Raw genomic sequence first — 50,272 nt, forward strand, 5'->3', positions numbered from 1 at the left:
ACGCCCGGTTACATTCCGAACCCGGAAGCTAAGCCTTTCAGCGCCGATGGTACTGCAGGGGGGACCCTGTGGGAGAGTAGGACGCCGCCGAACAAATTTTGAAAAAGCCGCTGTCCCCCAGTCATTTGACTCGGGGACAGCGGCTTTTTTGCGTTCGGCAGCATTTCAAAGGGGCAGTGCCGCCGACACTGCCCCTTTTTTTATCAGAGGCGGCCGGCTGCTTTCAGGGCGAGATAGGCGTCCGCCACTGCCGGGGCGATGTCTTCGGGGACGGCGTCGACGACGGTGACGCCGTGGTGGATGAGCTGCTGGGCCGTCCGTCGGCGCTGTTCCTGCGTGCGGGCGCCGGCAGCGGCTTCGTACACCGCGTCCACCGTGCCGCGGGCCTTAGTCATCTCCTCGATGTGCGGGTCCGCCACCGAGGCCACGAGCAGTGAATGGCGCTGGGAGAGCTGCGGGAGCACCGGCAGCAGGCCTTCCTCGATGGGAGCGGCGTCGAGGCTGGTCAGCAACACGACGAGAGAGCGGCGTGGTGCGATGTTCAGGATCGTGGAGGCCATGCCGCGGGCGTCTGTTTCGACGAGTTCCGGTTCGAGCGGAGCCATGGCGGTGACCAGGGCCGGCAGGACATCACCGGCGGAACGGCCTTGGACCAGGGCGCGCGTACGCCGGTCGTAGGCGAGGAGGTCGACGCGGTCACCGGCCCGGGAGGCCAGCGCCGCCAGGAGGAGTGCCGCGTCCATCGCCGCGTCGAGACGGGGGGCGTCACCCACTCGGCCCGCCGACGTTCGGCCGGTGTCGAGGACGATGAGGATGTGCCGGTCCCGTTCCGGGCGCCACGTGCGCACGGCGACTGTGGTCTGCCGGGCCGTCGCGCGCCAGTCGATGGAGCGCGTGTCGTCACCGGGAACGTAGTCCCGCAGGCTGTCGAACTCGGTGCCTTCGCCGCGGGTCAGCACGCTGGTACGGCCGTCCAGCTCCCGCAGCCGGGCGAGCTTCGAGGGCAGGTGCTTGCGGCTGGTGAACGGCGGCAGGACGCGGACGGTCCAGGGAATCCGGTGGCTGCCCTGACGGGCCAGCAGCCCCAGAGGTCCGTACGAGCGGACGGTGATGCGCTCGGCACGGCGGTCACCCCGGCGGGTGGGACGCAGCTGCGTCGTGACTCGGCGCCGTTCCCCTGGTGGGACGTTCAGTCGGTGCCGGGACGCCTTTGCCTCGGTCCCTGGTAGCCAGCTGCTCGGCGGCCAGGCGTCACGGAGATGGGCGCGCAGAGTGCGGCGCGAGGTGTTGGAGACCGTGAGATGGACCTCGGCGGGTTCGCCGAGGCGCACCGAGGTCTCGCCGGACCGCGCGAGCTCAAGACTGCGTACCGGCGCCGCCAGGGCGAAGTCGCAGGCACAGGCCAGGGCCAGGGGCGCGTTGACCGCGAGAATTCCCGTCCAGCTCGGCTCAAGGAACCCGACGGGGAGGGTGCCGAGGGCCGCCAGCAGGACGGCGCGTCCGGTGAGGGCCATCAGCGCGGGACGGGGGTGTGGGCGAGGATCGCCGTGATCACGGAGTCCGCGGTGACGCCCTCCATCTCGGCCTCGGGACGGAGCTGGACGCGGTGGCGGAGCGTGGGAAGTGCGAGGGCTTTGACGTCGTCGGGGATGACGTAGTCGCGGCCGGTGAGCCACGCCCAGGCGCGGGCGGTGGAGAGCAGGGCGGTGGCTCCACGCGGGGACACGCCGAGGGTGAGCGAGGGGGATTCGCGGGTCGCGCGGCAGATGTCGACGACGTACCCGGTGATCTCGGGGGACACGGCGGTCTTGGCCACGGCCGCTCGGGCGGCCTCGAGGTCGGCCGGCCCTGCGACCGGGCGTACTCCGGCTGCCTGCAGATCGCGCGGGTTGAAGCCCTCGGCGTGCCGGTTCAGTACGTTGATCTCGTCCTCGCGGGTGGGGAGCGGGACGGTGAGCTTGAGGAGGAAGCGGTCCAGCTGGGCTTCCGGAAGCGGGTAGGTGCCCTCGTACTCGACCGGATTCTGGGTGGCCGCGACCAGGAAGGGTTCGGGGAGCATACGGGGCGTGCCGTCCACGGTGACCTGGCGCTCTTCCATCGCTTCGAGGAGCGAGGACTGCGTCTTCGGGGGCGTGCGGTTGATCTCGTCCGCGAGGAGGAGGTTGGTGAAGACCGGGCCGGGCTGGAACGAGAACTCGGCGCTGCGGGCGTCGTAGACGAGTGAGCCGGTGATGTCGCTCGGCATCAGGTCCGGTGTGAACTGCACGCGCTTGGTGTCGAGCTCGAGGGAGGCGGCGAGGGCGCGGACGAGCAGGGTTTTCGCGACGCCGGGGACTCCCTCCAGGAGGACGTGTCCCCGGCACAGGAGCGCGACGACGAGACCGGTGACGGCTGGGTCCTGGCCGACCACGGCCTTCCCGATCTCGGTGCGCAGAGCCTCCAGGGAGGAGCGGGCAACATCCGCACTGTCCGCAAGGTCACTGGTCCGGGCGCTCATGAAGTGCGTACCTCTCTTTCGAGGGCGTCGAGTTGGTCGGTGAGGGTGATGAGAGCGGTGTCATCGGCGGGGGCGGGGCCGAAGAGGAGGGTGCTGAGGTCCCGGCTCGGGTCGGGTACCCGGGCGGAGACCGCGGGCAGCAGCGCTTCGGGGGCGTGGGCTCGCGTGGGCGGTACGCCGAGGACGAGCGCCAGGCGGTTGCGGGTGGCCGCCCGCAGGACCTCGGCGGCGCGGTCGCGGGCGCCGGCCTTGCGGTAGAGGCGGGCGCGGCCTTCGGTGGACTCGGAGGCCCGGATGGCGACGGGGAGGCGCTCGGTGACCAGAGGTCCCAGTCGGCGCGCTCGCCACAGCGCGGCGAGTACCGCTGCGAAGGTGAGCTGGAGCAGCCCCCAGAGCCAGCCGGAGGGGATCAGGTCGAGGAAGCTGCGGTCGGCGCCGCTGCCGTCGCCGGTTCCGGTGGCCGAGGGGTCGGCGAGCGAGGGCATGTACCAGACAAGCTCGGCGCGGGAGCCGAGGAGTTGCAGGGCGAGTGAGGCGTTGCCCTGGTCGTCGAGCCGGTGGTTGAGGAGGCTCTCGGGGGAGCCGAGGACGACCGTGTCGCCGCTGTTGCCAGCCGTGAGCCGGAGCAGGGTCGGCCTGCCCGCACTGGGGTAGCAGGCGTCGGCCGCGTTGTCGGCCGTGTAACGCAGGCCGCCGGTTTCCGCCTTGCCGGCGCGGGTGGCGGCGGGCAGGGCGCAGTCGGGTTCGAGGGCGGAGCCGGTGGCGGGGCCCTCGGCGCGTACGCCGGGTGCGAGGACGCCGAGCGAGGGCGGGCCGGGCTCGATCAGGACGGTGCGGCCTCCGGAGGTCTCGGTGGCGGCGCGCAGCGTCTCCTGCTGATGGGTGGTGAGCCGGTCGGGGGTGGTCACTAGGAGCGTCGTGTCCGGTCCGGCGGCGGCCACCGCCTCGTCGGTGGTGGTGACGACGCGGGTGGTGACGCCGCGGTCCGCGAGGAGTTCGGCCACGGCGCGGCTGCCGTAGCGGTCGGCGGACCGGGGGTCGAGGGCCCCGTGCTTGTTGCTGAAGTCGACGGCGGCGAGAACGATTCCGGCGAGGAGCAGTACGGCCAGTCCGGCCAGCAGTCCGCGCGAACGGGTCCATATCTGACGCGGCGTCGGGGAAATCGATGTGGAGGGTGTGGTGGTGGCCTCGGTCATTGGACGGCTCCCCGGTCCGCGCCGCTGAGTACCGGCTTGGTGCGCTCCAGCGCGAGATCGAGGTCGCGCAGGCGGAGGTACGCCCCCTCGTCGGCGGCCCGGCCTCCGTAGGTGACGTCGTCGAACGTCCGGGCGGCGGCGCGGAGCCCGTCGGCATGACCGGGCAGCTGGGTCGCCGCTTCGGCGGCCGCCTCGTCGGCGGTACGGCCGGGGCGTGGTTCGAGGACGGTGCGTTCTTCCAGAGAACGGACGACGGCCCGCATGCGTTCCTGGACGGCCTCGGTCCACCGGTGGGCCAGGGCGTGGGTCTCGGCCGCCTTGCGGTGCTCCGCCGCGCTGCGCGGCCGGTCGTCGAAGAGGCCGCCTTCGGGGGCCGGGGTGCGCTGAGGGGTGCCCAGCCGCCACCACAGGGCGACGACGAGGAGGAGGACGACCAGCACGATCACGACGAGGCCGAGCGCGCCCCCGGGGGTCGCCCCGGAGGCTGCGCCGAACAGTTCGTCGACCCACTCCCAGAAACGGGTGAGGGCGCGCTGGAAGAGCCCCGGGTCGTTCTCGTGGTACATCGGCTTGGACAGCTCCCGCTCCGCCGCCTCGCGGGCTGGGAGGCGTGGCTCCGTCACCGGCGGTTCTTCTCCGCCGGGCAGCAGTGTGGCCATGGCCGTGATGACACCCCCCGTCGCACTCACCGCATCAGCTCCCGGCGGAGGTGCCGGGCGGGGGCGTGTTTGCGTAACCCTGGAGGCCGGCGGCGCGGGCAAGTTCCAGGTCGAGGGCCTCGCGGCGGATGCGCTGGTCCATGTACAGCAGGGCGGTGACGCCCGCGCTGATGGGGAACGTGATGGTGAGGGCGACCACCGAGCCGATACCGCTGATGATGAGGAACGTCCAGGTGAGCTCGCCGGTGCCGTCGACGAAGGCCTCCATTCCGCCGCCGCCGAAGACGAGTCCGAGGACGAAGAACGGGACGACGATGATCGCGTTCACGATGCCGGTCAGGATGCCTGCGAGCAGCCAGATGCCGAAGGTGCGCCACCAGGATCCGCGGACCAGCTTCGCGGAGCGCCTCATGGATGCCAGTACGCCCTGCTTCTCCAGCATCAGCGCGGGGGAGGCGAGGACGTAGCGGACCCACAGCCATACGGCGACGGGAAGGGCGACCAGGAGGCCCAGCAGGCCGAGTTCCCAGGAGCGGGCCAGGATGCCGGGCAGCAGGCCGATGGCGAAGACGGCGACCATCATGACCACGAGGAGCACGGTCAGGCCCGCGAGGCGCAGCAGCCGGGGCCGGGACTCGCGCCAGGCCTCGCCGATGGTGACGGACCTGCCGAGTACCGCGCGGCTGACGACCATGGTGAGCATCGCGGTGGCGAGCACCGTCCCCACCAGGGCGATCAGCTGGGCAATGACATCGCTTGCCGCACTGTTGCCGAGGTCGTTGAGCGCTTCGGCGGTGTCGGACGAGGTGGTGGTGCCCGCGGCGTTCAGCTCGTCCAGTGCGAAGCCCTGGACGAGGACGACCGCGAGCTGGGTGATCAGGGCGACGCCGAGGGAGATGCCGAGCACCGTGCGCCAGTGGGCGCGCATGGTGGACACTGCTCCGTCGAGGATCTCGCCGACGCCGAGCGGGCGGAGGGGGATGACGCCGGGCTTGGCCGCGGGTGGCGGGCCGCCCCAGCCACCGCCCTGGTACGGGCCGCCCCAGCCGCTGTGGCCGCCCGGGTTCTGGCCTCCCCAGCCGGGTGCGGGCTCCTGTGGCGCGGGGCCGGCACCAGGGGTGCCGGGCGCGGACCACTGGCCGGCCGGGGGCTGCTGCTCGGACCACTTCGAGGGCTGATCGGGCTGATCGGGCCGACCGGGCTGGTCCACGGGCTCGGCGGGGCGGGGCACACCCGGCTCCTGTCCGTCCGCGCGGGCGGATCCGGGCGAGGCCCAGCCCGGAGAGTCGTTCATCGTCGCTCCTTCACGGTGCCGGTCCGCGGGCGCGGCGGCAGTGTGGCAGCCATCGTGCCATGAGGCGACCCACCGCGGACCGGCCGCTGTATCTCCTTGTCCTTCGCACCTTCAATTGTCGGTGCTTCACCATGCAGACTGGGCAAATGGCTGATCAGTACGCGCGATCCCCCGTGGGCGGAGACCCTCCTTCCCTTTCTGTGCTGCGTTGGGAGGAGCCGCCCGAAGGGCCGGTGCTGGTGCTCCTCGACCAGACTCGGCTGCCAGTCGACGAAGTAGAGCTGGTGTGTACGGACGTACCCGCGCTGGTGGAGGCGATCCAGTCGCTCTCCGTACGTGGGGCCCCTCTGTTGGGCGTCGCCGGGGCGTACGGCGTCGCGCTCGCCGCGGCGCGCGGCTACGACGTCGAGGAGGCGGTCGGGCTGCTGGAGCAGTCCCGGCCCACCGCGGTGAACCTCGGGAACGGGGTGCGGCGGGCGGCGGGGGCGTACCGGTCGGCGGTCAAGGGCGGTGCCGGGCCGGAGCAGGCGGCGGCGAGCGTGCTCGCGGCGGCCCGGGCGCTGCACCGGGAGGACGCCGAGGGCAGTGCGCGGATGGCAGGACACGGTCTGGCGCTGCTGGACGAGCTGCTGCCGGCCGGCGGGCACCGGATACTGACCCACTGCAACACCGGGGCGCTGGTGTCGGGCGGCGAGGGCACCGCGTTCGCGGTGGCGCTCGCGGCGCACCGGGATGGGCGGCTGCGGCGGCTGTGGGTCGACGAGACGCGTCCGTTGCTGCAGGGGGCGCGTCTGACGGCGTACGAGGCGGCACGGCACGAGATGGCGTACACCTTGCTCACGGACAGCGCGGCGGGTTCGCTGTTCGCCGCAGGGGAGGTGGACGCGGTACTCATAGGGGCGGACCGGATCGCCGCGGACGGTTCTGTCGCGAACAAGGTCGGCAGCTATCCGCTCGCCGTGCTGGCGGGCTATCACCATGTGCCGTTCATAGTCGTGGCGCCCACCACGACGGTGGACCTGGACACCATGGACGGGGCGTCCATCGAGATCGAGCAGCGCCCGGGGCAGGAAGTGACGGAGTTCACCGCTCCGCATATTCCGGCGGCCGGGACGGAGGCAGGAGGCGGGGTGCCGGTGGCACCCCTGGGAACGCAGGTGTACAACCCTGCCTTTGATGTGACGCCTCCGGAACTGGTGACGGCGATCGTCACCGAGGAGGGTGTTCTTTCTCCTGTGACAGGTGCGGGGCTCGCCGAGCTGTGTGCCAGGTCACGCCAGGTAACGATTAGCTAATGGGATGATGTCGTTTATGAAAGGACGTGTCCTTGTCGTCGACGACGACACCGCGCTGGCCGAGATGCTCGGCATTGTGCTGCGTGGAGAAGGTTTCGAGCCGTCGTTCGTAGCGGACGGTGACAAGGCCCTGGCCGCATTCCGGGAGGCGAAACCGGACCTGGTGCTGCTGGATCTCATGCTGCCCGGACGGGATGGCATCGAGGTCTGCCGGCTGATCAGGGCGGAATCCGGTGTGCCGATCGTGATGCTCACGGCGAAGAGCGACACCGTCGATGTGGTGGTCGGGCTGGAGTCCGGGGCCGACGACTACATCGTCAAGCCGTTCAAGCCGAAGGAGCTGGTCGCCCGTATCCGGGCGAGGCTGCGGCGGTCCGAGGAGCCGGCGCCCGAGCAGCTGGCGATCGGCGATCTGGTCATCGACGTGGCCGGTCACTCGGTGAAGCGGGACGGGCAGTCGATCGCCCTGACCCCGCTCGAGTTCGATCTGCTGGTCGCCCTCGCCCGTAAGCCGTGGCAGGTCTTCACCCGTGAGGTGCTGCTCGAACAGGTGTGGGGTTACCGGCACGCCGCGGACACGCGGCTGGTCAATGTGCACGTCCAGCGGCTGCGCTCGAAGGTCGAGAAGGACCCTGAGCGGCCCGAGATCGTGGTGACGGTGCGTGGCGTGGGCTACAAGGCGGGGCCGAGCTGACGTGGCCTCTGGCGGCGCTGCTCCGGTGCCCGGGGAGCCGGGAGTGAACGGGGGGCGGCCTGCCGGCCGCGTGGACAGGAGTTCTTTGTACAAGCGTGTACTGCGGGGAGGCCGGCTGCTCCAGGACGGAGCGGCCGGCGGCCCTGTGCTGCGTCTCTTCGCGCGCTGGGTGCGCAGGCCGCTGCTGCCGGCCGTGCGGTTGTGGCGGCGGAACATTCAGCTCCGGGTGGTCGCCGGCACCCTGCTGATGTCGCTGGGCGTGGTGCTCCTGCTCGGATTCGTCGTCATCGGGCAGGTCAGCAACGGCCTGCTCGACGCCAAGGAGGAGGCGGCGCAGAGCCAGGCCGCCGGCGGCTTCGCGGCTGCCCAGGAGAAGGCGAACACGCCGGGCCCCGGTGACGACCAGGAGGGCGGCGCCGGGGACGCCAAGGCGGCCCGCAGTGCCACCTGGATGTCCAACCTGGTGGTGGAGCTCGCCAGCGGTGGCCAGAACGCCTTCAACGTCGTGGCGCTCGGGTCCGAGTCGGAGGACAGGACCACCGGTATCCGGGGCCTTCGCGCATCCGGCAACGTGGATCCGGTCGCCAGCGTGCCGGAGGAGCTGCGGACCGCCGTCGACAGCGGGACGGGCCCGTACCAGACCTTTACGAAGATCGAGTACGTGGTGCCGACCGAGGCGGAGCCGGCGCTGATCGTCGGCAAACGGCTCAGCGACATCAACGGAGAGCCGTACCAGCTCTACTACCTCTTCCCGCTGACGCAGGAGGAGGAGTCGCTCACCCTGGTCAAGGGCACCCTCGCCACGGCCGGGCTCTTCGTCGTCGTGCTGCTCGGAGCCATCGCGTGGCTCGTGGTGCGGCAAGTCGTCACGCCCGTACGGATGGCGGCCGGCATCGCCGAGCGGCTGTCCGCCGGGCGTCTGCAGGAGCGGATGAAGGTCACCGGCGAGGACGACATCGCCCGGCTCGGTGAGGCCTTCAACAAGATGGCGCAGAACCTCCAGCACAAGATCCAGCAGCTGGAGGACCTGTCCCGGATGCAGCGCCGTTTCGTCTCGGACGTCTCGCACGAGCTGCGTACCCCACTGACGACGGTACGCATGGCCGCCGATGTCATCCATGACGCCCGCCAGGACTTCGACCCGGTGACCGCGCGGTCCGCCGAGCTGCTCGCCGGGCAGCTGGACCGGTTCGAGTCGCTGCTGTCCGACCTATTGGAGATCAGCCGGTTCGACGCGGGGGCGGCGGCCCTGGAGGCCGAGCCGATCGACCTGCGCGAAGTCGTGAGGCGGGTGATCGACGGTGCCGAGCCGCTCGCCGAGCACAAGGGCAGCCGGATCCTGGTGACGGGGGACAAGCAGCCCGTCATAGCCGAGGCCGACGCCCGGCGTGTGGAGCGGGTGCTGCGCAACCTCGTGGTCAACGCCGTGGAGCACGGCGAGGGCCGGGACGTGGTGGTACGCCTCGCGTCCGCCGGCGGCGCTGTGGCGGTCGCGGTGCGCGACTACGGTGTGGGACTCAAGCCCGGTGAGGCGACCCGGGTGTTCAACCGTTTCTGGCGGGCGGACCCGGCGCGCGCCCGTACCACCGGTGGTACGGGGCTCGGGCTCTCGATCGCCGTCGAGGACGCCCGGCTGCACGGCGGTTGGCTCCAGGCCTGGGGCGAGCCCGGTGGCGGCTCGCAGTTCCGGCTGACCCTGCCGCGTACGGCGGACGAGCCGCTGAGGGGCTCACCCATACCCCTGGAACCCGAGGATTCACGGCGCGGACGAGGGCGGGCCGAGGCGGCGGCGAAGGCGGCCACGGCGGCGCGGCCCGCAGGGCTGCGGGCCGGCGCACATGGCGGCACACATGCCGGGGCACAGCCGGGGACACAGACGGTGCCCGGTCGGCTCGGCACCGTGCCGATGCAGCCGGGCAGCGAACGCTCCGCGGCGGCAGGCTCGTCGCGGGGGCCGATCCCGCCGCGTACCGCGCCACCCTCGGCGGATCCGACGGCCCTGCCGGGCAGTGGTGCCCGGGTCGTGGCGCGCGGGCCGGGCACCCGGCGGGACGCCGAAGCGGTACCGGGCGCGGACGCGCACATACCTGACGGGGAGGACATCGCTCGTGGACGCTGACCGGCGCCGGCTCTTCCGGAGGCGTCCCTGGCAGACGCCCGCCCTGCTCGGCTGCAGCGGCCTGCTGCTCGCCGGCTGCGCCTCCATGCCCGACAGCGGGGAGGTGCGGCCCGTCCAGGCGTCCCAGGGTGCCGATTCCCAGGTGCGGGTCTTCGGGGTGCCGCCCCGGGACGGCGCGCAGCCGGCGCAGATCGTCGACGGCTTCATGGAGGCCATGGCCAGCGACGATCCGCAGCTCGGCACCGCGCGGAAGTACCTGACGAAGCGGGCGTCGAAGGCGTGGAAGCCGGGCTCGGGCGTGACCGTGCTCGCAGCCGCACCGGGCAGGCAGCCCGAGCGCAGCATCGACAAGGAGGCGGTCGGGGCCCGCTTCAAACTGACCGGCAAGAAGGTCGCCGGGGTGGACGAGCGGCGTGCCTATCAGCCGCAGGCCGTCACGGGCGACTACGTGGAGCATCTGCAGCTCGTCAAGGACGGCAAGGAGTGGCGGATCGACAGTCTGCCCGACGGTCTGGTTCTCGCCGAGTCCGACTTCCAGCGCATCTACCAGCCCGTCAACAAGTACTACTTCGCGGCCGATCAGCTCGTCGCCGACCCCGTCTACGTACGTCAGCGCCAGGATCCCGAGTCGCGGATGGACCCGATGACGCAGACGGTCAAGGCGCTTCTGGACGGGCCGACCAAGTGGCTGGCCCCGGTGGTCGCTTCGAGTTTCCCCACGGGTGCGGGGCTCAAGGAGGGCACCACGAGCCTGACGTACGACGGTCAGAATGTGCTGAAGGTGCCGCTGAACGACGAGGCCTCGAACGTCGCCCAGACCCAGTGCACGAGAATGGCGACCCAACTGCTGTTCACCATGGCCGATCTGACGTCCTCGCGGGTCAAGCGGGTGGAGCTGCTGCGCTCCGACAACTCGCCGCTGTGCGACGTCGACGAGGCGCTCGCGGAGGTGACGGCGCATCAGGGTTCCAGGATGGCCGATCACCAGTACTTCGTCGACAGCGAGCACCGGCTCGTACGGATGCAGGCGCGCCGCGACAGCGAGTCGGAGCCCGATCCCGCCGAGCCGGTGGCGGGTCCGCTGACCAGTGCGGGCGTCCGGCTCAGCACGGTCGCGGTGGCTCATGACGAGAAGCGGGCGGCGGCGGTCTCGACGGACCGGCGTTCGCTGTACGTCGCCTCGCTCACCACCGACGGGCCGCTGGGCAAGCCGGTGCTGATCAGTGCTGCCCGGCAGCTGTCCGCGCCGAGCTGGGACGGCCGCGGTGATCTGTGGGTGGCCGACCGCGACCCGGCGAATCCGGTGCTGTGGCGGATCCCCGGCGGAAAGGGACAGCCGCAGGCAGTCGACGTGGCGGGGCTCGGGGACGGCCGCGTCGAAGCGGTCCGGGTGTCGGCGGACGGCGTACGGATCGCGCTCCTGGTGGCGTCCGAGGACGGACGCAAGACCCTGCAGACCGGCCGGGTGGAGCGGCCGCGTGGTAAAGCGGCCTCCGAGGCCGAGGCCGTGTCGGTGCGCGAGCTGCGGCCGGCGGCCCCCCGGATGGCTGAAGTGACCGCTATGTCGTGGGCGAGCCGGGGCCGGCTGCTCGTAGTGGGCCGCGAGTCGGGCGGGCTGCTCCAGGTGCGTTACATGTACGCGGACGGTTCGGCCACACCGGCCGGGAACCTGCCCGGAGCCACGGGTGTGACGGCGATCGCCGCTTCGGAGGACGAGCGACTGCCGGTCGTGGCGCACTCCGACGTGGACGGGATCGTCTGGCTGCCGCCGGGGGCCCAGTGGAAGACCGTGGTGGAGGACGGGGCGGCGCCCGTCTATCCCGGGTAGGCGTCCCGTTCCCCTCCCCGTAGGGCGGGGGGCGAGGCTTGTGCCTCGCTGCCGTTTCCGGTGCCCCCGGCAGTTGTCCACAGGGGTGGCCGTCCGGCATGCGCACCGGAAGAATGGAGGGCATGCGGGGGTGGTGGCGGGAGATCGCCGGTCTGGTGCTGCCGGTCGACTGCGGTGGCTGCGGCCTCCCTCGTACGGCTCTTTGCGACGACTGCCGGGGCGCCCTGTGCGGCGCGCCGCCACGACGGGTCCGGCCGGTGCCGGAGCCCGCCGGGCTGCCCGTGGTGCATGCGGCGGCGCCGTACGAGGACGCCGTCCGGGCTGTACTGCTCGCGCACAAGGAGCGCGGGGCCCTCGGGCTCGCCGGGGTGCTGGGCCAGGCCCTGGCCGGTGCGGTACGAGCCGGGCTGCCGCTCTCGTGTGCCGACGTGCTCGTACTGGTCCCCGTGCCTTCCTCCCGCAAGGCGCTCCGGGCCCGCGGGCATGACCCGGCCCGCCGGATCGCCCTCGCCGCGTCGGCCGAACTGCGGCGGACCGGGACGCCGGCGCGGGTGGCCGCGGTGCTCCGGCAGCGCAGGGTGGTGGCCGACCAGTCGGGGCTGGGTGCCCGGCAGCGGCTGGCGAATCTGCGAGGTGCCCTGGAGGTCGGGGAGGGGCGCGGGAGGCTGCTGGAGGGCGGCCGGGTGGTGCTGGTGGACGATCTGATGACCACGGGCGCCTCGCTGGCCGAGGCGGCACGGGCGCTCGATGCGGCGGGGCGGGCCCCAGTGGCGGAAGGGGCCGGAGACACACCAGGGGCTGAGGAAACGGGATTTCCGTTATTCGCACACACGAGCGCAGCAGTCGTCGCGGCCCCTTCGCTCTCCTTCGGAATAAACCGGAACTGACAAGGATCTTGCTTCGTTCACCGAGGTGGGAGGGAAAGTACCCCCGATCGGAGGTACGCCCCAGTAGCGGGTGCCGACAACCGTCCGAGCGAGCTATGTTCGGTTGTGAGGAATGGCGAAATCGGTGGGGTGGAAGTCTTGCCGACGGGGGAGGAGGAGGTGAAAGTCGCCAAGTCCGAGACTCCGGTGAACACCGGAGTCTGGTGCAAGTGGGAGACGCTCCGCCGCTGTAGCGGAGCTATCCGGGAACGGAGTTCTGCGTGGACATCGTCGTCAAGGGCCGCAAGACCGAGGTGCCTGAGCGGTTCCGCAAGCACGTGGCCGAGAAGCTGAAGCTGGACAAGATCCAGAAGCTCGACGGCAAGGTGATCAGCCTCGACGTCGAGGTGTCCAAGGAGCACAACCCGCGGCAGGCAGACCGTTCCGACCGTGTGGAGATCACTCTCCACTCCCGAGGGCCGGTCATCCGGGCCGAGGCAGCGGCGGGCGACCCGTACGCGGCGCTGGACCTGGCCACAGGAAAGCTCGAGGCACGGCTCCGCAAGCAGCACGACAAGCGCCACACCCGGCGCGGCCACGGCCGGATCTCCGCCGCCGAGGTCGCCGACCACGTCCCGGGCGCGGCGCACCTCAACGGAAGCGGCGCACTCGCCCCCGAGGAGGAGTCGTCAGGCGTCCCCACCACGAGGATCGGCTCGCTCGAAGTGCAGGGCGAAGGACCCCTGGTGGTCCGGGAGAAGACCCATGTGGCCGCTCCGATGTCGCTCGACCAGGCGCTCTACGAGATGGAGCTGGTCGGGCACGACTTCTATCTGTTTGTCGACTCCGAGACCAAGGAACCGAGTGTCGTCTACCGGCGGCACGCATACGACTACGGCGTCATCCACCTGACCACCGACCCGCTCGCCGCGGAAGCACCCCGTGGCGCGGGAGGTGCGCTCGGCGGCTGACCGGCGGTTGAACGGTCGCGGCAGCCGCGACGTACAGCATGGTGGCGGTGCCCCTGGAGCGCCTGTGCGTCCCCCAGGGGCATCACCGTGCGACCACTGGAGCACCGCGGCGACGTCCCGGCATGGAATCATGACGTGACTAGCCAACCGGCGCGCTGTGTCCTTCGGTTGGCGGCGTACATGAACCAGGGCCATGGCCTTCAGGGGGAGGAACGATGGCGGACCGCTTCGGGCCGGTGCACGACCGGGCCGACACGAACGACGCCGGTGTCGGCATCGGCAGCGGCGTCAGCCCGGACAGCGGCGGCGCGCGCGAGGAGCCGATCCGGGTTCTCGTGGTGGACGACCATGCCCTCTTCCGCCGGGGACTGGAGATCGTCCTTGCCCAGGAGGAGGACATCCAGGTCGTCGGTGAGGCCGGGGACGGCGCGGAGGCGGTGGACAAGGCGGCCGACCTGCTGCCCGACATCGTGCTGATGGACGTACGGATGCCCAAGCGCGGCGGGATCGAGGCCTGCACCTCCATCAAGGAGGTGGCACCCAGCGCGAAGATCATCATGCTGACGATCAGTGACGAGGAAGCCGATCTCTACGACGCGATCAAGGCGGGCGCCACGGGTTATCTGCTGAAGGAGATCTCCACCGACGAGGTGTCCACCGCGATCCGGGCAGTCGCCGACGGGCAGTCGCAGATCAGCCCTTCAATGGCCTCCAAGCTGCTCACCGAGTTCAAGTCGATGATTCAGCGCACCGACGAGCGCCGGCTGGTGCCCGCTCCCCGCCTGACCGAGCGGGAGCTGGAAGTACTCAAGCTCGTCGCGACCGGGATGAACAACCGGGACATCGCCAAGGAGTTGTTCATTTCCGAGAACACCGTGAAGAACCACGTCCGCAACATTCTGGAGAAACTCCAGCTGCATTCCAGGATGGAAGCTGTGGTCTACGCGATGCGGGAGAAGATCCTCGAAATCAGGTGAGGGCCTCGCCGAGCGCCGCTGCCAGCGGTTCCCGGAGGTCCGCCCCGGCCACGCGCTCCAGCCGGACATCGGTACAGCCGACCCAACGGGCCGCCTCCACCAGGGCTTCGGCCATCGGCCGGACGGCCTTGCGGCTCTCCAGTGACACCTGCCGGGCGACCAGGGTCGTCCCCTCGCGCGCCGGGTCCACCCGCCCCAGCAGGTGCCCGCCCGCGAGCAGCGGCATCGCGAAGTAACCGTGTACGCGCTTGGCTTTGGGGACGTACGCCTCCAGCCGGTGGGTGAAGCCGAAGATCCGCTCGGTCCGGGCCCGGTCCCAGATCAGGGAGTCGAACGGCGACAGCAATGTCGTGCGGTGCCGGCCGCGCGGTGTGGAGCCGAGGGCCTCGGGGTCGGCCCACGCAGGTCTGCCCCAGCCCTCGACCTCCACCGGCACCAGGCCCGAGTCGGCGATCACCGCGTCCACCTGTTCCCCCTTCAGGCGGTGGTAGTCGGCCAGGTCCGCGCGGGTGGCCACGCCCAGCGACTGCCCGGCCAGCCGGACGAGGCGCCGCAGGCATTCCGCGTCATCCAGGTCGTCGTGCAGCAGCGCGTCCGGGACGGCGCGCTCGGCCAGGTCGTACACGCGCTTCCAGGCGCGCCGCTCGGTGCACACCACGTCGCCGGTGTCGAGCAGCCACTCCACCGCGATCTTCGTCTCGGACCAGTCCCACCAGGGTCCGCCGTTCTTCGCGCCGCCCAACTCCGTGGAAGTGAGCGGACCGTCGGCCTTCAGCCGGTCGAGCACCGCGGCGCAGGAGCGGTCGGCGTCCTCCATCACGTGCCAGCGGTGCCCGCGGGCCCGGCGGGCACGCCGCCGGAAGGCGAAGTGCGGCCACTCCTCGATGGGCAGGATGCACGCCGCGTGCGACCAGTACTCGAAGGCGGCCGGGGTCGATTCCCGCGCCTGCGGAACGGCTCCCGTCCAGTACGCCGACTCCACCGCGGAACGGCCCACGGCGCCCAGCCGGGCGTACGGAATCAGCTCGTGCGAGCGCGCCAGTACCGAGATCGTGTCCAGCTGCACCGCGCCGAGGTGCCGCAGCACGCCGCGCACTCCCGCCCTGCGGTCCGGAGCGCCGAGGAATCCCTGCGCGCGCAGAGCGATCCGGCGGGCGTCGTCGGCGGACAGCACGAGGGAGGGCGGCGGCAGACTCGTCATGGCCCGAACCCTAGCCACCGCCACTGACAACGCCCCGGCGGGCGGTGATCAGCTGCCCGCCCGGGCGGCGGGGAGGTACGGGTGCTCCGTCGGCAGACCGAGGTCGGACGGGAGCAGCGCCCCCACCCAGCTGTCACGCCGTACGCCGTTGTTGTGCAGTCCCGACCGCTGGACGCCCTCGAGGCGGAATCCGGCCTTCTCCGCGACGGAGCGCGAGCCGGCGTTGCCGACTTCCGCGCGCCACTCGAGCCGTTCCACGCCCAGCTCGGTGAAGGACCAGCGAGCCACCTGCCGCGCGGCCTCCGTCATATAGCCGCGGCCTCGGTGCTGCTTCGCCGTCCAGAAGCCGATCTCCCACGTCCCGGGAAGCGACCGCAGGGTCACCCCGACGGAGGCGGCGAGCTCGCCGGTGTCCCGGAGCAGCACCGCCCACGCGAGAGCGGACCCGTCCCGCCAGCCGTCCGGGACCATCTGTCCGGTGAAGCCCTCCGCGTGCTCGCGCCCGTACGGGGAGGGGATGGTCGTCCAGCGCTGGATCTCGTCGTCCTGGCAGGCCAGGAAGACGGCCTCGGTGTCGCCCGGCTCGAACGGGCGCAGCAGCAGGCGCTCCGTAGTGAGTGTCACGGTGTCCATCACCCGATTCTGGGCCGCTTCCGCGGCGGAGCGCCACAAGTTTTGGGTACACCTCCGGGCACCTCACGCGCCCTACCGTCGTTCTAAAGGTGCGGACCTCCCGGCCCGGGCGGGTCCTCGCTTACGATGGCCGTTGCGGTGGGGCCCACCTGCCGTGCCCGCACCGTGTTGAACAAACTCGACGGTGCCAGGCCCGACCGGCAAGGAGACCAGCCTCAGTGTCCGTCTTCAACAAGCTCATGCGTGCAGGCGAAGGCAAGATCCTGCGCAAACTGCACCGCATCGCGGACCAGGTCAACTCCATCGAAGAGGACTTCGTCAACCTCTCCGACGCCGAGTTGCGCGCGCTCACCGAGGAGTACAAGGAGCGGTACGCCGACGGTGAGAGCTTGGACGACCTGCTCCCCGAGGCGTTCGCGACCGTGCGTGAGGCCGCCAAGCGCGTACTCGGACAGCGCCACTACGACGTGCAGATGATGGGTGGCGCGGCGCTGCACCTCGGCTACGTCGCCGAGATGAAGACCGGTGAGGGCAAGACCCTCGTCGGTACGCTCCCGGCCTACCTCAACGCGCTTTCCGGCAAGGGCGTGCACCTGATCACGGTGAACGACTACCTGGCCGAGCGCGACTCCGAGATGATGGGCCGGGTGCACAAGTTCCTCGGTCTCGAGGTCGGCTGCATCCTCGCCAACATGACGCCCGCGCAGCGCCGCGAGCAGTACAACTGCGACATCACGTACGGCACGAACAACGAGTTCGGCTTCGACTACCTGCGCGACAACATGGCGTGGTCGAAGGACGAGCTCGTCCAGCGCGGCCACAACTTCGCGATCGTCGACGAGGTCGACTCGATCCTGGTCGACGAGGCCCGTACCCCGCTGATCATCTCCGGTCCCGCCGACCAGGCCACCAAGTGGTACGGCGACTTCGCCAAGCTCGTCGCCCGCCTGAAGAAGGGCGAGGCGGGCAACCAGCTCAAGGGCATCGAGGAGACCGGCGACTACGAGGTCGACGAGAAGAAGCGCACCGTCGCCATCCACGAGGCCGGTGTCTCGAAGGTCGAGGACTGGCTGGGCATCGACAACCTGTACGAGTCGGTGAACACCCCGCTCGTCGGCTACCTGAACAACGCCATCAAGGCGAAGGAACTGTTCAAGAAGGACAAGGACTACGTCGTCATCGACGGCGAAGTCATGATCGTCGACGAGCACACCGGCCGTATCCTCGCCGGCCGCCGCTACAACGAGGGCATGCACCAGGCGATCGAGGCGAAGGAGGGGGTGGACATCAAGGACGAGAACCAGACTCTCGCCACGATCACCCTGCAGAACTTCTTCCGCCTGTACGACAAGCTTTCCGGCATGACCGGTACGGCCATGACCGAGGCCGCCGAGTTCCACCAGATCTACAAGCTGGGCGTCGTGCCCATCCCGACGAACCGGCCGATGGTCCGCATGGACCAGGGCGACCTGATCTACCGCACCGAGGTCGCGAAGTTCGCCGCGGTCGTCGAGGACATCGCGGAGAAGCACGAGAAGGGCCAGCCGATCCTGGTCGGCACCACCTCCGTCGAGAAGTCCGAGTACCTCTCGCAGCAGCTGGCCAAGCGCGGCATTCCGCACGAGGTCCTCAACGCCAAGCAGCACGACCGGGAGGCGACGATCGTCGCCCAGGCCGGTCGCCGGGGCGCGGTCACGGTCGCCACGAACATGGCGGGCCGCGGTACGGACATCAAGCTCGGCGGCAACCCGGACGACCTCGCCGAGGCGGAGCTGCGCCAGCGGGGGCTCGACCCCGAGGAGCACATCGAGGAGTGGGCGGCGGCGCTGCCCAAGGCGCTCGAGAAGGCCGAGCGGGCCGTCAAGGCCGAGTTCGACGAGGTCAAGGAGCTCGGCGGGCTGTACGTCCTGGGTACCGAGCGGCACGAGTCACGCCGTATCGACAACCAGCTGCGCGGCCGTTCCGGCCGTCAGGGTGACCCGGGCGAGTCCCGCTTCTACCTGTCGCTGGGCGACGACCTGATGCGCCTGTTCAAGGCGCAGATGGTCGAGCGTGTGATGGCGATGGCCAACGTGCCCGACGACGTGCCGATCGAGAACAAGATGGTCACCCGGGCGATCGCGTCCGCGCAGTCGCAGGTCGAGCAGCAGAACTTCGAGACCCGCAAGAACGTCCTGAAGTACGACGAGGTGCTCAACCGGCAGCGCGAGGTCATCTACGGCGAGCGCCGGCGCGTCCTTGCGGGCGAGGACCTGCAGGAGCAGGTGCGCCACTTCATGGACGACACCATCGACGCGTACATCCAGGCGGAGACCGTCGAGGGCTTCGCGGAGGAGTGGGACCTGGACCGGCTGTGGGGCGCATTCAAGCAGCTCTACCCGGTGAAGGTCACTGTCGAGGAGCTCGAGGACGCGGCGGGTGACCGGGCCGGCATCACCGCCGAGTTCATCGCCGAGTCCGTCAAGGACGACATCCACGAGCAGTACGACGCGCGTGAGCAGCAGCTCGGCTCCGAGATCATGCGTGAGCTCGAGAGGCGCGTGGTGCTGTCGGTCCTGGACCGCAAGTGGCGTGAGCACCTGTACGAGATGGACTACCTCCAGGAGGGCATCGGGCTGCGCGCGATGGCCCAGAAGGACCCGCTGGTGGAGTACCAGCGTGAGGGCTTCGACATGTTCAACGCCATGATGGAGGGCATCAAGGAGGAGTCCGTCGGCTACCTGTTCAACCTGGAGGTGCAGGTCGAGCAGCAGGTCGAGGAGATCCCCGTGGAGGCCGTCTCCGACAAGGTGGGGGCCGGGAAGACCTCGCTGGCCAAGGAGGACGCCGTGCCGGCCGGTGCGCGTCCGGAGATCCGCGCCAAGGGGCTCGGCGCCCCGCAGCGGCCGGACCGTCTGCACTTCTCCGCGCCGACGGTCGACGGCGAGGGCGGTGTTGTCGAGGGTGACTTCGACAACGGCGGCCCCGCCCGCTCCGAGTCGGACGGCATGACGCGTGCCGAGCGCCGCAAGGCCCAGAAGGGCGGCGGCCGCCGCCGCAAGAAGTAGGGCGAATCGCCCGCGGCCGGGGCCGGACACCACTCGTGGTGTCCGGCCCCGGCGGTTTCGGCTGTCAGGTGGGGACACGTTCGCCGCCGAGTTCCACCGCGGCGCAACGCCAGCGCTGGTCGGCGCCCTGCTCCAGCCGGAACGCCATCGCGGTGACCCGCTCACCGGCCCCGATCCTGGCGAACGCCTCGATCACCCCGGGCCCGGGGTGGAACTCCCCGCAGTGCCGCACCACCGGCATCACCCGCTCCGCGGGGCGCAGCGGCGCGCCCGGGGCGAGTCGCACCAGCTGTTCGTACGCCTCGCCGATGGTGTGTCCCAGCATCCAGTGCACCGGGCGCTGACCGCTGAGGACGGCGAGCAGGCGGTCCGCGAACCAGTAGTGAGGCTTGTGCTGCCGGCGTGCGCGGGCCATCGCCGCTGCGGTGCCGGGACGGCGCTGGTCGTGCCGTCCGGCGGGCCGGGTCATGTTCATACCGATCACCCCCGAGGTGCCGGGCCCAGTGGAGTACCGGGCGGTAACTTCGTTGGTGATCTTCTACGGGTCCGGGGAAGGCGTCGCAAGGCGCGCCGCACGTGGCCGGCGGGGACGTGGATGTCACCTATCAGGGTGACGGGAATCCCGTCGCGGCCGTGGCACGCACGGCCCGGCCGGCGCCCGGGTGGACGGCGGGCGGGGGCCGGACCAGCACCCCGAAGGGGGACCGTCGCACGTATCCTGAGTCCGTCTCCCGACTACGGAAAGCGGCCAGTCATGCGCGTGTACGTCCCCCTGACCCTCCCCGGTCTCGCAGAGGCGCACAAGGCCGGCGAACTCGGTCCCGGCCCGTTGACCGCTTATGCGGTGACCCCCGCGCTGCGCGAGTGGTACGTCTCCGACGACATCGAGGAGCTCGAGTACGCTGCGCTGAGCCGGGCCGCCGCCGCCTCGCTCCGGCTGCTGGCCGGTGACCGCTCGGCCGCGCGCCGCAGGGTCGTCGTCGCCGTCGACGTACCGGACCGGCTGGCCGTGCCCGACCCGGACCGTGGGCTGGACGCCTCGGCGCTGGGCGAGGTGCGGATCGGATCGGCGGTGTCGCTGAGCAAGGCGGCGGCCGTACACGTGGACGCGGACGACGCGGAGGCCGCTGTGGCGGCTGCGGCGGCGGTGCTGGGCGCGGCGGACATGGGCGACGACGACGCGCAGTTCACGGTGGACGGCGCGGAGGACCACGAGCTGCTCTGGTACGGCGTGCAGGAGATTCCGAACCTCGTCGGCTGACGGAGCTGTCGGTGCCGGCGGGTACCGTCGTCGCATGGGGAAGTATGGGACGCACATCGTCTGGGACTGGAACGGCACGCTCTTTCACGACATCGACGCCGTCATCGACGCGACGAACGCCTCGTTCGCGGAGATCGGCCTGCCCCCGATCACGCTGGAGCGCTACCGCGAGCTGTACTGCGTACCGGTTCCGCGCTTCTACGAGCGGCTGATGGGCCGGCTCCCCACCGATGCCGAGTGGGTGGTCATGGACGAGGCCTTCCACCGGCACTACTGGGCGTTCGCCATGACCTCGGGGCTGGCTCAGGGAGCGGACGAGCTGCTCGCGGACTGGCAGTCCGCGGGGCTCACCCAGTCACTGTGCTCGCTCGCCCCGCACGAGAACCTGGTACCGATCGTGCGCACGCACGGCATCGAGGACCGCTTCATTCGTGTGGACGGCCGGATCGGGCCGTCGCACACCGGCAAGGCGGAGCACATGGTCCGCCACCTCGCCGCCCTGGAGGGCATCGCCCCCCACCGGATGGTCGTGATCGGCGACGCCGTCGACGACGCGTTGGCCGCAGCGCACGTGGGCGCGGGCGCGGTGCTCTACACCGGTGGCTCGCACAGCAGGGCAAGCCTGGAGACCGCGGGCGTACCGGTGGTGGACACCCTGGCCGCGGCGGTGGCGGTGGCGGAGCAGATGGGCAGCCGGGCGGCCGGAACGTCACCAGAGGAAGCAGCCGGCCGATTGCGTCATAATCGGGGCATATGAGCCCGTCGGGCGTCAGTCCTCTTGGCGGCGTTTGCCGCCGCCAAGCGCGGACCGTCCCCGGTGACGGCGAAAGGCGGTGAGTCATGCCTGCCCCGTCGGACCACTCCGCCACCCGTTCCCCCGCCGGCGACGGGTCCTATGGCGAGCGGGTGTTCCGCCCGGAGGAGGCGGGCGAGGACGACCGCATCGACCTCGGCGCTCTCGCCTACGACGACATCACCGCGGCACGGCTGATGAAACTGGGGGCCGGGCCGGGCTGGCACTGTCTGGACGTGGGTGCGGGGACCGGTACGGTCGCCCGGCTGCTCCTGCGCCGAGGCGGTGTCGCTGCCGTCCTCGCGGTGGACCGCGACATCCGCTTCCTCGCGGCCCACCCCACACCCGGGCTCACCGCCCTGGAGGCGGACATCACTGCTCCGGACTTCGGTCCCGGCCTGTTCCAGCTGGTCCATGCACGGTTCGTCCTCATGCACCTGCGCTCCCCACAGCAGATGGTCACCAAGCTCAGCACGCTGCTTGCCCCCGGCGGAGTGCTGGTGCTCGGCGATGCCGTGGACCTGACCACCGCCACAGCGCCCACCACGCCGTACACCGAGGTCATGCGGGCGATGTGGCAGGGCCTGCGGGACAGCATCGGCACCGACATCTCCTGGGTGCCGGGGTATCCCCAGCTGCTCCGGGCGGCGGGGCTCGTGTCCGTGGCAGCCGAAATCCATGTGCCTCCTCTCCTGCCCGGAAGTCCCATCAGCCGCTTCTGGGCCGAGACATGGGGCCGGGCCCGCGAGGCCATGGTGGCCACCGGGCTGGTGGGCGACGCGCGGATCGACGAGGCCGTCCGGTATCTGGAGTCGCCCGAGTGCGCCGGAATCTCTCCGGGAATGATCACCGCTTGGGGATGGAGACCCGAGGGGCCGCCGACGACAGCCGTCGCTGACCGGTCGGGGCGCGCACCACACTGAGCGCAGTGGCGGCGCGCCCGGCGGCCTCCCTGCGGCGGAGCGCGACGGCGTCAGCTCGCCGGCGCCTTGGAGCGAAGTACCGTCAGGAACTCCCGCATCCAGCTCGAGTGGTCGGGCCAGGCGCGGGCCGACACGAGCGTGCCGTCGACCACCGTCTCGACGTCCTGGAAGGTGGCGCCCGCCGTCTGCATGTCCAGCTCCAGGGCCGGGTACGCGGTGACGCGGCGCCCGCTGAGGCCGCCGATGGCCGCCGTCAGCAGCGGACCGTGGCAGATCTGCGCGATGGGCTTGTCGGAATCGAAGAAGTACTTGAGAATTTTGCGCAGTTCGGGATCGTTGCGCAGATACTCGGGCGCCCGGCCGCCGGGAATGACCAGCGCGGCGTACTCTCCGGGGTCGACCTCCGAAAAGGCCAGGTCGGCGGGCCAGGTGTAGCCCGGCTTCTCGGTGTAGGTGTCGAAGCCCGGCTCGAAGTCGTGGACCACGAACTGGAGCTTCTTGCGCGCCGGGGCGGCGATGTGGACCTCGTACCCCTCCTCGCGCAGACGCTGGTACGGGTAGAGGACTTCCAGTGACTCCGCCGCGTCACCGGTCACGATGAGGATCTTCGTTGTCATGACTGCTGCTCCTCGCCAGTGGACTGTCGCCAACGTGCACCGGTGGCAGGAGTTTGCCAAGAGGGCACGCGTCGCTGTCCAGAACGTCAAACTTCACCCCCTTCTTTTGTACACATACGGCTCATGACGGGTCGGGGGGGCGGGGCGATAGCCTGGACCCGTGATCAGCGCGATACGCCTCGGGGGCAGTGAAGCCCCCGGCCTGTGCCCGGCGCACCACCGTGCCCGGGCCTTCGCTGGTCCCTGCTGCCAGGGCCGGCCGGCTGTGACATTGGCCGATTCCGCCCCGGTCATCTCTCATCCCGACATAGCGTCGACTCCGACCGGACACCCCGCGTCTCGGCGTTACGTCATTTCTTCCTTCACCTACGTCACGCAACGGCGCGCGACAGGAGCCAGAGGACATGCAGACCAAGCTGGACGAAGCCAAAGCCGAGCTGCTCGCACGGGCGGCCCGGGTAGCTGAGCACAACGGGGAGGGCCCCAGCCGGGACGAGCTCCTCGCCTACCTCCAGCGCTACTACCTGCACACAGCCCCCGAGGACCTGACCGACCGCGACCCGGTCGATGTCTTCGGCGCGGCGCTCTCGCACTACCGACTGGCCGAGAACCGTCCGCAGGGAACCGCCAACGTCCGGGTGCACACCCCGACCGTCGAGGAGAACGGCTGGACCTGCAGTCACTCCGTCGTCGAGGTCGTCACCGACGACATGCCCTTCCTGGTCGACTCCGTCACCAACGAACTCTCCCGCGAGGGCCGCGGCATCCATCTCGTGATCCACCCGCAGGTGGTCGTCCGGCGCGACCTCACCGGCAAGCTCATCGAGGTCCTCGGCTCCGACTGTGATGCGCACGGCGAGGACACCGCCCGTCCGCACGACGCGCTCGTCGAGTCCTGGATCCATGTCGAGATCGACCGCGAGACCGACCGCGCCGACCTCAAGCAGATCACCTCCAACCTGCTGCGCGTTCTGTCCGATGTGCGCGAGGCCGTCGAGGACTGGGAGAAGATGCGCGACGCCGCGCTGCGCATCGCCGACGAACTGCCCAGTGAGCCCACTGCCGACGATCTGCGCGACCTGGAGGTCGACGAGGCGCGCGAGCTGCTGCGCTGGCTCGCCGACGACCACTTCACCTTCCTCGGCTACCGCGAGTACCAGCTCACCGACGACGACTCGCTGGCCGCCGTCGCCGGCACCGGCCTCGGTATTCTGCGCTCCGACCCGCACCACAGCGGCTCCGACGACGGCCACCCTGTCTCGCCGTCGTTCAACCGGCTTCCCGCCGACGCCCGCGCCAAAGCCCGCGAACACAAGCTGCTCATCCTCACCAAGGCCAACAGCCGCTCCACGGTGCACCGCCCGAGCTACCTCGACTACGTCGGCGTGAAGAAGTTCGACGACAACGGCAACGTCATCGGCGAGCGGCGCTTCCTCGGCCTGTTCTCCTCCGCCGCCTACACCGAGTCGGTACGCCGCGTCCCGGTCATCCGCCGCAAGGTCGCCGAGGTGCTCGAAGGCGCCGGCTTCTCGCCGCACAGCCACGACGGCCGTGACCTGCTGCAGATCCTCGAGACCTACCCGCGTGACGAGCTCTTCCAGACCCCGGTCGACCAGCTGCGCTCGATCGTCACCAGCGTGCTGTACCTCCAGGAACGCCGCCGGCTGCGGCTCTACCTGCGTCAGGACGAGTACGGCCGCTACTACTCGGCCCTGATCTACCTGCCGCGCGACCGCTACACCACCGGTGTCCGGTTGCGTCTGATCGACATCCTCAAGGAGGAGCTCGGCGGCATCAGCGTCGACTTCACCGCCTGGAACACCGAGTCGATCCTCTCCCGCCTGCACTTCGTCGTCCGTGTGCCGCAGGGCACCGAGCTGCCCGATCTCACCGACGCCGACGTCGAGCGCATCGAGGCCCGGCTCGCGGAGGCCGCCCGCTCCTGGGCCGACGGCTTCGCCGAGGCCCTCAACGCCGAGTGCGGCGAGGAGCGCGCCGCCGAGCTGCTGCGCCGGTACGGTTCAGCGTTCTCCGAGGGCTACAAGGCCGATCACTCGCCGCGCGCCGCCGTCGCCGATCTGGTGCAGCTGGAGCGGCTGTCGACGAGCGACAAGGACTTCGCGCTCTCGCTGTACGAGCCGGTGGGCGCCGCCCCCGGCGAGCGTCGCTTCAAGATCTACCGCACGGGTGAGCAGGTCTCCCTCTCCGCCGTCCTGCCGGTTCTCAACCGGCTCGGTGTCGAGGTCGTCGACGAGCGCCCCTACGAGTTCCGCTGCGCGGACCGCACCCACGCCTGGATCTACGACTTCGGTCTGCGGATGCCCGCCCCCGTGGCGCACGGGGACTACCTCGCCGACGACGCCCGCGAGCGGTTCCAGGAGGCATTCGCGGCGGTCTGGACGGGCGCGGCCGAGAACGACAACTTCAATAGCCTGGTGCTGCGCGCCGGTCTGGACTGGCGGCAGGCGGTCGTGCTGCGCGCATACGCCAAGTACCTGCGGCAGGCCGGTTCCACCTTCAGCCAGGACTACATGGAGGACACCCTCCGCAACAACGTCCACACCACCCGGCTGCTGGTCTCGCTCTTCGAGGCCCGGATGTCGCCGGACCGGCAGCGGGCCGGCACCGAGCTGACCGACGCGCTGCTGGAGGAGATGGACCTGGCGCTCGACCAGGTCGCCTCGCTCGACGAGGACCGCATCCTGCGCGCCTTCCTCACCCTCATCAAGGCCACGCTGCGCACCAACTTCTACCAGGAGGCGGCGGGCGGCAAGCAGCACGAGTACGTCTCGATGAAGTTCGACCCGCAGGCCATCCCGGACCTGCCCGCGCCCCGCCCGGCGTACGAGATCTGGGTCTACTCGCCGCGCGTCGAGGGTGTCCACCTGCGCTTCGGCAAGGTCGCCCGAGGCGGCCTGCGCTGGTCCGACCGCCGGGAGGACTTCCGTACCGAGGTCCTCGGCCTGGTCAAGGCGCAGATGGTGAAGAACACCGTCATCGTGCCGGTCGGCGCCAAGGGCGGTTTCGTCGCCAAGAACCTGCCGGACCCGGCCGTCGACCGCGAGGCCTGGCTGGCCGAGGGCATCGCCGCGTACCGCACCTTCATCTCCGCGCTGCTCGACATCACCGACAACCTGGTGGCCGGCGAGGTCGTGCCGCCCGCCGATGTCGTCCGCCACGACGAGGACGACACGTACCTCGTCGTAGCCGCGGACAAGGGCACCGCGACCTTCTCCGACATCGCCAACGAGGTCGCGCAGTCCTACAACTTCTGGCTCGGTGACGCCTTCGCGTCCGGCGGCTCGGCGGGCTACGACCACAAGGGCATGGGCATCACCGCCCGCGGAGCGTGGGAGTCCGTCAAGCGGCACTTCCGCGAGCTGGGCACCGACACCCAGAGCGAGGACTTCACGGTCGTCGGTGTCGGTGACATGTCCGGTGACGTCTTCGGCAACGGCATGCTGCTCAGCGAGCACATCCGTCTTGTCGCGGCCTTCGACCACCGCCACATCTTCATCGACCCGAACCCGGACTCGGCGGTCTCCTACGCCGAGCGCCGCCGGCTGTTCGAACTGCCGCGCTCGTCCTGGGCCGACTACAACAAGGAGCTGCTGTCCGCGGGCGGGGGCATCCACCCGCGTACGGCCAAGTCCATCCCGGTCAACACGCACATGCGCGAGGCCCTCGGGATCGAGGCCGGCGTCTCCAAGCTGACCCCGGCCGAGCTGATGAAGGCCGTCCTCAAGGCCCCGGTGGACCTGCTGTGGAACGGCGGCATCGGTACGTACGTGAAGTCCGGCGCCGAAACGCAGGCCGACGTCGGCGACAAGGCCAACGACGCGATCCGCGTGAACGGTGAGGACCTGCGCGTCAAGGTCGTCGGCGAGGGCGGCAACCTCGGTCTGACCCAGCTCGGCCGCATCGAGTTCGCCACCAAGGGCGGCCCCGAGGGCACCGGCGGAAAGATCAACACCGACGCCATCGACAACAGCGCAGGCGTGGACACCTCCGACCACGAGGTGAACATCAAGATCCTGCTGAACGCGGTCGTCGCGGACGGCGACATGACCGTCAAGCAGCGCAACAAGCTGCTCGCCGAGATGACCGACGAGGTCGGCCGGCTGGTGCTGCGCAACAACTACGCACAGAACGTCGCGCTGGCCAACGCCGTCGCCCAGTCGCCCAGCCTGCTCCACGCCCACCAGCGCTTCATGCGCAGGCTGAGCCGCGACGGGCGGCTCGACCGCGCCCTGGAGTTCCTGCCGAACGACCGGCAGATCCGCGAACTGCTCAACAACGGCCGCGGGCTGAGCCAGCCGGAGCTGGCCGTTCTGCTCGCGTACACCAAGATCACGACCGCGGACGAGCTCATCGCCACCGAGCTGCCCGACGACCCGTATCTGCGCCGGCTGCTGCATGCCTACTTCCCCCAGGCGCTGCGCGAGAAGTTCCCCGAGCAGATCGACGCGCACGCGCTGCGCCGCGAGATCGTCACCACCGTCCTGGTCAACGACACGGTGAACGCCGGCGGTTCGACCCTCCTGCACCGGCTCCGTGAGGAGACCGGGGCATCGATCGAGGAGATCGTGCGCGCACAGCTCGCGGCCCGCGAGATCTTCGAGCTCGGCAGGGTCTGGGACGACGTCGAGGCGCTCGACAACAAGGTCGCGGCCGGCATCCAGACCCGGATCCGACTGCACTCGCGCCGTCTGGTGGAGCGCGGCACCCGGTGGCTGCTCAACAACCGTCCGCAGCCGCTGCAAGTTGCCGAGACCATCGACTTCTTCAGCGAGGGTGTGGCGCAGGTCTGGACCGAGCTGCCCAAGCTGCTGCGTGGTGCCGACCTGGACTGGTACCAGCGCATCCAGGACGAGATGACCGAGGCGGGCGTCCCCGGTGACCTGGCCGGGCGCGTGGCCGGATTCTCCTCCGCCTTCCCGACGCTCGACATCGTCGCGATCGCCGAACGCACCGGCCAGGAGCCGATGGACGTCGCCGAGGTCTACTACGACCTCGCCGACCGGCTGCACATCACCCAGCTGATGGACCGGATCATCGAGCTGCCGCGGGCCGACCGCTGGCAGTCGATGGCCCGTGCCTCCATCCGCGAGGACCTGTTCGCGGCACACGCCGCGCTGACCGCCGACGTGCTGTCGGTGGGCAACGGGTCCTCCACTCCCGAGCAGCGCTTCAAGGCCTGGGAGGAGAAGAACGCCGCGATCCTCAGCCGGGCCCGCACGACCCTGGACGAGATCCATGGGTCGGACTCCTTCGACCTGGCGAACCTGTCGGTCGCGATGCGGACGATGCGGACGCTGCTGCGTACGCACAGCTGACCCGTACGACGCAGGGGGCGCCCGGACCTGGTCCGGGCGCCCCCTCCGCGTGTCGTGTCACTTCTTGTTGGTGAACTTCTCGTAGGCGTCGCAGACTTCCTCGGTCGGCCCGTCCATCCGCAGTGTGCCGGCCTCCAGCCAGATCGCCCGGTCGCAGGTTTCCCGGATCGTCCCGATGCCGTGGCTGACCAGGAACACCGTGCCGGCCTCCTGGCGCAGCTCGGCGATGCGCTGCTGACTGCGCCGGCGGAACTTGGCGTCGCCGGTGGCCAGCGCCTCGTCGATCATCAGGACGTCGTGGCTCTTTGCGGCGGCGATGGAGAAGCGCAGCCGGGCGCCCATGCCGGAGGAGTAGGTACGCATCGGGAGCGAGATGAAGTCGCCCTTCTCGTTGATCCCGGAGAAGTCCACGATGCCCTGGTAACGCTCCCGGATCTCCTGGCGGGTCATACCCATGGCCAGACCGCCGAGCATCACATTGCGTTCGCCGGTCAGGTCGCTCATCAGGGCGGCGTTCACGCCGAGCAGCGAGGGCTGCCCCTGCGTGTAGACCTTGCCGCGCGCGGCGGGCAGCAGCCCGGCGATCGCCTTGAGCAGGGTGGACTTGCCCGATCCGTTGGAGCCGATCAGGCCGATCGCCTCGCCCTTGTACGCGGTGAAGCTGACGCCCTTGACGGCGTGCACCTCGCGCGTGCCGGGGGCGGCCTTGCGGGAGATGATCCGGCGCAGCGCCGCGACGGCGCTGCCCTTGCCCGTGCCGCCGCTGTTGACCTGGTAGATCACATGGACGTCATCGGCGATCACGGTGGGAATTCTGGTGTCACTCTCAGCCACGGCCGTACTCCTCCTCTGCCTTCCAGAAGTAGACGAAGCCGCCGAATCCCGCAAGAACGGCCCAGGTAATAGCGAGAAACCACACATGGGGCGGCAGCTGGGCGGCGGTGAAACTGTCGATGAGGGCGAAGCGCATGAGGTCGATATAGACGGCCGCCGGATTGCCCTCGAGCGCCAGGACCACGAAGTGCGGAAGATCGGCGCGGCTCAGTACGTGGTCGAGGCTCCACATCACTCCGGACCCGTACATCCAGGTGCGCAGGAAGAAAGGCGTGAGCTGGCTGATGTCCGGCATGCGGTGGGCCAGCCGAGCCACGGTCAGCGCGCAGCCGGTGTTGAAGAGCGCCTGAAGGAACAGAGCGGGGACGGCCAGCAGCCAGGACGGCCGCGGGTGCTGGCCGAAGCAGACCAGCAGGACGGCCAGCACGCCCATGGAGAACAGCAGCTGCTGGAGCTGCTGGAGGGCGGATGCGAGCGGCAGCCCCGCGCGCGGGAAGTGCAAGGCCCGTACGAGGCCGATGCTTCCGGTGATCGCGCGGGTCCCTGTGCTGATCGTGGTGCTGGTGAAGTTCCAGACGAAGACGCCCGTGACCAGGAAGGGCACGAAGTCCGGGACCTGGCGGCCGGTACCGAGCAGGACGCCGAAGACGAAGTAGTAGACCGCCGCGTTGAGCAGCGGGGTCATGATCTGCCAGATCTGGCCGAGCTTCGCGGTGCTGTACTGCGCGGTCAGCCGGGCGGTGGCCAGCGTGCCGATGAAGTGGCGGAGCGCCCACAGCCGGCGGGTGTACTCGGCCATCGACGGCCGCTCGCCACACACGGACAGGCCGTGCGCTGCCGCCAGCTCGGCGGGGCTCGGCTCCCGGGCGAGGGCCTGCGCCCGGCCGGAGAGCTCGATCGTCCGACTCACAGCGGTCGCTTTCGTCAGAGGGACAGGGGCTGTGGACGAGGGGACGGACCCGTATCGTCGCTACGGGGAGGTTAAGGCGAGGAACGTCGCAACGCAACCGTATCGTCGTGACGCTAAGCTGTGTCCATGACCACCGACCCGGGACCCCCACGCCGCGTCCCCGCCGGAGCCGCAGTGCTCCGGGAGGACGTGACCGAAGCGATCCGTGCCGCTGTCTTCGAGGAGCTCGCCGCCGTCGGTTTCGCCCGCATGTCGATCGAGGGCATCGCGCGGCGGGCCGGTGTCGGCAAGACCGCCGTCTACCGCCGCTGGCGCTCCAAGCTGCACCTCGTCCTCGACCTGGTCTCCGCCTTCGCCGCCCAGGGCCTCCCGGTGCCTGCCACCGGTTCGCTGTACGGCGATGTCCGGGCGCTCCTCGAAGTGATGTCACACGTGCTGCGCCACCCCGTGGCCTCGCAGGTCATCCCCGACCTGCTGGTCGAGTCGGTACGCAGCACCGAACTCGCCGACGCCATCCGCGAGGCGCTGGTCGACGGCCAGCAGGGCATCGCCGGCAAGATCGTGCACGATGCCGTCGCCCGTGGGGAACTGCCCGGGGCCATCGACCCGGACCGGGCGCTCGACCTCGTCATCGGGCCGCTGTACTGGCGGCTCGTGGTGGTACGAACGGAATTGCCGAAGGGCTACCTGGACGAGCTGGCGGCCTCCGTGGTCGCGGGGCTGACCGCGCAGCGCTGACCTCGGGGCCGGCGACGCGGGCCGGCCGCAGGGCAGTCCGCAGAAGTCGTCGCGGGACCGGCCCCGGCAGGACGCGTCCGCGTCCTCGCGGGACCGGCCCCGGCAGGACGCGTCCGCGTCACGACGGGTTCACGGCCGCTTGGCCATGAGTATCCGGCTCCGCCGCCAGGGCCGTCGAAGATCGGCGCATGCGGTCCACTCGTACGGCTGTGCTGGTCCCCTTCGCGGTGATGCTCGGCCTGGGCCTCTGGGGCCTGGACCGGGGCACCATGTGGCGCGACGAGAGCGCCACCTTCCAGGTCGCGCGCCGCTCCGTTCCCGAGATCGCCCATCTGATCAGCTCGGTCGACGTCGTTCACGGTCTCTATTACCTGCTGATCCACTTCGTCCTCGCCCCCTTCCCGAGCGAAGTCGCCCTCCGGCTGCCGTCCGTGCTGGGCGCCGCCGGTTCCGCCGCGCTCGTCGGGGCCACCGGCGCACGCCTCGCCCGGCCACGGGTCGGGCTGTGGGCCGGGCTCGCGTACGCCGTCACGCCGTTCGCCGGTCACTACGCCCAGGAGGGGCGCTCGTACGCACTGGTCGCATGTGCCGCCGCCCTCGCCACCCTGCTCCTGTCGCACGCCGCCGAGCGGGGCGCTGCCCGGCTGTGGGCCGCGTACGCGGCGGTCGCCGCCTGCGCCGCGTTGCTGCACATGTTCGCGCTGCTGCTGCTCGCCGCCCACGCCGCGACGCTTTTGCTGTCGCGGGTCGAGCGGCGGGTATGGCGGGGATGGGCGGCGGCGGCCGGGACGGTCTGCGTGGCGCTGCTGCCGCTGGTGATGATGTCGCGCGGCCAGAGGGGTCAGGTCGGGTGGCTGGCGAAACCGGACGCGGTGGCCGCCGGCCGGCTCGTCCTCGACTTCACCGGGCCCAGAAGTTCGATTGTCGCCGTCACGCTGGCGCTGACCGTACTGGCCCTGCTGCGGCCGCTGCCCGGGAAGGCGCCCGGAGCGCTGACTCTGACGGCGGTGGCGCTGCCGCTCCTGGTGGTCCCCCCGGTGCTGCTGCTGGCTGTGTCCCAGTGGGAGCCGCTCTACTACGACCGCTATGTGCTCTTCTCCCTGGCGGGTGTGCCGCTGCTGGCCGCCGCCGGCGGGGAGCGGCTGATGCTCGAACTCGGCCGCGCGCTGCCGACCGCCGGGTTGCCCCGGCAGCTGACGGCCCTGGCCGGCGTGGTGGCCGTGGCCGGCGCCTTCTGCTGGCAGCTGCCCGACCACGAGCGGCTGCGCCGCCCGGCGTCGCGGGCCGACGACTTCGCCGCCATCGCCCGGACCGCCGACCGTGCCATGGGCCCCGGCGAGCCGGTCCTCTACCTGCCCGGCATCAGCCGCCGGATAGCTCTCGGGTATCCGGGCCGGTTCGAGGACGCCCGGGACGTGGCGCTGCTGGAGCCGGCCGCGCCGTCCGGAACGCTCTACGGCACCGAGGCCGACGGCGCCGAACTGCGCCGGAGAGTCGCCGGCCTGCACCGCGTGTGGGTGCTGATCGCACCGCCCGCCACCCGCCGCGCGTGGCAACCGGAGGCTCCCTCCGACCGTGCCAAACTCGCCTTGCTGCAGGAGCGGTTCTCTCGGCGCGAGGCCCACCGATCGGATGACGCGCTGCTGGTTCTCTATGTACGCCGGGATCCCAAGCGACCCGGAGCAGCTGACCCGCACCAGCTGACCGGGACCGGCTGACCGGGAGCAGCGGAACGTTCAGCGCAGCAGCCGGTCGACCACCCTGGCCGCCGCTCCACCGTCGTCCAGGTCGCAGAAGTCGGTGCGGAAGGAGGCGTACGCCTCGGCGTGGCGGGCGGCGAGCACGTCCAGGTCGCGCAGTGCCCCGATCAGCTCGCCGGTGTCGCGCAGCAGCGGCCCCGGGGCCCGCGCCGCTAAGTCCAGCGTGAAGCCGCGGACGGTGTCCCGGTAGTGCTCCAGGTCGTACGTGTGGAAGAGCATGGGCCGTCCGGTGTGTGCGAAGTCGAACATCAGCGAGGAGTAGTCGGTCACCAGGACATCGGCGATCAGCAGCAGTTCGCCGGCGCTGGGGTGGCCGGAGACGTCGTGCGCGAAGGGCGCACGGGCTCCGGGTACGCTGCCCGTGACCATCGGATGCCGCCGCACCAGAAGGGCGTGGTCCGTGCCGAGGGCGCGCTCGGCGGCCGCCAGGTCGAGGTTCGGGTTGAAGCGGTGACGGCCCGGTGCGTACGCGAGATGGTCCCGGAAGGTCGGTGCGTACAGCACGACGCGCCTGCCGTCCTCGATGCCGAGTTCCCGGCGTACCCGTTCCGCCGTCTTCCGCCGGTCCGGGGCGAACAGCAGGTCGTTGCCCGGCGATCCGGCCTCCAGCACCTCGCCCCCGTAAGCCAGCGCGCGGCGCAGTCGCGGAGTCGCGAAGCGGCTCGGCGAGACCAGGACGTCGAACTGGCGGGCCAGCCGGGGCAGCGCGCCGAGGTGGCGGTGGTCGGCGTAGAGGCTGCCGGTGAGATCCGTACCGATGCGCTTGAGCGGGGTGCCGTGCCGGATCTGTACGACGGTCTGGCCGTCCCGGCGCTCGAACCACTCCGGCAGTCGGCCGGCGGTGACGATCCGGCGGCAGCGCGCCAGCGCCTCGTACCAGGCGGCGCTGTGCAGTACGACGGCGGTCGCGGTGGGCGGGATCCGCGTCCGCTGGTCGTGCGCGACCCACAGCTGGCGGCTGCCGGTGCCGCGCCGCACCAGTTCCTCGTGGACGGCGCGCGGAGAGTCCCCGTCGAAGTACAACACCGCGTCGAGCATCGGCAGTGCGCGCTGCGCGGGGTAGTGCGCACTGCGCAGCGCGTGCTGACGGTAAGCGCCGCGCTCGGAGGGCGGCAGCAGCGAGCCCGCCGTGATCAGCAGCCGGTCGCCGGACCGTCGGTCGACGGTGAACTCCCGCCCCCGGTCCCTGCGGTGGAGGGGCAGCGCGCCGAACGCCGAGGCGAGTAGGCGCAACGGCGTCCCACGCCCGTCGAGCGGCGGCCGGGGCTCGTCCTCGTGCCCACGCGCACCCTCGCGCTTGCGCAGGAAGGCGTACCAGCCGCCCTCGTGCAGGGCGCCGCCTCCCGGCGCGAAGACCGCGGAGAAGCGCTCCCCGTCCCGCGCCACGGGAACGGTGACCTCCTCATGGGCGATGCCGTGCCGCAGCACCAGTTCGAGCCCCGGCTCCGCCGCGTCCCGGCCGCTGCTCGCGACCGTCCCCTCGATCCGGATGGCGGCCAGCCCGTCGTCCCACTCGACGCGGTCGGCGACCGGCCGCCGCGTCAGTTCCAGGGCGAGCCTCCCGTACGCGTCGGCGGTGACGCACAGCTCCCGCGAGTCCCGCGAGACCGCGCTGCCGAGCGCGTACCGCCCCGCCGCCATCTCCGCCGCCGCGGCCACCTCCACCCGCGAGCCGTCCGCCAGTTCCAGCGCGGCCTCGCACAGCTCCCCGTCCGGCGGCTCGACCTCCCGCGGCACGCAGTGCGGCTCCCGAGGCAGACCCGCCAGGTCCGCCGGCGCGATGCGTACAGAGAACCGCTCCCCGTCACCGCCCACCACCACCGGGTACGTGAGCGACCGCTCCACGTCCCGGCGGCCGATGCGCAGCGCGACCGGCCGCCGGCCGCCGTACAGCCGTCCGGTCAGCTCCACCGCATCGGCGTCGAGCCGGTGTCCCTCCACGCGCGCCGCGTACTCCCGTACCTCGAAGCCGGCCCGGCCGTCCCGGAAGTCCAGCACCAGGTGGTGCCCCTCACCCGTGTCGCGGACGAGGGGCTGCGCCGAGGCCGCGTCCGGGACGCGTACCGCGGCCCGGCGCACCACCCCGTGCCCGCCGACCACGACGCCGACCAGCCAGGCGCCGGGGAGCAGACGTCCGCGTACCCTCAGCCTCTCCGGATCGACCGTCATCTCGAAGCCCGACAGGTCGTAACAGTGCAGGTGTTGCCCGGAGTCCTCGGTGGCCTCCGGCGCGTACGCCGTCCGGGTCCGCACGCGTCGCAGCAGCGGACCACCGCCCGAGGACCTGCGCAGCAGGCCGGCCTTGAGGGAGTGGTGCGGAGCCGTCGCGCCGAGGTTGCGGACGTAGGCGTACCCCGTCAGGCGCAGAGTGCCGTCCTCCGTCCACCTGGCTTCCCGCAGCCGCGCCACGACGGGCAGTTCACCGCGGCGCAGCCGTGCGGTCCGCGGCGGTACGGCCGGTACGGCCGCCGCCCGGGTCCCGCCCCCGGCGGCCGGATACGCGGCGGTGCGCCGGCCCAGCGAGTCCCGCCGTACCGCGAACACCGCCCGCCCGGTCCGCTGTTCGAAGTCGAGAATGTCGAGCAGTTCGGGCAGCCGCCCGTCCCGCACCAGCTGCCACTTGATGCGCAGGTCGACGGGGAGCTCGCCGATGATCCCGGGGTCGGCGCGAGCCAGGAACGCGGTGGTGCCGGCGAGGAACGCGCTGCGGTACTCGGGGCTGCCCGCCGGAAGTCCCTCCAGGAAGTAGACGAAGTCGTCCTTGAGGCAGGACAGTTCGTACGCACGCCGCTGTCCCGCACTGATGCCCGCCGCACTGCTGCCGGCCGCTCCGCTGCCCGCCGGACCGTCGTCCCCGGGAGGGTGTTCCGTCAGGAACTGACGGACGTCCTCGCAGGCCGCGATCCTGTCCCGGACGCCCTTGACGTCCGTCCGCCGCCGGGTGATCGAGCCCTCGCGGACCCGCCAGTAGTAGACGTGCTCCGGCAGGACGTCGACCGAGTCCGCGAGGAAGTGCGCCGGAATCATCACCGGGGCGTCCTCGTACAGCCTGCCCTCCGGGAATGCGAAGCGGTGCCGGTCCCAGAAGCTGCGGCGGAACACCTTGTTCCAGGCCACCCGGTCGAGGAGCAGCTCCGGAGCGCGGGTGATGTGGGTCCGTTCGTGTGTGGTGGTGAACCGCCGGTACTGCCAGGCCTGTTCCCGGCCGTGCTCGGTCAGCCGCCACACGTTGCCGGTCGCGAAGTCCGACCCGGTGGCGTCGAGGACGGCCACCATGCGCTCGTAGGCGCCGGGGGCCACGAGGTCGTCGCTGTCGAGAAACGCCAGATAGGGCGTGCCGGGGGTGGTGTGCCGCACACCTGTGTTGCGCGCCGCGCTGAGCCCCGCGTTCGGCTGCCGCACGTATCTGAACCGCGGGTCCCGCTCGGCGAATTGTCTCGCGATGCGGGAGCTGGCGTCCGTCGAGCCGTCGTCCACGATCACCACTTCCACCGCGACTCCCGTCCGGTCGGTCACCGACCGCAGGCACGCTCGGAGGTACTCCTCCACGTTGTGGACGGGGACGACGACGCTGAGACGTGGTTTCACGGAAGGTCAAACCCGGGTGACGGTCGGGGGTCACCACGACTGAGCCGAACGGGTGATCCGCCGTTTTCGCTCCTCGTGCCTGAATGGCTACTGTCGGTCGTCATGCCTCGTTTCAGCGTCGTCGTGCCCGCGTACCGCGTCCAGGGCTACCTGCGGGAGTGCCTGGAGTCCGTACTCAGCCAGTCCTGCGGCGACTTCGAGCTGATCGTGGTGGACGACCGTTCGCCCGACGCGTGCGGCGCGATCGCCGCCGAGTACGCCGAGCGCGACGCCCGGGTTCGGCTGCTGAGCACGCCGGTGCACTCCGGGACGGGCGCGGCGCGCAACGCCGGGGCCGGCCGCGCCTGCGGCCGTCATCTGCTGTTCCTCGACGGCGACGACATCCTGCTGCCGGGTGCGCTGGAGGCCGTCGCGGACCGGCTCACCGCGGCCGGGGAGGCGGAGCCGGACCTGCTGCTCCTCGGGCACGACTCCATTGACTGGTGGGGAAACGTCCGGGCCGCCGGTGACTCACCCGGTGATCCGCTGGGGACGATCCCGGCGGCCTGCAACCGGTTGTTCCGGCGCGACTTCTTCGTACGGCACGGGCTGCGCTTCCCGGACGGTCCGTACGGGGACGTGCTGCCCGTCCACCGGGCCGCCCTCCTCGCCGCCCACAGCACGGCGGTCGTCGACGAGGTGTGCGTACGGCGGCGGGAGCGGCGCTCCGGCAGCATCTCGACGACTCCGGGCAGGCACCACTTCGCGGTGATCGAGCAGTACACGGACCTCCTCGCCGCCGTCCCGGACGCGGACGAACGGGCCCGAATCTTCCCGCACATGACCCGCCACCTGCTGGCCGTTCTCACGGATCCCCGCCGTATCACCGCCGCCGACCGCGCCGACTTCTTCCGGGCCGTCTCCCGCCACTACCTGACCAACCGGCCCGCCGGGCACCGGCCGCCGGCCGGCAAGGCGGGGGTCCGCCACCGGGCGCTCGCCGCCGGGTCGTACGCCGCGTTCCGGGCCGCGGAGTCCGCCGACAGCGGTATCGAGCAAGGGCGTTCGGCACTCGGCGCGGGAAAGCGGGCGCTGCGTCACCGGGTCCTGCGGGCCGCATACCGCACCGATCTGCACCGCGCTCTCGACCCGCACCTGGCCGTCTACGGCGCGTACTGGAACCGCGGGGTCTCCTGCAATCCGTCCGCCATCCACCGCAAGGTGCTCGAACTCGCCCCGCACGTCCGGAACGTGTGGGTCATCGGCAGCCGGTACCGGGACCGGGTGCCCGAGGGCATCGAGCACGTCATCGAGGGATCCCGCCCCTACTGGCAGGTGATGGCCCGCGCGACGTACCTGGTCAACAACTCCAGCTTTCCCGGGGGCTTCACCAAACGGCCCGGCCAGGTCTATCTGCAGACCCACCACGGCACACCGCTCAAGACGATGGGCCTCGACCAGCGCCGCTACCCGGCAGGCGCTCACGGCATCAACTTCGGCAAGGTCCTGGACCACGCGGACCAGTGGGACTACAGCCTCTCCTCGAACCAGCACTCCACGGAGGTCTGGGAGCGGGTCTACCCGAGCACGTACGAGGCGCTGAACCTGGGATACCCGCGCAACGACGTCTACTTCACCAGCACCGCCGCCGATATCGCCCGCATCCGCGCCGGCCTCGGCATCGCCCCCGGCACGCGGACGGTCCTCTACGCCCCAACTCACCGCGACTACCGGAAGGGCTTCCTCCCGAGACTGGACCTGGCGAGCTTCGCGGACGTGCTCGGCCCCTCCTGCGTCCTGCTCGTACGCGCCCACTACTACTACCGGTCCGTGGCCCGCGCCGCTCCCCGCCCCCGCGACGGCCGCATCATCGATGTCACGGACCACCCCAGCACCGAGGAACTTGCTCTCGCCGCCGACGTGTTGATCACCGACTACTCGTCCCTGCTGTTCGACTACGCCTGCCTCGACCGCCCGGTCGTCGTCTACGCCCCCGACTGGCAGGCATACCGGCTCTCCCGGGGCACGTACTTCGACCTGCTCTCCGGTCGTCCCGGAGACACCCCCGGCGCCCTCGCCACCAGCGAGCCCGAGCTCGTCGACCTGTTCCGCCAAGGCGGCTGGGACACGGACTCGACAGCGAAGCTGCGCGAGGCGTTCCGGGCCCGCTTCTGCCCGTACGACGACGGACGGGCCGCCGAGCGCGTGGTGCGCCGCGTCTTCGGGTGACCGTGATCAGTTCCAGTCCCAGTTCCCCTCCCAGGTCCAGGAAAGGGCCCTCATGCACAAGTCCGCTCATGACCAGATGGCGCTCTGCGTCACGGAGTACCTGCCGGCCGACCGGCGGCACCGGGTCGTCGACCTCGGCTCCCGGATCTCCGACGGGCAGAGCCGTACACACCGGGAGCTGCTGGCCGGCCACGACATCGAGTACGTCGGCGTCGACGTGCTCGACGGCCCCAACGTGGACGCGGTGATGACCAGGCCGTACCGCATTCCGGTGAGGACCCGCAGCGCCGACTGTGTGATCTCGGGTCAGGCCTTCGAACACATCCCGTTCTTCTGGGCGTCGATGCTGGAGATCGCCCGGATCCTGAGGCCCGGCGGCCTGGCCTTCATCACGGCGCCCTCCCGCGGCCATGTGCACGATGCGCAGGACTGCTGGCGGTACTACCCCGACGGTTTCCGGGCGTTGGCCGCGTACTCGGGGCTGCGGCTGCGCGAGGCGTACACCGACTTCCCGCCGATGAAGGGCATCCGGCACGACTACGCGGCCATCGACGCCGCGAACGCGTACTGGGGCGACAGCGTCGCCGTCTTCCAGAAGCCCGCCCGGAACAGGGTCCGTTCGACCGCCGCCGCCTTCGCGGTGCGGGAGCTGACCGTCTGGTGGGCGAACCGGGTCGGCGGGGTGGACCGCGTCCCGTTGCCCCGACCGTTGGAACGCCGAGTACGGCAGGTTGACGAAAAGTGACATACAGAACAACCCACGCGTACATTCCGTCGGCATGGCATGGCGAAACGCAGTGAACGGCGTACTCCAGCAACTCACCGGACATCAGCTCAGGCGCGTACCGGCGATCCCCGCTCCCAGGCCGGTGGAGGCGCCCGTGGCGCCGGCCCTGAAACCCCGGCCCAAGAAGGAACTCTCCTTCCCCAAGGACTACGACACCGAGGCGCAGGAGATCATCCGGGCCGTCAAGCCGCGGACGATGACCTCGCCGGAGAAGCTCAACGCGCTGATCTACGCGGTCCGTCACGTCGTCCGGCACAACATCCCCGGCGACATCGTGGAGTGCGGGGTCTGGCGCGGCGGCAGCATGCAGGCCGTCGCCAAGACGCTGCTCGCGCTCGGCGAGACCGGGCGGGACCTGCACCTCTTCGACACGTACGAGGGAATGACCCCGCCCACCGAGGAGGACATGCGGCGCGACGGCAAGTCCGCCGCGGAACTCCTCGCCGTACAGGGCAAGGACCGGCCGATCTGGGCGGTGGCCTCACTGGAGGACGTGCAGGCCGGATTCGAGGGCGTCCCGTACCCGGCGGACCGCATTCACTACGTGCGGGGAAAGGTCGAGGACACCGTGCCCCGGCAGGCGCCCGAGCGGATCTCGGTCCTGCGCCTGGACACCGACTGGTACGCGTCCACCCGGCACGAACTCGAATGCCTCTACCCGCGGCTGGTCAGCGGTGGCGTGCTGCTCATCGACGACTACGGGTACTGGCAGGGGTCGCGGCAGGCCACGGACGAGTTCCTGGAGAAGACGGGTGAACGGCTGCTGCTCCTCCGCATGGACGAGGGCCGTATCGCCGTGAAGCCCTAGGGGGTATCCGCCGGACGATGCCGTGCGATCCGGACGATGCCGTGCGATCCGGACGACGTCGTGAGAACGGACGAAGTCGTGTGCTCCGGACGGCGTCGGACGATCCGGAGGACACCCCACGCCCCTGAGACACCACCCACCCTGGAAGGACCGTGCGCAGCGCATGACGCCCCGCCTCTCCGTCGTCGTCCCCATCTACAACGTCGAGGACTACCTCGGCGACTGCCTGCGCTCCCTGGCCGGCCAGACCATGCCGGACTTCGAGGTCGTGATGGTCAACGATGGTTCGACGGACGGCAGTTCACGCATCGCCGCCCGGTTCGCGGCCGAGGACGAACGGTTCAGGCTGGTCGAGCAGCCCAACGCCGGGCTGGGCGCCGCACGCAACGCCGGGGCGGCCCTCGTCAGAGGCGAGTTCCTGGCCTTCGTCGACAGTGACGACGTCGTGCCGCCCGACGCGTACGCGCGCATGCTGTCCGCGCTCGACGCGTCGGGCTCCGACTTCGTCACGGGAAACGTCCTCAGGCTGCGCGCGGGCGGCGCGCTGGAACAGTCGCCGATGTTCCGCAAGCCAATGGCCAAGTCCCGCTCCCGCACCGGGGTGACGCGCGACTGGATCCTGCTCGGTGACCGGATCGCCTGCAACAAGGTGTTCCGCAAGTCCTTCTGGGACACCCACTCCTTCGCCTTCCCCACCGGCGTGCTCTACGAGGACATCGCGGTGGTCCTGCCGGCGTACTTCCTGGCCGGCGGAGTGGACGTACTGGCGGATGCCGTCTACCACTGGCGCGACCGGGACGGCTCGATCACCACGCGTCGCTGTGTTCCCCGGGGAGTCCGGGACCGGGTCACCGCGGTCTCCACGGTGAGCCGGTTCCTCGCCGAGCGCGCCGAACTGGGCAGCCCCGTCTGGGCCGAGGCCGGACGGCGTTACGCCGAGCACGTGCTCTCCGGCGACCTCTGGCTGTTCATCGAAGCCCTTCCCGAGGGCGACGCCGACTACCACCAAGCCTTCCTCCAGCACGCCAACGCCTTCGCCGACACGGTCGACCAGAGGGTCTTCGACGGTCTTCCGCTGCACCTGCGGGTGAAATGGCATCTCATCCGGGAGCGCCGTATGCCGGAACTGCTCGCTCTGCTCGCCTTCGAGAAGCTGGACCCGGGGACGTTCCGGGTGCGCGGCCGTGGTCCGCTCCGCAGACGCGCCGCGGAGTACCCGGTCCTCACCGGACGCCTGCCCCGTGCCGTCGCTGCCCTGAAGCCCGGTGAACTGCCGGTGACCGCGCACCTGACCGAAGCCGTCTGGCGGGACGGCAGGCTGCACCTCAAGGGCTACGCTTTCGTACGCAACGTGCCGGCCGACACCCGAGGAGGACCGGTCCGGCTGGGCTGGCTGCGTGCCGGGCGGCGGCACATCGTCCCGCTGCGCCTGAGCCGTGTCCCTATGCCCGCCGCGACGTACGAGTCCCGGCAGCGGCTGCACGGCTACGACTGGGCCGGCTTCGAGACGGTCGTCGACCCGCGCCGGCTCGCCCGTCGGACACCGCGCACCACCTGGCAGCTGGAGGTGGCGGTGACCGGCGCCGGCCGGCTGCGGCGCGGCCCGGTGCGGATGCCGGGCTCACCGGCCGTCCCCGCGGTGCACTACGTGGACGACGGCACCCGGGTGGTGCCCGTCCTGTCGGGCAACAAGGTCCAGCTGCGCGTCGAGCGGGTGCGTGCCCTGCTGACCGGCCACGCGGCGGCGGACGGCGCCGCCGTACGCGTCGAGGGGGTGCTCCTCGCCGGTTCCGGCAGCGCTCCCACAGCTCTGCGTATCGAGAACTGGTACACCAAGGCCGCCCACGACTTCCCGCTCACCCGGTCCGGGGACACGTTCGCCTCCGAGGTACCGCTCGCTGTGCTCGAGACCGGCGGACCGGACCGGCAGGCATCCGTACCCTGGGGCGTGCACCTCGTCCGGGCCGACGGCAGCACGCTGGTGGTGGCCGCCCGCGACGCCGGACGCCCCGGCCGCTACGGGCTCGGCGACGGCCGGGAGCTGTGCGTCACCGCCAACGCCACCGGGAACCTGGTGCTGTGCGACCAGACAGTGCAGCCCATCGCGGACTCCGTCTCCTGGACGCCGGACGGCCATCTGCTCCTGGAGGGCACCTTCCCGGGCGGCGGATCCCCGGAGCTGGTGCTGAGGCACAGCGCCCACCACGAGGAGGCGGCCTTCCCGGTCACCCACACGGAGGGCCGCTTCCGTACCGCCTTCCGGCCCGCCGCCGCCCCGACGGTCTGCGGGACGTCGCCACTGGCCGAGGGATGCTGGTACCCGTTCTTCCGCGTACCGGGGGAGTGCGACCCCGATCAGTACGTGCCCATGCGGCTGCGGGCGGACCAGCACCAGGCGGTCCCGCTCGCACGAACGCTGAACGGGCGGGAGTTCACCCTGACCCGGCGCTCCCACGACCGGCTGGTCCTGGAATCCGGCTCCGCGCTGCCCGCCGACGCGCGCGGCGCCCACCGGCAGCAGCAGTTGCGCGAGCGGTATGCCGGGCTGCGCCGCACACCGCTGCGGGACACCGTCCTGTACTGCAGCTTCGACGGCAGGCAGTACTCGGACTCACCGCGCGCGGTGCACGAGGAACTCGCCGGGCGGGGGCTTCCGCTGGAGCACCTGTGGACCGTGCGCGACCAGCAGGTGACCGTGCCGCCCAGCGCCCGGGCCGTCGCCCTGCACAGCGCCGAGTGGTACGAGGCGCTGGCCCGGTCCCGCTGGATCGTCACCAACACCCAGCTGCCCGAGTGGTTCGAGCGGGCGGCGGACCAGTTCGTCGTACAGACCTGGCACGGCACTCCGCTCAAGCGCATCGGGCGGGACCTGGCCGGCAGCGCCTGCGCCGACGCGGAGTACATCGCCTCGCTGGAGCGGCGGGCCGCCCAGTGGAGCGTCCTCGTCTCCCCGAACCGGTTCTCCACCCCGGTGCTCCGCCGGGCCTTCGGCTACACCGGTGACGTCCTGGAATGCGGCTATCCCCGCAACGACCTGCTGCACGCCGTCGACCGCGCCAAGGTCGCCGCCGCCGTACGGGAACGGCTGGCCATCCCTGACGGCAAGCGCGTCGTGCTGTACGCGCCGACCTGGCGGGAGGACCACCCCCGGCAGGGCGGCCGCTATCGGCTCGACCTGCAGCTCGACCTCACGGCCGCCGAGCGGGCCCTCGGCGACGGCCATGTGCTGCTGGTCCGCAGGCACTACCTGGTCGGCGGGACCGTGCCGGGCAGCGGCCAGGGCTTCGTCCGGGACGTCTCGCGGTACCCGGACGCCGCCGAACTCCTGCTGATCAGCGATGTACTGGTCACCGACTACTCCTCGCTGATGTTCGACTTCGCGCACACCGGGCGTCCGATGCTCTTCCACACCTACGACCTGGAGCACTACCGCTGCACCCTGCGCGGCTTCTGCTTCGACTTCGAGGCGCAGGCGCCCGGTCCGCTGTTCGCCGTCGCCTCCGGCCTGACCGAGGCGCTGCGCTCGCCCGCCGCCGCCACCGCCGGCCACGCCGACGCCTATGCCCGTTTCCGGGAGACCTTCTGCGACTTCGACCGGGGGGACGCCTCCGTCCGGGTCGCCGATCTGATGCTCGGGGGAGGCCGGTCATGACCGACGTGGAGATGAGCTGCCTGGTCACCGGCGGTCCCGGTGGCCCGGCCGCCCTGCGCGCGGCCGTCGCCTCCGTACTCGCGCAGACCTTGCGCGCCACCGAGGCGGTGCTCGCGGTCGACGCCTCGGACGAGGCCGTGCGGGTGGAGGCAGCGGTCCTCGCCGCACGCCACCCCGGCCGGGTCCGCACGATCGTCGCCGGGGCCCGGACCGGACCCGCCGGCGGCCTCGGGGCCCTGCGCAATCTCGCGCTCGCCGAGGCGCGCGGCCGATACGTGCTCGTGCTCGGCGAGGACGAGCAGCTGGAGGACAACGCCTGCCGCAACCTCTGGGAGGCGGCGCGGCGCACCGGCGCCGATCTCGTCGCCGGCCGCTGGTCGCAGTCCGACGGTCCTTCGGCCAAGGAGAAGGTCCCCGCCCCGCTCGGGGAGCTGTACGCCCGCTCGCGCACGGTCGAGGACATCGTCGACGTGCCCGAACTCCTCGTCCGGGACGCCCTGGTCGCCGGATTCTGTCTGCGCCGCGAGTCCGTGGAGCGCCACGGACTGCGCTACGCCGAGGACCTCGCGTACAGCGAGATCCTCTTCGGTGCCCGGGCTGCCACCACTGCCCGCGCCCTCACCCTCGTACCCAATCTGATCAGCCGGGGCCGCACCGCCCCCGACCCGGGCCATGACCTCGCGGGTCTGGTCGAGGCGCACGACAGGGTCGGCCGTCTGCTGGTGCGCCAGGGCCTGACCGTCCTGCGAGACGCGCGAGACCGGGCGTTCGTCACCGACCGGCTGCTGCCGCTGGCGATGACGTTCGTGACCCTCGGCCGCGCCGAGCGCGCCAGGATCGCCGCGGAGACCGCCGCACGCCTCGCGGGCCGGCTCGATCCCCAGCTGTGGCAGGCGCTACCGCCGGTCGAGCGGGTCTGCGTACAACTGCTGGTGGAAGGCGACCCGGAGGGAGTACGGGACGCCGCGTACGCCCTCGCCCGGCCCGGGACGGTCGTCTCGCCGCTGACCGAGTCGGACGGGCGGGTGTTCTGGCGTCCGGGCGCGGCGGACGAGCCCCGGTCGCGGGCCGCGTTCGACGTCACGGAACTGGGGTTCCAGCACCTGTCCTTCGCCCGGATGCGGCTGCTGAACCGGCTCACCGGCTGCCGGCGTGAGGGCGACCGGCTGGTCCTCGAAGGGAGGCTGGTGCTGCCGCTGGGCGCACTCTCCGACCTGTCCCGACACGCCCCGGCGCTCCGGCTGGACTTCCTGGTGCGCGACGGAGGCGACCGCAGCTTCCGCGCGCCCGTCGAGCAGGTGCGCCACGAGGACACGGCGCTCTGCTGGCGGGCCACTGTCAATCTCGCCGGGCTGCTGCGGGCCCGCGGTCTGGGCGACCCGGTGTGGGACGCCCGGCTGGTCCTCGAAACGGACGGGGCCGAGATCGTCACCGATCTCCTCGCCGAACCCGGACTCGTGGCGGAGGCCGGCACGTTCCCCGCCCGGCCCCGGCTCGGCAGGCTGTGCGGGGACACCTGGCAGCCTTATGTGACGGCGAAGCACCACCTGGCGGTCAGGCTTCGGGCCCAGCGACTGCCCGCCCGCGCCACCCGCGCCCTGCTGCACTACGCGACCCACTTCCGGCCAGCCCGTGCGCTCAAGCGTCTGCTGAAGGCGGTCCGCAGGAGGTACGACCGGTTCGGCTCGCAGGCCGTCAAGGCGCGCGTGTACCACCGCTGGTTCTGCCGACTGCCGGTACGGCCCGGAACGGTCGTCTTCGAGAGCCATATGGGCGGCTGCTACGGCGACAGTCCCCGCGCCGTCTTCGAGGAAGTGCGCCGGCGCGGGCTGCCGCTGCGCTGCTTCTGGGCGTACGCCGCCGCTTCGCCCGCCGGATTCCCCGCGGACGCGCACCTGGTGCGCCGCTGGTCGTGGCGGTATCTGTGGGCGCTGGCCCGTGCCGAGTTCTGGGTCGACAACCAGGGCTTCCCGCCCGCCCTCGCCAAGCGGCCCGGCACCACGTACGTGCAGACCTGGCACGGCTCGGCGTACAAGCGCATGGGCTTCGACGAACTCCGCGTACGGACCCAGAACGCCCCGCAGCGCCTCAGGCTGGAACAGGCCGTGAGCCGATTCGACCACTTCCTGGTGCGCTCCGAGCACGACGAGCGCACCCTCGCCCGCGCCTTCCGCATCCCCCCGCACTCCCTGCTGCGCACCGGCTACCCGCGCAATGACGTGCTGCTCGCCGCCAAGGCCCGGGACAAGGCGGAGGGCCGTTTCCCGCGGCCCCCGCTCGCCGCGGCGCTAGGGATCGAGGACCACCGGAAGGTCGTGCTGTACGCGCCGACCTTCCGGGGGACGCCGGGGCGCGGCAGACGCCGCGCCGGCCCGCTGCCGCTCGACATCAGGCGCTTCGCCGAGCACTTCGGCGACACCCACGTCCTGCTGGTGCGGGCGCACTACCTGGACGCGGCCGAGCTGCCGCCGTGCCCGCCGGGCTCGGTGGTGGACGTGTCCGCCCACCACGACGTGAGCGAGCTGCTCTGCCTGGCCGACGTGCTGATCACGGACTACTCGTCCGTGATGTTCGACTACGCGCTGCTGGACCGGCCGATCGTGCTGTTCGCGCCCGACCTCGACGCCTACACCGCGGCCCGGGGCGGTTACTTCGACCTGCGCGCCGGGGCCCCGGGCCCGGTCACCGAGACCGAGGACGAGCTGCTGAAGGTGGTGGCGGAGCTGAAGGCGACGGACCTCGCGCACCAGGAGGCACGGCGGCGCTTCGCAGCGGAGTACGGCAGTTACGACCGGGGCGACGCGGCACGCGTCGTCGCCGACCTGCTGGTGACGAGGAGGCCGGTCAAGTGAACGCCGGACGCGATGTGTTCATCCTGTCCAACTCCACCGACGAACTGGGCGGCGTCACCGTCTGGACGCACCAGATGGCCCGGCTGTTCCGGAGCAACGGCCACCGGGTGCACGTCATCGGCATCCACGAGGCAGAGCCCGGGCAGTCGCTGCCCGTGCCCGCCGATTACCCGGTGACCGCCCTCTATCCGGCCCATCCGCCCACGCCGTGGGTCCCCAGGACCCTGCGCGACCGCTGCGACCCCGCCGCCCGCCGGCGCGAGGCCGGCCGGGCCGCGGCCAAGCGGCGTGCGGTGACCCGGCTGACCGGGCTCTTCCGTACGGCCCGGCCCGGCGCCGTGCTGATCGTCACCCAGGTGTGGGCGATGGAGTGGGTGCGGGAGGCGGACACCTGCGGGATGACGGTCATCGGGATGAGCCACGAGTCGTACGCCTACTCGCGCGCCTGCCACCGCTACCGCTGGATCAGGAACAACTACGCGTCGGTGGACCGCTGGCTGGTGCTGACCCAGGAGGACGCCGACACCTGGATCGGTGACGGCATGAACAACGTCGGTTCCATGCCCAATGCCCTGCCCCGGCTGCCCGAGGTGCCCTCCCCGCGCACCGAGCGGGTGGTCGCGAGCATCGGCAGGTTCTCCGACCAGAAGGGCATCGACCTCCTGCTGGAGACCTGGGCGCAGGTGGCCCCCCAGCGGCCGGACTGGCTGCTGCGGCTGTACGGCGCCGGCGAGGACGAGAGGGACCTGCGGGCGCAGTGCACGAGCCTCGGCCTGAACGGATCGGTTCAGTGGATGGGCCGGACCGGCGATGTCGCGGGCGCCCTGGCCGGCAGCTCGGTGTTCGTACAGTCCTCGCGCGGCGAAGGGTTCCCGCTGGCGCTGATGGAGGCGATGGCGAGCGCGGTGCCGTGCGCCGCCTTCGACTGCGCGCCGGGCGTACGGGAGATCGTGCGGGACGGCGAGGACGGGCTGCTCGCCCCGGCGGGCGACACGGAGGCGCTGGCCGGCCGGCTGCTGCGGCTCACCGGCAACCCCCGGCTGCGGGATCGCATGGGCGAGCGGGCGCGGGTGAACGTCCAGCGGTTCGCCGAGCCGGAGGTCCTCGACCGGTGGGAGGAACTGTTCGCGCTGCTGGAGCGGTGAGGCGCGTCGCGCCGGAACTCGCAACTCCCGGGTCAGACTTGTCCGACATGCCTTGGACACCCCCCGTTGGCGACAGCGACACCAATCCGGCAATGGGAGTGTTGCAGGCTCCTCTCACGTGACTACCAGCACCCCTTTGCGAACCCTTGACCGACGCAGATTCCTTGCCCTGGCGGGCGGCACCCTGGGCGTCCTCGCCGCGGGACAGCTCACCGAGGCACTCTCGGCGCGAGCCGCGGAACTGGATCCGGCCCCCTTCACGCTCGGCGTCGCCTCCGGCGATCCCGACCATCACAGCGTCGTCCTGTGGACCCGCCTCGTGCCGGACCCCCTGAACGCCGAGACCGGCGGCATGCCCGCGGCGCCCGTCGAGGTCCAGTGGGAGGTGGCGCGCGACGAATCGTTCCGTCAGGTGGTCGGACGCGGCTCGGTCACCGCGCTGCCCGAGTCCGCGCACACCGTGCACGTCGTCGTCGACGACTTGGCGCCGAACCGCTGGTACTGGTACCGCTTCCAGTACGACGGGATCCACAGCCGCACCGGCCGGACCCGTACCATGCCGTCGCCCGGGACGAAGGCCGACCGCATGCGGTTCGCGTTCGTCTCCTGCCAGTCCTGGACGGGAGGCGCCTACCCCGCCTACCGCGATCTGGCCGAGCAGGAACTCGACTTCGTGCTCCACCTCGGCGACTACATCTACGAGACCTCGAAGGGGAGCCTCACCGAGTTCCGCCGGCTGCACGCCCTGTACAAGACCTCCCCGGACCTGCGCGCCGCGCACGCCCGCTTCCCCTTCATCCTCACCTGGGACGACCACGAGGTCCAGAACAACTACGCGGCCGACGTCCCCGGCGGCGCCGGGGACGGCCGCCCCTTCCTGGAGCGCCGCGGCAACGGCTACCAGGCCTACTACGAACACCTCCCGCTGCGGCCAGAGCAGCGCCCCGAAGGCCCGGACGCGGTGATGTACCGCCGGCTGCGTTTCGGCAGGCTCGCGGAGTTCAGCGTGCTCGACACCCGCCAGTACCGCACCGACCAGGCGTACGGGGACGGGCGCAAGGAGCCGGGTCCCGAGGTCTGGAATCCCACCCGCACGATGACCGGTCCCGAGCAGGAGAAGTGGCTCCTGGACGGTCTGGACCACTCGAAGGCCCGCTGGAACGTCATCGCCCAGCAGACCATCATGGCCGCCTTCGACTACGACCTCGGCCCCGGGAAGATCGTCAACCTGGACCAGTGGGACGGATACGCGGGGGCGCGGGCCCGCATCCTCGACTTCGTCGCCGACCGCCAGGTCTCCAACCCCGTGGTGCTCGGCGGCGACTGGCACACCCACTGGGTCAACGACCTCAAGACCGACTTCGACGACTCGAACTCCCCGGTCGTCGCGACCGAGTTCGTCGGAACATCGATCTCCTCCGGCGCGGGCTGGGACGCGGACGTCCGGGCGGGCCTGGTCGCCAACCCGCATGTGAAGTTCTACAACGGCAGCTACCGCGGCTATGTGATGTGCGAAGTGACCCCCGAGCGGTGGCGCGCAGACCTGCGGATCGTCCTCAAGGGCGGCGAGGCGGGCTCGCCCGCCTTCACCCTCGCCGCCTTCGAGGTGCGGGACGGCATACCCGGCGCGAAGCGGATCGACGCCGGCGACGGACTCGTCGGCCGCATCACCGACCGGGTCACCGGCGCCCCGCTGACCAACGTCCAGGTCACGGTCACGGCGGCGGACGGCACCCGCTTCGCCACCAGCACCACCGACGCGACCGGCGAGTACCTCGCCTTCGCGCCGCCCGGCGAGTACACGGTCGCCGTCAACGGCGTCGGCTACGAACCGGTGACGGCCAAGGCGACCGTGCGCCAGGGCGTCCAGACCCGGGGTGACGTGGCTCTGGTGCGCGCCACGGTCCGGGCGGGCACCGGCCGCTCGGTGCCCGGCCCGCAGTCCCAGGCGACGGCCTCGGACGTGGTGCTGTCCAACAACCTGCTGGCGCTGTCCGTCTCGGCCGGCTCCCAGGACCCGCAGCTGCCCGGAGTGACCCTCGGCAAGCCGCTGGACCTCGCGGCCATCGGTCATCTGGACCAGCTGGACTGGATGAACCTGCCCTACGCCTCGGCGGCGCAGCCCCGCGGCTCCAACGCCTGGCAGCAGCTGACCGTACGCTCCACCGCCCTGGAGGTGCTCTCCGCCGAGGGCCCGGCCGCCTCGGCCCGGAGCACCGGGATGAGCACCCAGGTTCCGGACCTCGAGGTGGTCACCACCTATTCGGTCCGCCAGGACGACCCCTGGGTCACCGCCGAGAGCACCTTCACCAACCGCGGTACCGAGGCTCGCACCTTCTGGGTGGGCGACGTGCTGGACCACGACGGCGCCGGCCAGCGCAGCGGCGTCGCCGGCCACGGCACCGTGACCGCCTCGGAGCCGGCCGACTTCACGCCCACGGCGCCGTGGATCGGCATGACCGGTTCGGACGGGCAGACGTACGGCCTGCTCTACGACGAGCCCGGCTTTACCGCGTACGCCTGCGGAATCTGGGTGATGAGCCAGCGCCGGGTCACGCTCGACCCGGGGGCCGCGTTCACCCTGCGCCGCAGGATCGCCGCGGTCCGCAACGGTGGTGCGGCCGACCCGTTCGCGGTGCTCGCCGGGCTCTGATCCGGTCGGCGGCGCCGGTCGGAAGAGCGAACACCCCGATGTCACGGCCAGCAGCACCACCGCGACGGCTGCCTCCGCCAGTACGGAGCGGCGCAGTCCGGTCCGCTCGGCGTCGGCGTCGCGGATCCGC

General features: G+C 71.1%; 33 protein-coding genes and 1 rRNA gene. 22 read left to right on the forward strand and 12 right to left on the reverse strand.

Annotated features, from left to right (window positions below; all coding sequences use genetic code 11):
* Positions 1-93, forward strand: a 5S ribosomal RNA gene (gene rrf, locus AB0M62_RS30050); the annotation flags it as partial.
* 110 nt (positions 94-203) lie between these two features.
* Here rrf and AB0M62_RS30055 read toward each other — a convergent pair.
* From AB0M62_RS30055 to AB0M62_RS30075, 5 genes are read right to left on the reverse strand one after another with little or no spacing between them, the layout of a single operon-like run.
* Positions 204-1,514 carry a DUF58 domain-containing protein gene (locus tag AB0M62_RS30055; RefSeq protein WP_366077477.1) on the reverse strand — a complete coding sequence of 437 codons (1,311 nt, stop codon included), beginning with the start codon at positions 1,512-1,514 and terminating at the stop codon, positions 204-206.
* Positions 1,514-2,497 carry a MoxR family ATPase gene (locus tag AB0M62_RS30060; RefSeq protein ID WP_366077478.1) on the reverse strand — a complete coding sequence of 328 codons (984 nt, stop codon included), beginning with the start codon at positions 2,495-2,497 and terminating at the stop codon, positions 1,514-1,516. Before AB0M62_RS30060 ends, AB0M62_RS30055 begins: the two co-directional genes overlap by 1 nt.
* A complete protein-coding gene (locus AB0M62_RS30065) occupies positions 2,494-3,693 on the reverse strand; it encodes a DUF4350 domain-containing protein (protein ID WP_366077479.1) in 1,200 nt (399 codons plus the stop codon). The genes AB0M62_RS30060 and AB0M62_RS30065 overlap by 4 nt, the downstream gene beginning before the upstream one ends.
* The gene (locus AB0M62_RS30070) at positions 3,690-4,352 is read right to left on the reverse strand and encodes a DUF4129 domain-containing protein (RefSeq protein ID WP_366077510.1); all 663 of its coding nucleotides are present in this window, start codon (positions 4,350-4,352) and stop codon (positions 3,690-3,692) included. Before AB0M62_RS30070 ends, AB0M62_RS30065 begins: the two co-directional genes overlap by 4 nt.
* A 34-nt stretch (positions 4,353-4,386) precedes the next feature.
* On the reverse strand, positions 4,387-5,646 hold the full coding sequence (locus AB0M62_RS30075) for a glycerophosphoryl diester phosphodiesterase membrane domain-containing protein (protein WP_366077480.1): 1,260 nt from the start codon (positions 5,644-5,646) through the stop codon (positions 4,387-4,389).
* A 146-nt stretch (positions 5,647-5,792) separates the two neighbouring features.
* Between AB0M62_RS30075 and mtnA the strand changes: the two genes are divergently transcribed.
* The 7 genes from mtnA to AB0M62_RS30110 all read left to right on the forward strand — a co-directional run bounded on the left by mtnA (position 5,793) and on the right by AB0M62_RS30110 (position 14,396).
* Complete coding sequence (mtnA, locus tag AB0M62_RS30080) at positions 5,793-6,941, forward strand: S-methyl-5-thioribose-1-phosphate isomerase (RefSeq protein ID WP_366077481.1); 1,149 nt, start codon at positions 5,793-5,795, stop codon at positions 6,939-6,941.
* A gap of 4 nt (positions 6,942-6,945) precedes the next feature.
* Entirely contained in the window at positions 6,946-7,635 is a 690-nt protein-coding gene (gene mtrA, locus AB0M62_RS30085; protein ID WP_187283109.1) for a two-component system response regulator MtrA, read from the forward strand.
* A gap of 1 nt (position 7,636) precedes the next feature.
* A complete protein-coding gene (mtrB, locus tag AB0M62_RS30090) occupies positions 7,637-9,754 on the forward strand; it encodes an MtrAB system histidine kinase MtrB (RefSeq protein ID WP_366077482.1) in 2,118 nt (705 codons plus the stop codon).
* Positions 9,744-11,582: an LpqB family beta-propeller domain-containing protein gene (locus AB0M62_RS30095; RefSeq protein ID WP_366077483.1), complete on the forward strand. Its 1,839-nt coding sequence runs from the start codon at positions 9,744-9,746 to the stop codon at positions 11,580-11,582. Before mtrB ends, AB0M62_RS30095 begins: the two co-directional genes overlap by 11 nt.
* Positions 11,583-11,704: 122 nt before the next feature.
* Positions 11,705-12,469: a ComF family protein gene (locus tag AB0M62_RS30100; protein WP_366077511.1), complete on the forward strand. Its 765-nt coding sequence runs from the start codon at positions 11,705-11,707 to the stop codon at positions 12,467-12,469.
* 260 nt (positions 12,470-12,729) lie between these two features.
* Positions 12,730-13,419, forward strand: coding sequence for a ribosome-associated translation inhibitor RaiA (raiA, locus tag AB0M62_RS30105; RefSeq protein WP_366077485.1), 690 nt, complete (start codon positions 12,730-12,732; stop codon positions 13,417-13,419).
* Positions 13,420-13,634: 215 nt separating this feature from the next.
* A complete protein-coding gene (locus AB0M62_RS30110; RefSeq protein WP_366077486.1) occupies positions 13,635-14,396 on the forward strand; it encodes a response regulator transcription factor in 762 nt (253 codons plus the stop codon).
* On the opposite strand, the gene AB0M62_RS30115 is transcribed toward AB0M62_RS30110, so the two are convergent.
* Positions 14,389-15,597, reverse strand: a complete 1,209-nt coding sequence (locus tag AB0M62_RS30115) for a crosslink repair DNA glycosylase YcaQ family protein (RefSeq protein WP_366077487.1) — start codon at positions 15,595-15,597, stop codon at positions 14,389-14,391. The genes AB0M62_RS30110 and AB0M62_RS30115 overlap by 8 nt on opposite strands.
* A gap of 48 nt (positions 15,598-15,645) precedes the next feature.
* Positions 15,646-16,230, reverse strand: a complete 585-nt coding sequence (locus AB0M62_RS30120) for a GNAT family N-acetyltransferase (RefSeq protein WP_366077488.1) — start codon at positions 16,228-16,230, stop codon at positions 15,646-15,648.
* A gap of 218 nt (positions 16,231-16,448) precedes the next feature.
* On the opposite strand from AB0M62_RS30120, the gene secA reads away from it, so the two are divergent.
* On the forward strand, positions 16,449-19,277 hold the full coding sequence (gene secA / locus AB0M62_RS30125) for a preprotein translocase subunit SecA (RefSeq protein WP_366077489.1): 2,829 nt from the start codon (positions 16,449-16,451) through the stop codon (positions 19,275-19,277).
* Between the two features lie 64 nt (positions 19,278-19,341).
* On the opposite strand, the gene AB0M62_RS30130 is transcribed toward secA, so the two are convergent.
* A complete protein-coding gene (locus AB0M62_RS30130; protein WP_366077491.1) occupies positions 19,342-19,752 on the reverse strand; it encodes an Rv3235 family protein in 411 nt (136 codons plus the stop codon).
* A gap of 279 nt (positions 19,753-20,031) precedes the next feature.
* Between AB0M62_RS30130 and AB0M62_RS30135 the strand changes: the two genes are divergently transcribed.
* The 3 genes from AB0M62_RS30135 to AB0M62_RS30145 all read left to right on the forward strand — a co-directional run bounded on the left by AB0M62_RS30135 (position 20,032) and on the right by AB0M62_RS30145 (position 22,254).
* Positions 20,032-20,538: a hypothetical protein gene (locus tag AB0M62_RS30135; protein ID WP_366077492.1), complete on the forward strand. Its 507-nt coding sequence runs from the start codon at positions 20,032-20,034 to the stop codon at positions 20,536-20,538.
* Between the two features lie 34 nt (positions 20,539-20,572).
* A complete protein-coding gene (locus tag AB0M62_RS30140; RefSeq protein WP_366077493.1) occupies positions 20,573-21,295 on the forward strand; it encodes an HAD family hydrolase in 723 nt (240 codons plus the stop codon).
* 83 nt (positions 21,296-21,378) lie between these two features.
* Positions 21,379-22,254: a methyltransferase domain-containing protein gene (locus tag AB0M62_RS30145; protein ID WP_366077495.1), complete on the forward strand. Its 876-nt coding sequence runs from the start codon at positions 21,379-21,381 to the stop codon at positions 22,252-22,254.
* 50 nt (positions 22,255-22,304) lie between these two features.
* On the opposite strand, the gene AB0M62_RS30150 is transcribed toward AB0M62_RS30145, so the two are convergent.
* Complete coding sequence (locus AB0M62_RS30150; protein WP_366077496.1) at positions 22,305-22,871, reverse strand: DJ-1/PfpI family protein; 567 nt, start codon at positions 22,869-22,871, stop codon at positions 22,305-22,307.
* 404 nt (positions 22,872-23,275) lie between these two features.
* Here AB0M62_RS30150 and AB0M62_RS30155 point away from each other — a divergent pair, with 404 nt between their 5' ends.
* Positions 23,276-28,207 carry an NAD-glutamate dehydrogenase gene (locus AB0M62_RS30155; RefSeq protein WP_366077497.1) on the forward strand — a complete coding sequence of 1,644 codons (4,932 nt, stop codon included), beginning with the start codon at positions 23,276-23,278 and terminating at the stop codon, positions 28,205-28,207.
* Positions 28,208-28,264: 57 nt separating this feature from the next.
* On the opposite strand, the gene AB0M62_RS30160 is transcribed toward AB0M62_RS30155, so the two are convergent.
* Positions 28,265-29,041 carry an ABC transporter ATP-binding protein gene (locus AB0M62_RS30160; protein ID WP_366077498.1) on the reverse strand — a complete coding sequence of 259 codons (777 nt, stop codon included), beginning with the start codon at positions 29,039-29,041 and terminating at the stop codon, positions 28,265-28,267.
* Positions 29,034-29,951, reverse strand: coding sequence for an ABC transporter permease (locus AB0M62_RS30165; protein WP_366077499.1), 918 nt, complete (start codon positions 29,949-29,951; stop codon positions 29,034-29,036). The genes AB0M62_RS30160 and AB0M62_RS30165 overlap by 8 nt, the downstream gene beginning before the upstream one ends.
* A gap of 126 nt (positions 29,952-30,077) precedes the next feature.
* Between AB0M62_RS30165 and AB0M62_RS30170 the strand changes: the two genes are divergently transcribed.
* Both AB0M62_RS30170 and AB0M62_RS30175 read left to right on the forward strand, forming a co-directional pair.
* Entirely contained in the window at positions 30,078-30,689 is a 612-nt protein-coding gene (locus AB0M62_RS30170) for a TetR/AcrR family transcriptional regulator (protein ID WP_366077500.1), read from the forward strand.
* Positions 30,690-30,877: 188 nt separating this feature from the next.
* Entirely contained in the window at positions 30,878-32,407 is a 1,530-nt protein-coding gene (locus tag AB0M62_RS30175; protein WP_366077501.1) for a glycosyltransferase family 39 protein, read from the forward strand.
* A gap of 18 nt (positions 32,408-32,425) precedes the next feature.
* On the opposite strand, the gene AB0M62_RS30180 is transcribed toward AB0M62_RS30175, so the two are convergent.
* Positions 32,426-36,037, reverse strand: a complete 3,612-nt coding sequence (locus AB0M62_RS30180; RefSeq protein ID WP_366077502.1) for a CDP-glycerol glycerophosphotransferase family protein — start codon at positions 36,035-36,037, stop codon at positions 32,426-32,428.
* Positions 36,038-36,139: 102 nt separating this feature from the next.
* Between AB0M62_RS30180 and AB0M62_RS30185 the strand changes: the two genes are divergently transcribed.
* The 7 genes from AB0M62_RS30185 to AB0M62_RS30215 all read left to right on the forward strand — a co-directional run bounded on the left by AB0M62_RS30185 (position 36,140) and on the right by AB0M62_RS30215 (position 50,142).
* Positions 36,140-38,245 carry a bifunctional glycosyltransferase family 2 protein/CDP-glycerol:glycerophosphate glycerophosphotransferase gene (locus tag AB0M62_RS30185; RefSeq protein WP_366077503.1) on the forward strand — a complete coding sequence of 702 codons (2,106 nt, stop codon included), beginning with the start codon at positions 36,140-36,142 and terminating at the stop codon, positions 38,243-38,245.
* A gap of 52 nt (positions 38,246-38,297) precedes the next feature.
* Positions 38,298-38,990, forward strand: coding sequence for a methyltransferase domain-containing protein (locus tag AB0M62_RS30190; RefSeq protein ID WP_366077504.1), 693 nt, complete (start codon positions 38,298-38,300; stop codon positions 38,988-38,990).
* A 34-nt stretch (positions 38,991-39,024) separates the two neighbouring features.
* Positions 39,025-39,840, forward strand: a complete 816-nt coding sequence (locus AB0M62_RS30195; RefSeq protein ID WP_366077505.1) for a TylF/MycF/NovP-related O-methyltransferase — start codon at positions 39,025-39,027, stop codon at positions 39,838-39,840.
* A 163-nt stretch (positions 39,841-40,003) separates the two neighbouring features.
* Positions 40,004-43,492, forward strand: coding sequence for a bifunctional glycosyltransferase family 2 protein/CDP-glycerol:glycerophosphate glycerophosphotransferase (locus AB0M62_RS30200; protein WP_366077506.1), 3,489 nt, complete (start codon positions 40,004-40,006; stop codon positions 43,490-43,492).
* Positions 43,489-46,344 (forward strand): CDP-glycerol glycerophosphotransferase family protein, encoded by a 2,856-nt coding sequence (locus AB0M62_RS30205; RefSeq protein ID WP_366077507.1) that lies wholly within the window; start codon positions 43,489-43,491, stop codon positions 46,342-46,344. Before AB0M62_RS30200 ends, AB0M62_RS30205 begins: the two co-directional genes overlap by 4 nt.
* Positions 46,341-47,489: a glycosyltransferase gene (locus AB0M62_RS30210; protein ID WP_366077508.1), complete on the forward strand. Its 1,149-nt coding sequence runs from the start codon at positions 46,341-46,343 to the stop codon at positions 47,487-47,489. Before AB0M62_RS30205 ends, AB0M62_RS30210 begins: the two co-directional genes overlap by 4 nt.
* A 118-nt stretch (positions 47,490-47,607) precedes the next feature.
* On the forward strand, positions 47,608-50,142 hold the full coding sequence (locus tag AB0M62_RS30215; protein WP_366077509.1) for an alkaline phosphatase D family protein: 2,535 nt from the start codon (positions 47,608-47,610) through the stop codon (positions 50,140-50,142).
* The last annotated feature ends 130 nt before the right edge of the window (positions 50,143-50,272 follow it).

The sequence above is a fragment of the Streptomyces sp. NPDC051219 genome, assembly GCF_040682335.1.
GTDB lineage: Bacteria > Actinomycetota > Actinomycetes > Streptomycetales > Streptomycetaceae > Streptomyces.

What these genes read in the sequence shown, in the direction of transcription:
- AB0M62_RS30190 (WP_366077504.1), top strand. Translation starts at nt 38,298, where the DNA reads ATGCACAAGTCCGCTCATGACCAGATGGCGCTCTGCGTCACGGAGTAC.
- mtnA (WP_366077481.1), top strand. Translation starts at nt 5,793, where the DNA reads ATGGCTGATCAGTACGCGCGATCCCCCGTGGGCGGAGACCCTCCTTCC.
- AB0M62_RS30140 (WP_366077493.1), top strand. Translation starts at nt 20,573, where the DNA reads ATGGGGAAGTATGGGACGCACATCGTCTGGGACTGGAACGGCACGCTC.
- AB0M62_RS30100 (WP_366077511.1), top strand. Translation starts at nt 11,705, where the DNA reads ATGCGGGGGTGGTGGCGGGAGATCGCCGGTCTGGTGCTGCCGGTCGAC.
- AB0M62_RS30130 (WP_366077491.1), bottom strand. Translation starts at nt 19,752, where the DNA reads ATGAACATGACCCGGCCCGCCGGACGGCACGACCAGCGCCGTCCCGGC.
- mtrA (WP_187283109.1), top strand. Translation starts at nt 6,946, where the DNA reads ATGATGTCGTTTATGAAAGGACGTGTCCTTGTCGTCGACGACGACACC.
- AB0M62_RS30185 (WP_366077503.1), top strand. Translation starts at nt 36,140, where the DNA reads ATGCCTCGTTTCAGCGTCGTCGTGCCCGCGTACCGCGTCCAGGGCTAC.
- AB0M62_RS30205 (WP_366077507.1), top strand. Translation starts at nt 43,489, where the DNA reads ATGACCGACGTGGAGATGAGCTGCCTGGTCACCGGCGGTCCCGGTGGC.
- AB0M62_RS30115 (WP_366077487.1), bottom strand. Translation starts at nt 15,597, where the DNA reads ATGACGAGTCTGCCGCCGCCCTCCCTCGTGCTGTCCGCCGACGACGCC.
- AB0M62_RS30055 (WP_366077477.1), bottom strand. Translation starts at nt 1,514, where the DNA reads ATGGCCCTCACCGGACGCGCCGTCCTGCTGGCGGCCCTCGGCACCCTC.
- AB0M62_RS30135 (WP_366077492.1), top strand. Translation starts at nt 20,032, where the DNA reads ATGCGCGTGTACGTCCCCCTGACCCTCCCCGGTCTCGCAGAGGCGCAC.
- AB0M62_RS30060 (WP_366077478.1), bottom strand. Translation starts at nt 2,497, where the DNA reads ATGAGCGCCCGGACCAGTGACCTTGCGGACAGTGCGGATGTTGCCCGC.
- AB0M62_RS30150 (WP_366077496.1), bottom strand. Translation starts at nt 22,871, where the DNA reads ATGACAACGAAGATCCTCATCGTGACCGGTGACGCGGCGGAGTCACTG.
- AB0M62_RS30065 (WP_366077479.1), bottom strand. Translation starts at nt 3,693, where the DNA reads ATGACCGAGGCCACCACCACACCCTCCACATCGATTTCCCCGACGCCG.
- AB0M62_RS30195 (WP_366077505.1), top strand. Translation starts at nt 39,025, where the DNA reads ATGGCATGGCGAAACGCAGTGAACGGCGTACTCCAGCAACTCACCGGA.
- AB0M62_RS30175 (WP_366077501.1), top strand. Translation starts at nt 30,878, where the DNA reads ATGCGGTCCACTCGTACGGCTGTGCTGGTCCCCTTCGCGGTGATGCTC.
- AB0M62_RS30145 (WP_366077495.1), top strand. Translation starts at nt 21,379, where the DNA reads ATGCCTGCCCCGTCGGACCACTCCGCCACCCGTTCCCCCGCCGGCGAC.
- AB0M62_RS30075 (WP_366077480.1), bottom strand. Translation starts at nt 5,646, where the DNA reads ATGAACGACTCTCCGGGCTGGGCCTCGCCCGGATCCGCCCGCGCGGAC.
- AB0M62_RS30120 (WP_366077488.1), bottom strand. Translation starts at nt 16,230, where the DNA reads ATGGACACCGTGACACTCACTACGGAGCGCCTGCTGCTGCGCCCGTTC.
- AB0M62_RS30200 (WP_366077506.1), top strand. Translation starts at nt 40,004, where the DNA reads ATGACGCCCCGCCTCTCCGTCGTCGTCCCCATCTACAACGTCGAGGAC.
- AB0M62_RS30070 (WP_366077510.1), bottom strand. Translation starts at nt 4,352, where the DNA reads ATGGCCACACTGCTGCCCGGCGGAGAAGAACCGCCGGTGACGGAGCCA.
- AB0M62_RS30110 (WP_366077486.1), top strand. Translation starts at nt 13,635, where the DNA reads ATGGCGGACCGCTTCGGGCCGGTGCACGACCGGGCCGACACGAACGAC.
- AB0M62_RS30170 (WP_366077500.1), top strand. Translation starts at nt 30,078, where the DNA reads ATGACCACCGACCCGGGACCCCCACGCCGCGTCCCCGCCGGAGCCGCA.
- AB0M62_RS30155 (WP_366077497.1), top strand. Translation starts at nt 23,276, where the DNA reads ATGCAGACCAAGCTGGACGAAGCCAAAGCCGAGCTGCTCGCACGGGCG.